At 62.1% G+C, this 56,560-nt stretch carries 49 protein-coding genes (2 of these 49 only partly in view); 26 read left to right on the forward strand and 23 right to left on the reverse strand.

The window, feature by feature from the left end; translation table 11 throughout:
• Nucleotides 1–979: the 5' portion of a Na+/H+ antiporter NhaA gene (nhaA, locus tag AC07S6_RS19990; protein WP_032903442.1), read on the reverse strand. Its footprint begins 365 nt before the window's first position; 979 of the gene's 1,344 nt are visible here — the first part of the coding sequence; the start codon lies at nucleotides 977–979; its stop codon lies beyond the left edge, outside the window.
• A 118-nt stretch (nucleotides 980–1,097) separates the two neighbouring features.
• A complete protein-coding gene (locus AC07S6_RS19995; RefSeq protein ID WP_495112868.1) occupies nucleotides 1,098–2,279 on the reverse strand; it encodes an MFS transporter in 1,182 nt (393 codons plus the stop codon).
• A 116-nt stretch (nucleotides 2,280–2,395) separates the two neighbouring features.
• Between AC07S6_RS19995 and AC07S6_RS20000 the strand changes: the two genes are divergently transcribed.
• Nucleotides 2,396–3,295: a LysR family transcriptional regulator gene (locus tag AC07S6_RS20000; protein ID WP_490615061.1), complete on the forward strand. Its 900-nt coding sequence runs from the start codon at nucleotides 2,396–2,398 to the stop codon at nucleotides 3,293–3,295.
• Nucleotides 3,296–3,383: 88 nt separating this feature from the next.
• Nucleotides 3,384–4,202 (forward strand): DUF2242 domain-containing protein, encoded by an 819-nt coding sequence (locus AC07S6_RS20005; RefSeq protein WP_495112869.1) that lies wholly within the window; start codon nucleotides 3,384–3,386, stop codon nucleotides 4,200–4,202.
• Nucleotides 4,203–4,568: 366 nt separating this feature from the next.
• Here AC07S6_RS20005 and AC07S6_RS20010 read toward each other — a convergent pair whose 3' ends face one another.
• Both AC07S6_RS20010 and AC07S6_RS20015 read right to left on the reverse strand, forming a co-directional pair.
• The gene (locus AC07S6_RS20010; RefSeq protein ID WP_034127942.1) at nucleotides 4,569–5,603 is read right to left on the reverse strand and encodes an AraC family transcriptional regulator; all 1,035 of its coding nucleotides are present in this window, start codon (nucleotides 5,601–5,603) and stop codon (nucleotides 4,569–4,571) included.
• A gap of 4 nt (nucleotides 5,604–5,607) precedes the next feature.
• Nucleotides 5,608–6,738, reverse strand: a complete 1,131-nt coding sequence (locus AC07S6_RS20015; RefSeq protein ID WP_054897261.1) for a carbon-nitrogen hydrolase family protein — start codon at nucleotides 6,736–6,738, stop codon at nucleotides 5,608–5,610.
• A 211-nt stretch (nucleotides 6,739–6,949) separates the two neighbouring features.
• Here AC07S6_RS20015 and AC07S6_RS20020 point away from each other — a divergent pair, with 211 nt between their 5' ends.
• The gene (locus AC07S6_RS20020) at nucleotides 6,950–8,989 is read left to right on the forward strand and encodes an oxidoreductase (protein WP_495112870.1); all 2,040 of its coding nucleotides are present in this window, start codon (nucleotides 6,950–6,952) and stop codon (nucleotides 8,987–8,989) included.
• 57 nt (nucleotides 8,990–9,046) lie between these two features.
• A complete protein-coding gene (locus AC07S6_RS20025; RefSeq protein ID WP_495112871.1) occupies nucleotides 9,047–9,937 on the forward strand; it encodes a 1-aminocyclopropane-1-carboxylate deaminase/D-cysteine desulfhydrase in 891 nt (296 codons plus the stop codon).
• A gap of 119 nt (nucleotides 9,938–10,056) precedes the next feature.
• Here AC07S6_RS20025 and AC07S6_RS20030 read toward each other — a convergent pair whose 3' ends face one another.
• From AC07S6_RS20030 to AC07S6_RS20040, 3 genes are all read right to left on the reverse strand, one after another.
• On the reverse strand, nucleotides 10,057–10,611 hold the full coding sequence (locus AC07S6_RS20030) for a cytochrome b (protein ID WP_034127939.1): 555 nt from the start codon (nucleotides 10,609–10,611) through the stop codon (nucleotides 10,057–10,059).
• A gap of 114 nt (nucleotides 10,612–10,725) precedes the next feature.
• Nucleotides 10,726–11,553 carry a phosphonoacetaldehyde hydrolase gene (gene phnX, locus AC07S6_RS20035; protein WP_014718977.1) on the reverse strand — a complete coding sequence of 276 codons (828 nt, stop codon included), beginning with the start codon at nucleotides 11,551–11,553 and terminating at the stop codon, nucleotides 10,726–10,728.
• Between the two features lie 27 nt (nucleotides 11,554–11,580).
• Entirely contained in the window at nucleotides 11,581–12,690 is a 1,110-nt protein-coding gene (locus tag AC07S6_RS20040) for a 2-aminoethylphosphonate--pyruvate transaminase (RefSeq protein WP_495112872.1), read from the reverse strand.
• A 112-nt stretch (nucleotides 12,691–12,802) separates the two neighbouring features.
• On the opposite strand from AC07S6_RS20040, the gene AC07S6_RS20045 reads away from it, so the two are divergent.
• Nucleotides 12,803–13,657: a LysR substrate-binding domain-containing protein gene (locus AC07S6_RS20045; protein ID WP_127880734.1), complete on the forward strand. Its 855-nt coding sequence runs from the start codon at nucleotides 12,803–12,805 to the stop codon at nucleotides 13,655–13,657.
• On the opposite strand, the gene AC07S6_RS20050 is transcribed toward AC07S6_RS20045, so the two are convergent.
• On the reverse strand, nucleotides 13,633–14,523 hold the full coding sequence (locus AC07S6_RS20050) for a LysR substrate-binding domain-containing protein (protein WP_034127935.1): 891 nt from the start codon (nucleotides 14,521–14,523) through the stop codon (nucleotides 13,633–13,635). The two genes, AC07S6_RS20045 and AC07S6_RS20050, sit on opposite strands and share 25 nt — an antisense overlap.
• Before the next feature lie 258 nt (nucleotides 14,524–14,781).
• On the opposite strand from AC07S6_RS20050, the gene AC07S6_RS20055 reads away from it, so the two are divergent.
• Nucleotides 14,782–16,107, forward strand: a complete 1,326-nt coding sequence (locus tag AC07S6_RS20055) for an MFS transporter (protein ID WP_495112873.1) — start codon at nucleotides 14,782–14,784, stop codon at nucleotides 16,105–16,107.
• Between the two features lie 109 nt (nucleotides 16,108–16,216).
• On the forward strand, nucleotides 16,217–16,921 hold the full coding sequence (locus AC07S6_RS20060; RefSeq protein ID WP_003192227.1) for a YebC/PmpR family DNA-binding transcriptional regulator: 705 nt from the start codon (nucleotides 16,217–16,219) through the stop codon (nucleotides 16,919–16,921).
• 122 nt (nucleotides 16,922–17,043) lie between these two features.
• Here AC07S6_RS20060 and AC07S6_RS20065 read toward each other — a convergent pair whose 3' ends face one another.
• Together AC07S6_RS20065 and zapE are read right to left on the reverse strand one after the other, a co-directional pair.
• Nucleotides 17,044–18,342, reverse strand: a complete 1,299-nt coding sequence (locus AC07S6_RS20065) for a protein kinase (protein WP_495112874.1) — start codon at nucleotides 18,340–18,342, stop codon at nucleotides 17,044–17,046.
• Nucleotides 18,343–18,379: 37 nt separating this feature from the next.
• Entirely contained in the window at nucleotides 18,380–19,474 is a 1,095-nt protein-coding gene (zapE, locus tag AC07S6_RS20070; RefSeq protein ID WP_495112875.1) for a cell division protein ZapE, read from the reverse strand.
• 181 nt (nucleotides 19,475–19,655) lie between these two features.
• Between zapE and AC07S6_RS20075 the strand changes: the two genes are divergently transcribed.
• The 7 genes from AC07S6_RS20075 (at nucleotide 19,656) to AC07S6_RS20105 (ending at nucleotide 25,981) form a co-directional block, all read left to right on the forward strand.
• Complete coding sequence (locus AC07S6_RS20075; RefSeq protein ID WP_425049066.1) at nucleotides 19,656–20,156, forward strand: Csu type fimbrial protein; 501 nt, start codon at nucleotides 19,656–19,658, stop codon at nucleotides 20,154–20,156.
• Entirely contained in the window at nucleotides 20,150–20,695 is a 546-nt protein-coding gene (locus AC07S6_RS20080) for a Csu type fimbrial protein (RefSeq protein ID WP_495112876.1), read from the forward strand. Before AC07S6_RS20075 ends, AC07S6_RS20080 begins: the two co-directional genes overlap by 7 nt.
• 18 nt (nucleotides 20,696–20,713) lie before the next feature.
• On the forward strand, nucleotides 20,714–21,256 hold the full coding sequence (locus AC07S6_RS20085) for a Csu type fimbrial protein (RefSeq protein WP_003192220.1): 543 nt from the start codon (nucleotides 20,714–20,716) through the stop codon (nucleotides 21,254–21,256).
• A gap of 2 nt (nucleotides 21,257–21,258) precedes the next feature.
• On the forward strand, nucleotides 21,259–21,747 hold the full coding sequence (locus AC07S6_RS20090; RefSeq protein WP_014718968.1) for a Csu type fimbrial protein: 489 nt from the start codon (nucleotides 21,259–21,261) through the stop codon (nucleotides 21,745–21,747).
• Between the two features lie 26 nt (nucleotides 21,748–21,773).
• Nucleotides 21,774–22,562: a fimbrial biogenesis chaperone gene (locus AC07S6_RS20095; protein WP_014718967.1), complete on the forward strand. Its 789-nt coding sequence runs from the start codon at nucleotides 21,774–21,776 to the stop codon at nucleotides 22,560–22,562.
• 72 nt (nucleotides 22,563–22,634) lie between these two features.
• On the forward strand, nucleotides 22,635–24,983 hold the full coding sequence (locus tag AC07S6_RS20100; protein WP_490615034.1) for a fimbria/pilus outer membrane usher protein: 2,349 nt from the start codon (nucleotides 22,635–22,637) through the stop codon (nucleotides 24,981–24,983).
• A complete protein-coding gene (locus AC07S6_RS20105) occupies nucleotides 24,980–25,981 on the forward strand; it encodes a Csu type fimbrial protein (RefSeq protein ID WP_495112877.1) in 1,002 nt (333 codons plus the stop codon). Before AC07S6_RS20100 ends, AC07S6_RS20105 begins: the two co-directional genes overlap by 4 nt.
• On the opposite strand, the gene AC07S6_RS20110 is transcribed toward AC07S6_RS20105, so the two are convergent.
• Both AC07S6_RS20110 and AC07S6_RS20115 read right to left on the reverse strand, forming a co-directional pair.
• Nucleotides 25,978–26,715, reverse strand: coding sequence for an anti-sigma factor family protein (locus AC07S6_RS20110; RefSeq protein WP_495112878.1), 738 nt, complete (start codon nucleotides 26,713–26,715; stop codon nucleotides 25,978–25,980). The two genes, AC07S6_RS20105 and AC07S6_RS20110, sit on opposite strands and share 4 nt — an antisense overlap.
• On the reverse strand, nucleotides 26,712–27,218 hold the full coding sequence (locus AC07S6_RS20115; RefSeq protein ID WP_034127925.1) for a sigma-70 family RNA polymerase sigma factor: 507 nt from the start codon (nucleotides 27,216–27,218) through the stop codon (nucleotides 26,712–26,714). The genes AC07S6_RS20110 and AC07S6_RS20115 overlap by 4 nt, the downstream gene beginning before the upstream one ends.
• A gap of 167 nt (nucleotides 27,219–27,385) precedes the next feature.
• Between AC07S6_RS20115 and AC07S6_RS20120 the strand changes: the two genes are divergently transcribed.
• A complete protein-coding gene (locus AC07S6_RS20120; RefSeq protein ID WP_198861997.1) occupies nucleotides 27,386–28,468 on the forward strand; it encodes a catalase family peroxidase in 1,083 nt (360 codons plus the stop codon).
• Nucleotides 28,465–29,004: a cytochrome b gene (locus AC07S6_RS20125; protein ID WP_495112879.1), complete on the forward strand. Its 540-nt coding sequence runs from the start codon at nucleotides 28,465–28,467 to the stop codon at nucleotides 29,002–29,004. Before AC07S6_RS20120 ends, AC07S6_RS20125 begins: the two co-directional genes overlap by 4 nt.
• Before the next feature lie 158 nt (nucleotides 29,005–29,162).
• Here AC07S6_RS20125 and AC07S6_RS20130 read toward each other — a convergent pair whose 3' ends face one another.
• Nucleotides 29,163–30,314 (reverse strand): M14 family metallopeptidase, encoded by a 1,152-nt coding sequence (locus AC07S6_RS20130; RefSeq protein ID WP_197881675.1) that lies wholly within the window; start codon nucleotides 30,312–30,314, stop codon nucleotides 29,163–29,165.
• Between the two features lie 465 nt (nucleotides 30,315–30,779).
• On the reverse strand, nucleotides 30,780–31,073 hold the full coding sequence (locus AC07S6_RS20135) for a DUF6124 family protein (RefSeq protein WP_186527194.1): 294 nt from the start codon (nucleotides 31,071–31,073) through the stop codon (nucleotides 30,780–30,782).
• A 187-nt stretch (nucleotides 31,074–31,260) separates the two neighbouring features.
• Between AC07S6_RS20135 and AC07S6_RS20140 the strand changes: the two genes are divergently transcribed.
• Complete coding sequence (locus AC07S6_RS20140; protein WP_495112880.1) at nucleotides 31,261–31,896, forward strand: LexA family protein; 636 nt, start codon at nucleotides 31,261–31,263, stop codon at nucleotides 31,894–31,896.
• Here the strand turns inward: AC07S6_RS20140 and AC07S6_RS20145 are convergent.
• The 4 genes from AC07S6_RS20145 to AC07S6_RS20160 form a co-directional block, all read right to left on the reverse strand.
• Entirely contained in the window at nucleotides 31,893–33,818 is a 1,926-nt protein-coding gene (locus AC07S6_RS20145; RefSeq protein ID WP_495112881.1) for an acetyl/propionyl/methylcrotonyl-CoA carboxylase subunit alpha, read from the reverse strand. The two genes, AC07S6_RS20140 and AC07S6_RS20145, sit on opposite strands and share 4 nt — an antisense overlap.
• Complete coding sequence (locus AC07S6_RS20150; RefSeq protein WP_495112882.1) at nucleotides 33,815–34,621, reverse strand: gamma-carboxygeranoyl-CoA hydratase; 807 nt, start codon at nucleotides 34,619–34,621, stop codon at nucleotides 33,815–33,817. The genes AC07S6_RS20145 and AC07S6_RS20150 overlap by 4 nt, the downstream gene beginning before the upstream one ends.
• Before the next feature lie 161 nt (nucleotides 34,622–34,782).
• Nucleotides 34,783–36,390: a carboxyl transferase domain-containing protein gene (locus AC07S6_RS20155; RefSeq protein ID WP_054897278.1), complete on the reverse strand. Its 1,608-nt coding sequence runs from the start codon at nucleotides 36,388–36,390 to the stop codon at nucleotides 34,783–34,785.
• Between the two features lie 12 nt (nucleotides 36,391–36,402).
• Nucleotides 36,403–37,566, reverse strand: coding sequence for an isovaleryl-CoA dehydrogenase (locus tag AC07S6_RS20160; RefSeq protein ID WP_032896578.1), 1,164 nt, complete (start codon nucleotides 37,564–37,566; stop codon nucleotides 36,403–36,405).
• A 150-nt stretch (nucleotides 37,567–37,716) separates the two neighbouring features.
• Between AC07S6_RS20160 and AC07S6_RS20165 the strand changes: the two genes are divergently transcribed.
• Nucleotides 37,717–39,348, forward strand: coding sequence for an AMP-binding protein (locus AC07S6_RS20165; RefSeq protein ID WP_089042233.1), 1,632 nt, complete (start codon nucleotides 37,717–37,719; stop codon nucleotides 39,346–39,348).
• A 641-nt stretch (nucleotides 39,349–39,989) separates the two neighbouring features.
• Here the strand turns inward: AC07S6_RS20165 and AC07S6_RS20170 are convergent.
• From AC07S6_RS20170 to AC07S6_RS20180, 3 genes are read right to left on the reverse strand one after another with little or no spacing between them, the layout of a single operon-like run.
• Nucleotides 39,990–40,892, reverse strand: coding sequence for a hydroxymethylglutaryl-CoA lyase (locus AC07S6_RS20170; RefSeq protein ID WP_014718953.1), 903 nt, complete (start codon nucleotides 40,890–40,892; stop codon nucleotides 39,990–39,992).
• 16 nt (nucleotides 40,893–40,908) lie between these two features.
• Complete coding sequence (locus tag AC07S6_RS20175) at nucleotides 40,909–41,301, reverse strand: MerR family transcriptional regulator (protein WP_003192195.1); 393 nt, start codon at nucleotides 41,299–41,301, stop codon at nucleotides 40,909–40,911.
• Nucleotides 41,302–41,354: 53 nt separating this feature from the next.
• Complete coding sequence (locus AC07S6_RS20180) at nucleotides 41,355–42,284, reverse strand: LysR family transcriptional regulator (RefSeq protein ID WP_014718952.1); 930 nt, start codon at nucleotides 42,282–42,284, stop codon at nucleotides 41,355–41,357.
• Nucleotides 42,285–42,435: 151 nt separating this feature from the next.
• Here AC07S6_RS20180 and AC07S6_RS20185 point away from each other — a divergent pair, with 151 nt between their 5' ends.
• Nucleotides 42,436–43,665 (forward strand): acyl-CoA dehydrogenase, encoded by a 1,230-nt coding sequence (locus AC07S6_RS20185; RefSeq protein WP_495112883.1) that lies wholly within the window; start codon nucleotides 42,436–42,438, stop codon nucleotides 43,663–43,665.
• 121 nt (nucleotides 43,666–43,786) lie between these two features.
• Here the strand turns inward: AC07S6_RS20185 and AC07S6_RS20190 are convergent, their stop codons facing one another.
• Both AC07S6_RS20190 and xthA read right to left on the reverse strand, forming a co-directional pair.
• Nucleotides 43,787–45,118, reverse strand: coding sequence for a substrate-binding domain-containing protein (locus tag AC07S6_RS20190; protein WP_495112884.1), 1,332 nt, complete (start codon nucleotides 45,116–45,118; stop codon nucleotides 43,787–43,789).
• Between the two features lie 196 nt (nucleotides 45,119–45,314).
• Nucleotides 45,315–46,127, reverse strand: coding sequence for an exodeoxyribonuclease III (gene xthA, locus AC07S6_RS20195; protein ID WP_034127912.1), 813 nt, complete (start codon nucleotides 46,125–46,127; stop codon nucleotides 45,315–45,317).
• A 168-nt stretch (nucleotides 46,128–46,295) separates the two neighbouring features.
• On the opposite strand from xthA, the gene AC07S6_RS20200 reads away from it, so the two are divergent.
• From AC07S6_RS20200 to AC07S6_RS20230, 7 genes are all read left to right on the forward strand, one after another.
• A complete protein-coding gene (locus tag AC07S6_RS20200) occupies nucleotides 46,296–46,946 on the forward strand; it encodes a GNAT family N-acetyltransferase (RefSeq protein ID WP_034127911.1) in 651 nt (216 codons plus the stop codon).
• A 64-nt stretch (nucleotides 46,947–47,010) separates the two neighbouring features.
• Nucleotides 47,011–48,738, forward strand: a complete 1,728-nt coding sequence (locus AC07S6_RS20205) for an autotransporter assembly complex protein TamA (RefSeq protein WP_495112885.1) — start codon at nucleotides 47,011–47,013, stop codon at nucleotides 48,736–48,738.
• Nucleotides 48,738–52,424 (forward strand): translocation/assembly module TamB domain-containing protein, encoded by a 3,687-nt coding sequence (locus tag AC07S6_RS20210; protein ID WP_495112886.1) that lies wholly within the window; start codon nucleotides 48,738–48,740, stop codon nucleotides 52,422–52,424. The genes AC07S6_RS20205 and AC07S6_RS20210 overlap by 1 nt, the downstream gene beginning before the upstream one ends.
• Nucleotides 52,425–52,660: 236 nt before the next feature.
• A complete protein-coding gene (locus tag AC07S6_RS20215; protein ID WP_014718945.1) occupies nucleotides 52,661–53,134 on the forward strand; it encodes a MarR family winged helix-turn-helix transcriptional regulator in 474 nt (157 codons plus the stop codon).
• Nucleotides 53,131–54,582 (forward strand): efflux transporter outer membrane subunit, encoded by a 1,452-nt coding sequence (locus AC07S6_RS20220; RefSeq protein ID WP_236279484.1) that lies wholly within the window; start codon nucleotides 53,131–53,133, stop codon nucleotides 54,580–54,582. Before AC07S6_RS20215 ends, AC07S6_RS20220 begins: the two co-directional genes overlap by 4 nt.
• A 15-nt stretch (nucleotides 54,583–54,597) precedes the next feature.
• Entirely contained in the window at nucleotides 54,598–55,797 is a 1,200-nt protein-coding gene (locus AC07S6_RS20225; RefSeq protein WP_034127907.1) for an HlyD family secretion protein, read from the forward strand.
• Nucleotides 55,797–56,560 carry the 5' end (the start) of a DHA2 family efflux MFS transporter permease subunit gene (locus tag AC07S6_RS20230; RefSeq protein ID WP_020302329.1) on the forward strand. It continues 766 nt past the right edge of the window, so 764 of the gene's 1,530 nt are visible here — the first part of the coding sequence; it begins with the start codon at nucleotides 55,797–55,799; its stop codon lies off the right edge, out of view. Before AC07S6_RS20225 ends, AC07S6_RS20230 begins: the two co-directional genes overlap by 1 nt.

Genomic DNA, 56,560 nt, shown 5'->3' on the forward strand with positions numbered 1-56,560 from the left:
CAAACAGCGGCATTACGCCGAACGCGACCCAGGGGTGCAGCGCCGATTGAACACGCTGCACTGGCGGCAGTATTTCCCGTTGAGCTTCGCGCAATTGTTTGAGGGGCGTGGCGACTTGCTGGGCCCCTTCGGCTGGCTGCGAGAACCGGTCCATCAGCTCGTTGAAGGTGCGTTCGATGGTTTCCAGCGGGCGTTCCCGGGTGGGCTTGGAATTGACGGGGGTCATCAAGCCAAGGATCACCCCGGCGAGTGTTGGGTGCACGCCGGTCTTGAGCAGGCCAAACCACACGATAGCGCCTGGCAGCAGGTAGATCGCCGCCTTGCTGATGCCCATGCGTTGGAACACCAACACCAGGGCCAGCCCGCCGACAGCAATCACCAAGCCCATGTAGTCGAGGCTGGCGGTGAAAAAGATCGCGATGATCAGAATCGCCACGATGTCATCGATGATCGCCAAGGCCAGCAGCAGGATGCGCACGCCACTGGGAATCGATTTGCCCAGCAGCGCGAGCACGCCCACGGCAAAGGCGATGTCGGTCGCGGTGGGGACCGCCCAGCCACTCGCGGCGGGGGTGCCGTGGTTGAGCAGGGTGTAGATGAGGGCGGGCATCAGCACACCGCCCAACGCCGCGCCCAACGGCAGCGTGGCCAGCTTCAGGTTAGCGAGGGCGCCGTCTTTGATTTCCTGGCGGATCTCGGCTCCGACTACCAGAAAGAAAATGGTCATCAGCCCGTCATTCACCAGAAAATGCAGGGAGCGCGACACGCTGTAATCGCCCAGCCCGAGGGTGATGGGCGTGTTCCAGAAATGCTCGTAGGTCGCGGCGGCGGGGCTGTTGGCCCACACCAGCGCGACGATGGCGGCGAGCAGCAGCACGATACCGCTGACGGCTTCGATGTGTGAAAAGCGCTCAAGGGCGGACAGCGCGCCCTCAGTCAAACGTTGGGGGCGGGGAATGGCGGGGTGTTTATCAGGCACGACAAATCTCCATTGGCGGCCCGACCAATGCTTGGCTTTTAACCTGCGCCGTGCTTTATGCAACAACGCACCCAGGGGCGATGATAGGAAGGTGAGGAATAAGTTGTAAACAAACTTGTCATCGTGCGGGCAGCGCTTTACCCCGGATTGCACCCAGCGCCAACACGATCAATCCTAGAACTGCCCATGGAAATGCCACGACGCCCCAACGTTCGAGCAAGAGCCCGCCCACTAATCCACCTCCGGCGATGCCCAGGTTCCATACCGTAACCAACATCGATTGGGCGGTATCGGCCGAGTTGCCAGCCGACTTGGCCAGCGCGGTTTGCAATAGCGCTGGGAGGCCACCGAAGGCGAGCCCCCACAACGCCACGCTGACGTAAATGGCGACTACGCAGTTGAACCATAGTCCGAGCAGCAGGGCCGCAACGGCGAACATCGCGCAACTGATGAGGGTCAGTAGCCTCAGGTGCCGGTCAATCCAGACGCCTACCAGCCAGATGCTCAGCAGGGCCATCAGGCCGAACACCAGCAGCACGCGATCAATCTCGCGGCCGATACCGGCGGGCACCAGCAGAGGGGCGATATAGGTATAGAGAATGTTATGCGCGAGCACGTAGGTAAAGGTCACCCATAGCACCGGCCGGATGCCTGGCAACGCCAGTACCTGACGTAAGCCGAGGCGTTTGCTTGGCGGTTCACCGGCAAAATCCGGCAGTTGCCAACGCGCCCATATCAGCAGTAACAGGGTCAGGCCAGTCATGATGGCAAAACTGGCGCGCCATCCGACAAGCGTACCCAGCAGGGTGCCGGCGGGCACGCCGAGGGACAAGGCCAGCGGCGCGCCGAGCATGGCCATCGCAATCGCCCGGCCCTGCAGATGAGGTGCGACCATACGGCTGGCGTAACCCGCCAACAAGGCCCACAGCAAGCCAGCGAACACACCGGCGAAGAATCGTGCAGCCAAGGTCAAGCCATAGTGGCTGGAAAAGGCGGTGACACTGTTAACCAATGCAAAGCCGCCGATGGCGATCAACAGCAACGGCCGCCGGCGCCAACCCCGGGTCAGCAATGTCAGCGGGATAGCGGCGAGCAACGAGCCGAGCGCATAGAGCGTTACCAGTTGCCCGACCAGAGCCTGGGAGACCCCGAGCCCAGCACCGATTTGCGGTAACAAACCGGCGGGCATCGCCTCGGTCAGGATGGTGATAAAGCCGGCGCAGGCCAACGCCAGCAGACCGGCCAGGGGCAGGCGTTCAGCGTGGGGGGCTGTATCGATCAATTGGTGGCTGTCGTTCATCGGGGCTCTCCTTGAAAGGGCAAGGAGCCAGGGTAGGGGGCTGCGAGGCGCGGAAAAACAGGCTAAGGTTCCGAACTTATCGGACGTTGATGTCCGCAATCGGCAAAGGCATCACCATGGACAATCTGGGCAGCCTCTCGGTTTTTGTGCAGGTCGCGCAAACGCTTAGCTTCACCGCTGCGGGCCGCGTACTGGGCGTGTCATCGTCGGCGGTGGGTAAAAGCATTGCGCGAATGGAAGAGCGCCTGGGCGTCAGGTTGTTTCATCGCAGCACCCGCAGCATCACTCTGACCAGCGAGGGCGCGCTCTTCCTGGAACGTTCGCGGCGCATCCTGGCGGAGTTGGAAGCGGCCGAACAGGAATTGACTGAGGTCACTGCCAAGCCTCGCGGCAAGCTGCGGATCAGTGTGCCCCAAGTGCGTGGTTTGTTGATGCCGGTGATCAGCGATTTTATGCGTGCCTACCCGGACATCGAGTTGGATGTGGATTTTTCCGATCGCATGGTGGACGTGATAGAGGAGGGCTTCGACGCGGTGATTCGCACCGGCAAGCCAGAAGATTCGCGCTTGATGGTACGCCATCTAGGGCATTACCAGTTGGTCCTCGTCGGTACGCCCGGCTACTTCGACCAGCACGGCACCCCCCGTCGGCCCCAGGACCTGAATCATCACGCCTGCCTGCGGCACAAATTCTGCGCCACCGGTAAGCTGGAGCCTTGGCCGCTGCGTCATGTCCCGGGGGCTGCAGAACTGAACCTGCGCGCACCGCTGGTCAGCACCACCATCGAGTCCCTCAATCATGTGGTGCAAGAAGGACTGGGCATTGCGTGCCTGCCGGACTACATGGTCAACCAGGCCGTACAGCATGGGCGTTTGCGACGGGTGCTGGATGAGCACCTCGAACATCGCGGCAGTTTCTGGTTGCTGTGGCCGGCCAGTCGCCATGCTTCGGCCAAGCTGCGGGCCTTTATCGATCATATGTGCGCCGGGCTTTTTCCTACTGACGCCGCTGTCTGAGCTTGAGATGTTTTACCGACAGGAATCGCGCTTCAATGTCGCGTTCTGTTGCACAATACCGTCCGGACCGTTTTCTTCAGGATTTTCAATGTCGACATCATTTCACTTGCGCAATCTCGGGTTGGCGCTGGTGCTGGCGGGCGCCGCGGGCTGCTCGTCACCCAAGACCGCTATCTATGAACATGAGAATTTCGACGATTCCGGTACGTTTTCCCGCGATTACCCGGTCAGCGATGTGGCGGCCTGTGAAGCTGCGCGCCGTGCCCTGCTGAGCCAGGGCTACATCATCACCAGCAGCGATCCGAAACTGGTGGCCGGCAACAAGAGTTTCCAGCAGACCGGCGAGACCCACCTGCAGATCAGTTTCAATGTGGTGTGCGCTGCTGATGGCAAGGGCAGCAATCACTCGACGATGTTTGCCAACGCCTTGCAGGACCGCTATGCGCTGAAGAAAGTCAACAACTCCGCGAGCCTCGGTGTGGGCGTGCTGGGCTCGGTGTCGATGCCGATTGGCTCCACCGACGACTCGATGGTGAAGGTGGCAAGCGAGACCGTCTCGGCACCGAAGTTCTACGAGCGTTACTTTGCGTTGGTGGACGTGTTCCTGCCGCAGGAAGTAAAGCAGGCCGAGCATATCCCCGAGCAGCCCAAGGCCGACCTCGGCGTGCCCGAGCCCAAGACCGCTCCGGCAGCCGAGAAGGTCGAAGCGCCGAAGGAGGTGCCTGTAGCGCCTGCCGCTGCAGAGCCGCTTGCGCCGCCACCTGAGGCTGCACCGATTGCACCGGTGACAGAGCCCGCTCCGGTTGCACCGGTGACAGAGCCTGCTCCGGTTGCACCGGCGCCGACTGATCCGTCCTTGCCGGCGCCGACGGAAGCGATTCCACCGCTTCCGATGCCTGCGCAGTAACGCAATGCTGTTCTGATGTGGGAGCGGGCTTGCTCGCGAATACGGTGTAACAGTCGCCAAGTGTGTTCAATGACCCACCGCTTTCGCGAGCAAACCCGCTCCCACATTTTGATCGAGGTTGCGGTTGAGTTAAATCCAGTGATCGCCGCTACGTTTAATCCTGAAGAGCAGGAATGTCACGACGTCGACATTTTTTCGTCATGACGGCACTTTAGGCTGGGTTCGCAGGTCATTAATCTGCAACCGCTTTCAACACGAAAAGGAGTCCACCATGGACGATTACCAGGAAGAGCTGCTGGAGTATCAGGCATTCGAGCTAGACCCACTGGATCCTGCCGACGATGCCACCGAGCTGTAACACCGACTTCAGGCGGAGTGGCGCTGACTGCGGCGAAATTCCCCTGGGGTCTGGTTGTTCCAGCGTCTGAAGGCCCTTTGGAAGGCTTGGGCCGAAGCAAAACCGAGCAAGTAGGCGATCTCGCCGAACGCCAGTTCCGTATCGCGAATGTAGGTCATGGCCAGGTCGCGACGGGTGTCATTGAGGATCGCGCGAAACTGCGTGCCTTCCTCGGCCAGTTTGCGCCGCAATGTCCAGGTTGGCAGCTTCAAGCGTGCCGCCACTTCCTCCAGGTCGGGTTCCCGGCCGCCATTGAGCATCGGCCCGAGCAAACGGGTAATGCGCTCGCGCAGGCTGCGGGTGCGGGTCAACTGCTCTAATTCCCTTTCACACAGCTGTAGCAACAGGTGCCAGGTGCTTGGGCAATGCTGCGGGTTGCGCAGCGCCAGGGTGGGTTGGCTGAGGCGCAGTTGATTGACCTCGGCGCCGAAGTGGACCACGCCCTCTCCCAGCACCCTGTAGTGGTCGTGGTAGTCCGGCGCGTCGAATTCGATTTCAATGCGCTGGGCCTGCACCGGCTGTTGCGCCAGGCCAGACAATTGCTGCAGCCAGCCGGCGATGATCGAATCCACCACAAAGCGGTTATAGGTGTTGTAGGGGCTGATGGAATAAAACCTCAGCCACGCGCCTTCGGCGTCTTCATGAAAGCTTGATTGCCCGCGATAGTTGGAGCCGTACAGTGCTTCAAAGCGTGTGAGCGTGCGTGCCGCTTCGCGCACGGTGGGCGCTTGGGCGGCAGTAACGCCGGCAAGACCAGCCTGGCTCAAGCGGCTGAGCTGGCCCATACGCAGACCCAGGCCGGGGTTGCCGGTCAGTTGAATGGCCGCGTGGCCCAGGCGCATGTAGCGCGGGATCGACAAGCGTGCGCCGGCCTCAGCCAGGCGAGCTGGATCGAGGCCGTATTGCAGCAGCAGGGGCTGTGGGTCCAGGCCGTGGCTGTGGATGGCGTCGGCCAGGGTGTGCACGAAGCCCACCGACAGATCCCCCAGGCGCACCGGCTTCACGGCGCTACAGCCAGATATTCAGCAGGCGCGCACCATGGGCGTCGCCATCGGCGAAGACTTGCCCATTGCGGCTGAGAAAACTCTGGCCGGCGCTGCCCAGGTCCCAGAATTGCCCGCGCAGAAAGACGCTCATGCCCGCGGTGGCTTCGCTGACAGGTGGCTGGCTGATCAGGGTAAGACGACGCCAGGCCGCGCCCTCACTGGTTTCTTCGGGCTTGAGGCTCACTTCTGAGGGCGTAGATACGCTCTTGAAACCGCGCCACGGACGCTCCCAGGTATCGCGGCCGGTGACAAAAGCGGGTACCGCGATCAATTGCGCGCCTTGCTCGTTGAGCTTGCGGTAGTTGTCCGGGTACCAGCTGTCGCTGCCGACCAGAATGCCCAGGCGCCCGGCGGGGGTATCGACAACGTTGACGACATGCTCATCGCCAGGTTCGATGAAGCCACGTTCATCGTAGATCGGGTAAAGCTGGCGCTGCGGCTGGCCCAGCGGCAAGCCGTCGGCGGCGAACACCACGCTGGCGTTGTACAGCGCGCCGTGGCCGATCTCCAGTTGCCCCTGGATCACGCTCGGGTTGGGCAGGGCGATGGAACCGGCCACCAGGGTCACGCCAAATTCTTTGGCGAGGCCGCCAAACAACACTTGATAGTCGCGGGCCATTGCCGGGGCTTTCATGCGCAGGTACGCATCGTCCATGCGGTTGTCGCCAGTGGCGCTGATCCAGGCTTTGGCAAATTGCAGCGGGTTGCTGATCGACAGCCAGTTCATGGCGTCCTTGAGGTGAGCGGCCTGGTACAGCTCATTCTTTTCTCCGCCGAGCATCAGCCAGGTGCCGATATGTTCCGGCAGCACCACAACGGTCTTGGCATTGATCAGCCCAAGGTCCCGGGCATTTTGCAGGTAGGCCGACAGCTTCAGGTGCAGGCGTTCCAGGCTCTGGTAATCGGCAGGGAACAGTTCCGGCTGGATACCCAGCAGGTTGCCCCGGTCGGCTGGTTCGCCCTCGTTGACGGCGAGGGTGATGCGCAGGTCGGACAGGTAATGCGCCACGGGGCGCTCCTGGGTCCAGACCAAGTACGCGGCGAGTGAGGCAACCAGGGCCATGATGACGGTGAACGCTAGAAGTTTACGCATGGGGCAACAGACAACAGACCAGGTGCAGGGTTCGCGACTAGGGTAGGGCCCATGGCGTGGCTTGCCAAGGGGCGCTGTGCATTTGGATCAATAACTTGTCAGTTTCAGTCATTGAGCCGTGGTCCACCGCCTCTTAGTCTGTGGGACATAAACCGATGGCACGCCGTTCGAGTGCGCCACGTCCCGTGATGATCCGTTGTGGAGTTGTACCATGACCGCTGCTGCCTACCCGCACCTGCTGGCCCCGTTGGACCTGGGTTTTACCACCTTGCGCAACCGTACCCTGATGGGCTCGATGCACACTGGCCTGGAAGAAAAGCCCGGCGGTTTCGAGCGTATGGCCGCTTACTTTGCCGAGCGTGCCCGTGGCGGCGTGGGCCTGATGGTCACCGGCGGTATCGGCCCCAATGACGAGGGCGGCGTGTACGCCGGTGCAGCCAAGCTGACCACCGAAGAAGAGGCGCGCAAGCACAAGATCGTCACCCAGGCCGTGCACGACGCGGGTGGCAAGATCTGCATGCAGATCCTCCACGCCGGGCGTTACGCCTACAGCCCCAAGCAGGTGGCACCGAGCGCTATCCAGGCGCCCATCAACCCGTTCAAGCCCAAGGAATTGGATGAAGAGGGCATCGAAAAGCAGATCCAGGATTTTGTCACCTGCTCGCTGCTGGCCCAGGTCGCCGGGTATGACGGCGTCGAAATCATGGGTTCCGAAGGCTATTTCATTAACCAGTTCCTTGCCGCCCACACCAACCATCGCACCGACCGTTGGGGCGGCAGCTTTGAAAATCGCATGCGCCTGGCGGTGGAAATCGTGCGCCGGGTACGCGAAGCCGTAGGCCCGAACTTCATTATCATCTTCCGCCTGTCGATGCTCGACCTGGTGGAAGGCGGCAGCGTCTGGGAAGAAATCGTGCAGTTGGCCAAAGCCATCGAACAGGCCGGCGCGACGATCATCAACACCGGTATCGGCTGGCACGAAGCCCGCATCCCGACCATCGCCACCAAGGTACCCCGTGGTGCGTTCAGTAAAGTCACGGCCAAATTGCGCGGTTCGATACAGATTCCGCTGATCACCACCAACCGCATCAACACCCCGGAAATTGCTGAGCAAATCCTGGCCGAAGGCGACGCCGATATGGTCTCGATGGCGCGGCCGTTTCTCGCCGACCCCGAGTTCGTCAACAAGGCCGCCGCCGGGCGCGCCGATGAGATCAATACCTGCATCGGCTGCAACCAGGCCTGCCTGGACCACACCTTTGGCGGCAAGCTGACCACCTGCCTGGTCAACCCGCGGGCGTGCTACGAAACCGAGCTCAATTACCTGCCGGTCAAGCAGATCAAAAAGGTCGCGGTCGTCGGCGCCGGCCCTGCGGGTCTGGCCGCTGCCACCGTGGCCGCCGAGCGCGGGCATCAGGTGACCTTGTTCGACTCCGCCAGCGAGATCGGCGGCCAGTTCAATATCGCCAAGCGCGTGCCGGGCAAGGAAGAGTTCTTCGAGACCCTGCGTTATTTCAAACGCAAATTGCAGACCACCCACGTCGAGCTGTGCCTCAACACCCGTGTGGATGTTGCGCAACTGGTAGCGGGCGGTTATGACGAAGTGATCCTGGCCACCGGCATCGCACCGCGTACCCCGGCGATTCCCGGTGTCGACAACGCCAAGGTCCTGAGTTACCTGGACGTGATCCTTGAGCGCAAGCCGGTGGGCAAGCGCGTGGCCGTGATCGGCGCCGGTGGCATCGGTTTTGACGTGTCTGAATTCCTCGTGCACCAAGGCGTCTCCACCAGCCTGGATCGCGAGGCGTTCTGGAAAGAATGGGGCATCGACACCCAACTGCAAGCCCGTGGCGGCGTGGCCGGGATCAAACCCGAGCGCCACGCGCCGGCCCGTGAAGTGTTCCTGCTGCAACGCAAGGCTTCCAAGGTGGGCGACGGCCTGGGCAAGACCACGGGCTGGATCCACCGCACCGGCTTGAAGAACAAGCAGGTGCAGATGCTCAACAGCGTTGAGTACCTGAAGATCGACGATGAAGGCTTGCATATCCGCATCGGCGCTGAGGGCGAGCCGCAAGTCCTGGCGGTGGACAATATCGTCATCTGCGCCGGCCAGGACCCGCTGCGCGAATTGCACGACGGCCTGGTCGCGGCCAACCAGAACGTGCACCTGATCGGCGGCGCCGATGTGGCGGCCGAACTGGACGCCAAGCGCGCCATCAACCAGGGCTCGCGCCTGGCGGCCGAGTTGTAAGGCGACAATAGGGGCGGTGTTAGACTACCGCCCCTTTTTTCATGCAGATGCGCCCACATGGGTCCTTTCAACTGGCTGCCCCACGCGCCCCTTGAACCTTTGCAACTGGATTGGCTGAACGGCGTCGAGCTGGCCGTGCTGCGCCTGGACCGTATCGATCCGCTGATCAGCGGCAACAAGTGGTTCAAGCTCACCGAGCACTTGGCCCAGGCCCGACACGCTGGGGCCACCGGGGTGATGAGTCTCGGCGGTGCGTACTCCAACCATTTGCATGCGCTGGCGGCGGCGGGCAAGCGCTTTGGTTTTCCCACGGTCGGCCTGCTGCGGGGCCATCCTCAAGACACCCCCACGGTTCTCGACCTCACAGCCTCCGGCATGCAACTGCATTGGCTCGGTTATGGCGGTTATCGGGCGCGGCATGAAGCGGGTTTCTGGTTGCCTTGGCGCGAGCAGTATCCTGGCTTTCATCCGATACCCGAAGGCGGCGGTGGGCTGGCCGGTGCGCAGGGCTGTGGCGTGTTGGTCGAGCAGGCGCGGGCGCAACTGGACAGCCTCGGTTGGAGCGATTACGACGCCTGGTGGTTGGCGGCGGGTACCGGCACGACACTGGCCGGGCTGGCACTGGCGGAGGCGGGCGCGCATCCGGTATATGGCGCCATGGCGGTGCCGGATGACCACGGTGTGGCGCAGAACGTGAGTGCCATCGTGCAGGACGGTTATACATTGCTGGACGCCAGTCGCGGCGGCTTTGCCAAGGTCGATCCGCTGCTGCTGGACTTCATCCAGTGCACCGAACAAGCGTGCGGTCTACCGTTGGAACCGCTCTATACCGGGAAGGCGCTGCTGGCGTTGAAACAGCAGATCGAGGCTGGACGCTTCAGCCCCGGCACGCGTCTGATCTTCATCCACACCGGCGGCCTGCAAGGCCGCCGAGGCTTCAGCGACTGACGCAAACCCCTTGTGGGAACTGGCTTGCCTGCGAAAGCGGTCTTGCAGTAAGAGGCACTGTGACTGACACACCGCCTTCGCGGGCAAGCCCGCTCCCACAGGGGAGCTAATTGGCTGGGTTAAAGCCTCCTCCCACCCGGCATCATGCGCAGCGCCGTGTTATCGCGCATCACGTAATGATGAAAGATGCCCGCCAACGCGTGCAGCCCGATCAGCCAGTACCCGATCTGGCCAAACAGCACATGCCAGCCTTCAATCTCCTTGGCCAGTGCCTTGTTTTCTCCAATCAACGGCGGCAACTCCATCCCATAGAACATCACCGAGTGCCCTTCGGCGCTGACGATCAACCAACCGGCAATCGGCATGCCGATCATCAACGCGTACAACGCAGCGTGCATCAGTGTCGCCAGCAGGCTTTGCCATTGCGGCGGTGCCGGCAGGATCTTCGGCGCCACCCCCAGGCTGCGTGCAAACAGGCGCAGCCATACCAGCACAAACACGGTAAGGCCGAGCATAAAGTGCATTTCCACAATCAGCGTGCGTGCGCCGCTGCCTTTGGGGAATTGCCCGCGCAGTTCAATGCAGGCGTAGACCACCGCCAGCAGCACCACCATCAACCAGTGCAACGCAATCGACATGGTGCTGTAGCGCGTATCGGAATTTTTCCACGGCATCGCTGTGTTCCTCACTCATCAGGGCATACCTCCATTCTTTAGCGATGGAGTGCATTAACTGTATGCCTGTTTCGAGCGCTGCGCTTGTTGCCAATGCCGTTGTCTTGACTTCGGTCAGTAGGCCTGCGGCATTTCCCCGCGGGCCAGGCGCTGGTTGATGTCACTGATGACCCGTGGCAGATCGGTGATGGTGTCAATCAGGTAGTGTGGGCGTGAAGCTTCGAACATCGCCTCGATGCGCTGGCGCTCGCTGGCCAGTGTGTCGCTGTCCAGGGCGCGGAATTGCTCGTAGGTGAGGCCCAGCGCGTTGCCCGAGCAGGTCAGGGCCACGGTCCACATGCCGGCACGTCGGCCTTCGAGAATGCCCGGCACGGTGTCGTCGACCTTCACGCAGGCGGCCACATCATCAATGCCCAGGGCGATCACGTTGGCCAGTGCCTGGGCCGGCCAAGGGCGACCGTTGGGGACTTCGTCGGTAGCCACGACGTGGTCGGCGACATAGCCGTTGGTGGCGGCCAGGGCCACGACCTTGTCCATCACTTGCTTGGGATAGCCGGAGCAGGAGCCGATCTTGATCCCTTGGGCCCGCAGCGCTGCAATGGTGTCGAGGGCGCCGGGGATCAGGGCCGAGTGTTCAGCGATCTTCTCGATCTGCAGCGGCATGAAGCGCTGGTAGATGGCGGTCACATCGTCGTCGGTCGGCGTGCGGCCGAACGCCTTGCGGTAGCGTTCGGCAACCTGCGGCTGGTCGCAGAGGGTACGGATATGGTCCCACTTGCCCATGCCCATCGGGCCACGGGCTTCCTCGATAGACACCTGCACGTCGAACTCGGCGAAGGCCTCGACAAAAATCTGCGTGGGGGCGAAGGAGCCGAAATCGACCACGGTGCCGGCCCAGTCGAGGATAACGGCCTGGAGGGTGTTGGGGTTTTGATAGTTCATGGTTCAGATCCTGTGGTAATGGGGGGGTCAAATGTCCAACACTTCCATTTCTTGCAGCACCTCGGCGATGGCCTCGACCGCCGCGCGCATGCCGGCTGCGTCGACATGGCCGATGCAGCCCACGCGAAAGGTTTCCACCTGGGTCAATTTGCCGGGGTACAGGATGAAACCCTTGGCCTTGACCCGTTCGTAGAAGTCCTTGAACTGGTAGCGCGGGTCTTTTGGGGCGTGGAAGGTGACGATGATCGGCGCCTGGATTGCCGCCGGCAGAAAGCTGCGCAGGCCCAGCGCGGCCATGCCATCCAGCAGTGCCTGGCAGTTGTCCGCGTAGCGTTGATGGCGGGCGGGCAGGCCGCCTTCTTCTGCGTATTGCAGCAGCGCCTCATGCAGGGCGGCAACCACGTGGGTCGGCGGGGTGAAGCGCCATTGTCCGGTCTTGGCCATATAGGTGTGCTGGTCGAACAGGTCCATCGCCAGGGAATGGCAGTTGCCCTGGGACGCAGCCAGCGCCGCTTTTTCGGCAAAGACAAAGCCCATGCCCGGTACGCCTTCCAGGCATTTGCCCGAGGCGGCGATCAGCGCGTCGAAGGGGATTTCGCGGGCATCAATCGGTAGCGCGCCGAAGGAACTCATGGCGTCGATGATCAGGCGCTTGCCGTGGTGCTTGACCACCTGGGCGATCTCCCTCAACGGGTTGAGAATGCCGGTGCTGGTTTCACAATGAATCAGCGCGACGTGGGTGATGGCGCTGTCGGCGTGCAGCAGGCGATCCACATCGGCGGCAGTGGTGGGCTCGTCTTCGGGGGTTTCAAAGGTGCTGAATGCGCGGCCAAGCACCTCGCAGATTTTCGCGAGGCGCTTGCCGTAGGCGCCGTTGATGAGCACCAGCACCTTGCCATTGCGGGGGACCAGGGTGCCGATCGCAGCTTCGACGGCGAAGGTGCCGCTGCCTTGCAACGGCACGCAGTGGTGGCTGTCGGCGCCGTTGAGGATCGCCAGCAACTGGCTGCACACACTGGCTGTGAGCTGGTTGAAGCGGTCGTCCCACGAGCCCCAGTCCGTCATCATTGCCTGGCGGGTGCGGTTCGAGGTGGTCAGGGGGCCGGGGGTCAACAGGATCGGCGCGGCAGTGGGCATGTCAAATCCTCGCAAGGTGTTGGGGTTCAAGCTACGGCGCCTAAATTGCAGTTTGGCTTGTCATCAATCAAATTGTTTGTTGTTATGCGAGCTATCAGTGAGGCCGATAGCTATGAATCTGTTCCAACTGCGTGCATTCGATGCCGTGGCCCGTGAGGGCAGTTTTACCCGCGCGGCGGCTCGGCTGTTTATCAGCCAGCCGGCGGTGACCGGGCATATCAAGGCGCTTGAGGAGCACTACCAGATCCCGCTGTTGCGCCGCACCGCACGTCGGGTGGAATTGACCGAGGAGGGCGCACGCCTGGCGGCCATCACTCGGGCGATCTTCGGTTTGGTCGACGAGGCGCAAACCCTGCTGGAGGCCAACCGCCAGTTGCTCACCGGGCGCCTGGAAGTGGCGGCGGACGGCCCTCACTTGGTCATGCCGATGATCGCCAGCCTGCGCGCGCGCTACCCTGGCATTACCGTGAACCTGCGTTTGGGCAATGCTCAGGAAACCCTGGCGGCGCTGCTGTCCGAACATGCCGATGTGGCGGTGCTCACCGAGGTGGAGCCGCGCAATGGCCTGCACTTGCAACCCCTGGACCAGTCACGGATTTGCGCCTTGGTGCCGGCCGCACACCCGTGGGCCAAGCAGCCCGACGGTATTGAACTGGCGCAGTTGCATGAGGTGATCATGGTGCTGCGCGAGCCCAGTTCCACCACCCGCCGCACCTTTGACGACGCCTGCCTGGCGGCGAATGTGCAGCCCAAAGTGCTGCTGGAACTGGACAGTCGGGAAGCTGTGAGCGAGGCGGTGGCGGCAGAATTGGGCGTGGGCGTGGTGTCGTCGATGGAGGTCAGCCCGGACCCGCGTGTGCAGGCGGTGCCGATCCTCGGCGATGGCCTGCTGAATCGGCATATGCTCGGCTGCATGGAGCGCCGTCGCTCGCTGCGCTTGATTCAGGCGTTTTTCGAGTTGGCATGAAGGCTCTCACGCACGATCTCCAGGAAGGTCGCGACCACGCGGCGTGAACTCTGCTCTTTCAGGCACACCAGGGTTTCTTTCATGCGTTGTGTGCAATCGCGGATCGGCATGGCGTATACCCGCGCGTCGGCGCCGAACTCTGCCGCCGACACCACGCCCACGCCGATTCCCACCACCACGGCTTCCCGGGCGGCCTCGCGGCCTTCCACCTGGATCGCCGGACGAATGCGCAGGCCGGCCTGGCGCATCTCCTGCTCCAGGGTCTGACGGGTGACCGAGCCGGTTTCCCGCAGTACCAGCGGGGTGTCATCGAGGTCGGCCAGGCAGATCGACTCGCGCCCGGCCCAGGCATGGTCCCGTGCGACAAAAGCCAGCAGTTGGTCGTCGGGCAGCGGCACTGACAACAGGCGCACATCATCGACATCGCGCCCCAACAGCGCCAGGTCGGCCTGGTAGTTGTAGAGGCGCGACAGTGACTCATCGGTGTTGCCGGTTTCGATTTTTACGCTGATCCCAGGGTAGCGCTGGCAGAAGCGCGCAATCTGCGGCAGGACGTGCACGGGCGCATCCACCGCCAGAGTGAGGGTACCGGTGAGCAGGGCGCGCGAATCCTGCAGCAACTCTTCGGCTTCAGCCTCGATCACAAACAGGCGCTGGGTGATACCCAGCAGGCGTTCACCCAGATCGGTCAGGCGCACCGAACGCTTGTTGCGGTGAAACAGCAATACGCCGAAGCGCTCTTCCAGTTTGCGCACCTGGTCGGAAATCGCAGGCTGGGTCAGGAACAGCCGTTCTGCAGCGCCGGTAAAACTGCCGTGGATGGCCACTGCATGGAAGGCTTTGAGCTGGGCATGGGAAACCGACATGGTGCGTCCTCTTAAAACCTGGGCTTATATTTGAAATACGATAAATCGATTTTACCTATGAGTCAGCCATTGCTTTGATGCACCTCAGTTGCCGTAGGTTGAGTCCTACAACCACGGCGGCCATGGGCGCAGGCACACAGCACCCATCTGACCAATACCGCGCTATTCAAGGCCCGGCATTGCAGTGCTCAACCATAAGAACAACAGGCGTTTTCTTTCGATTCTGCCGGCACACTCACACCTGAGGTCAGAACCACCATGAATATCCCTATGGGTAGCATCAAGCGTTGGCGCGTGCAGATTTTCGCCATTACCTGGCTGGCGTACGCCGCGTTCTATTTCACTCGCAAAGCCTTTTCGGTGGCAAAGCTGGGAATTGGCGACGACCCGAGTTTCCCCCTCGACAAAATGACGATGGCTAACCTGGATGGCCTCTATCTCGCAGCGTATGCGGTGGGCCAGTTCACCTGGGGCATGCTTGCAGACCGCTTCGGGCCACGGGTAGTGGTGCTCGGTGGCTTGTTGATTTCCGCAGGCGCGGCGCTGGTGATGGGCACCTTTGCCACTTTGCCGATTTTTGTCACCTGCATGTTGGTACAGGGCTTGGCCCAGTCCACTGGCTGGTCGGGGTTGTGCAAGAACCTCGGTAGTTTCTTCCCGGCCCAGCAGCGGGGGCGGGTGCTGGGGCTGTGGAGTTCGTGTTATGCATTTGGCGGGTTGGTCGCGTCACCGTTTGCCGGTTGGTGGGCTTATACGCTGATCGGCAGCTGGCATGCGGCGTTTATTTCCAGCGCCGCAGTGGTGGCGGTGGTGGCCGTGCTGTTCTTTATGTTCCAACGCAATACTCCACAGGATGTGGGTTTGCCGGCAGTCGAACCCGAGCCCGTGTTGAGCGCCGAGCAGTTGGCCGCCGAGCAGCGCGTGAGCGTACTCGAACCCCTGCGCGCAATCCTGCGCAACCGTACGGTGTTGACCCTGGGGCTGGCGTACTTCCTGCTCAAACCGGCGCGCTACGCGATTCTGTTGTGGGGGCCGGTGATCGTCTACGAGCAGATGCCGTCGGTGGGCAAGGTCGGCGCCGCCATCGTGCCCACCGCGTTTGAGCTGGCCGGTTTACTGGGGCCGGTGTTGATCGGCCTGGCCTCCGACAAACTGTTCGGTGCTCGGCGCATGCCCGCCTGTGTGCTCAGCCTGTTGGCGCTGACGGTTGCCCTGGCGTTGTTTATGGGCGCGCTGCACACCGGCAGTGTGGTGCTGGTGATGACGTTGCTGTTTGTCATGGGGCTGACGCTGTATGGGCCGGACTCGATGATCAGCAGCACGGCGGCCATCGACTTCGGCACCGCCAAGGCCGGCGCTACCGCTGCGGGCTTTGTCAACGGCTGCGGTTCGGTGGGGGCGATCCTGGGTGGCTTGCTGCCAGGCTATTTCGATACCGTGACGGTATTTATTGTGTTTGCCGGTGCGGCACTGTTTTCGTCGCTGGTGCTGATGCCCTACTGGAATGCCAGGCCCGCCGTACTGGAACAGGCCGGGGATTTTGTGCCGGACCGCAATGCGGTGATCAAACCCTTGCGCACCTGAGTACCCTGGCCGGTTTTTTGGTGGAACGAAGCGTTCTCGCGCTATAAACTCTGCCCCCAAAGCGCCGGCCAGTAGACGTTTCGGCGCGATGGGAATAAGAGAGTGAGTCATGGGCGCACAGTGGAAAGTCAAACATAAAGAAGCGGCAGCCAATGCCAAGGGCAAGATTTTCGGCAAGCTGGTGAAAGAAATCACCATCGCCGCCCGCAACGGCGCCGATACCGCGACCAACGCGCACCTGCGCCTGGTGGTGGAACAGGCCAAAAAAGCCTCGATGCCCAAGGAAACCCTGGACCGCGCAATCAAAAAGGGCGCCGGTCTGCTCGGTGAGACCGTGCAATACCACCGCGTGACCTACGAAGGTTTCGCGCCGCACCAGGTGCCTTTGATCGTCGAGTGCGTGACCGACAACATCAACCGCACCGTGGCGGAAATCCGCGTGGCCTTCCGCAAGGGCCAACTGGGCGCTTCCGGTTCGGTGGCCTGGGATTTCAACCATGTGGGCCTGATCGAAGCATCGCCGGACACGCCAGACGCCGATCCAGAAATGGCCGCCATCGAAGCCGGCGCCCAGGACTTTGAAGAGGGTGAAGAAGGCGCCACCTTGTTCATTACCGAAACCACCGACCTGGATGCCGTGCAGAAAGCCTTGCCGGAGCAGGGCTTTACCGTGCTGTCGGCCAAGCTGGGCTATATCTCCAAGAACCCGGTCAGCGGTTTGACCGATGAGCAGATGGCTGAAGTCGAGGCGTTCCTGGAAGGCCTGGACAACCATGATGATGTGCAGGATATGTTTGTCGGCCTGGCGGGCTGATGTTTATCTGAGTACACGCGGTCAACCTGTGGGAGCGGGCTTGCTCGCGAATGCGGTGTGACAGTCAACAGATGTATTGGCTGTTCCACCGCATTCGCGAGCAAGCCCGCTCCCACATTGGTTTAGTGGTGTTGCATAGATTCGAGCAAGACCTCAATTTCTTCAAAGCCCGGCCGCGCCAGCACATCCGGCTGGCAGCAGCGTTGTTGCAGTGCCTGCAAGCCTTCGTCACTGGCCTCAACCCGCTCCAACATTTCCCCCAGCAACACTCCGAACGCGCGCACTTCAATACGCTGCAGCGCACGGGTTTCCAACGTGTCCGCCGTGGCATGGAAGGAGGCCGCGCCAAAGTCTCCCAGCAAGCAATCACCTTCTGCGTTCCACAAAATATTGTGACCATACAGGTCACCATGGGTAATGCCGTGCCGATGCAGGTGCGCCGCCACCGAAGCAATGCCCTGCGCCATGCGCAGTGCTACGTCCAGGCTGAAACGGGTGGTGGGTGCGTAGACATCCCGCGTGCACGACGCCAGGCTCGGCAGGGCTGCGAGGTTGCGGTAACTCGGGTCGATCAGCTCCATCACCAGGGCGGCCTGGTTATCGGGATGGCCGACGACGCGTCCTTCAACCTTGATCAGGCTGGGATGCAGGCCGGCAGCGATGCAGGCTTGCATTTCATGCAGCGGTGAACCGTCGCTGGTGATGGTGCCCTTGTACAGCTTGACCGCGACCGGCAACGCCCGGGGTTTCCACAGCGCCTTGCGAATAATCCCCGAAGCGCCTTCGCCAAGGACTTCGCCCATGTCCAGCTCCTGCCAGGCGATGTTCGGCGTCGCCTCATCACTGCTCACCTGCACGGCCATTTCCACCGGGTTGCCGGCGTAGGCCAGCCAGGTCAGGCTCGGCAGGGTCAGCAGCCACTGCGGTAGCTGGGTGAGGCGGTTGGAGGCGATACGGATCAACTCCAGGTGTTGGCACTGGGCCAGGCTTGGCGGCAGGTCGGTCAACTGGTTACCGGCCAACATCAACTTTTGCAGTAACGGGCGCTGACCCAGTTCATCGGGCAATTGGCTGATGCAGTTGTCGGTGAGGATTAGCCAGCGCAACTGTGGCGGCAGGGCGGCGGCGGCTACCTGGCTGATCTGGTTGGCCTTGAAGCCGATCATGCTCAGCTTGGCGCACTGGCCCAGGCATTCGGGCAGTTCGGTAAAAGCGTTGTCCGAACAGAACAGCACGCGCAGGTTCGTCAGGCGGTGCAGGTCGTCGGGCAGGCTGCTCAGGGCGTTGCCGGTGAGGTTGAGGATTTCCAGCGAGTCGGCCAGTTCGAAGATTTCCCGGGGAAACTCGGTCAGCCCGCAGGCAAGGTCCAGGCGTGTAGCGCCGGCCAATTGGCCAGCCTTGAGTTGGGCGAGGGTATTCATGCAGGGCGCGGTGCTCGGAAGGGGGCGTAAAAGGCGCTCATGATAGCGGCTCGGGCGCGGGTTGCGGGCACAGCGTGTGCAATTGGCGCAGGCGGCTGGCGGTGCGGGCGAGGTCGATGGCCTGGCCTTCCAGGCATTTATCCAGGGGCTGGTGACCGATAAGTGTCAGTTGCTTGTCCTGGTCGTAGAGCACGTCTACCAGGTTGATAAAGCGCTGTTGCACGGCGATGGGGCATTCGGCCAACTGCGGTAGGCCGTCGATGATCCAGTGGTCGAAGTCCTGGCACAACAACAGGTAATCCATGACCGCCGTGAGCTGTTCGCACAGGTCGTTGAAGGTAAATGCGATGGTTCGTGCCTGATGGCCTCGGCACTGTAACTGCCGAGTGCCGACCTTCAGGGTTTGCACCGGGCAATCTGTGGCAGGCAGGCCCAGGCTTTCACGCTGGCCTGTTGTACCTGGCCATACATACTGGCCGCCCGTGAAGCGTTGTTGGGCGTGGGCCTGAGCCAGGCTGCGAAAGTCCTGAGGCGCACTGACTTCCAGCACCTCCATGCGCGCGGCGATCAGCTCGATCACCGGCTTGAAACGTTCGTGGTACAGCGGGTGGGACAGCAATCCTTCGGGTGGGTAGTTGGAGGTCACCAGCACCAGCACGCCGCGCTGGAACAGGGCCTTGAACAGGCGGCTGATGAGCATCGCATCGCCGATATCGTGCACATGGAATTCGTCGAAACACAGCACTCGGCAGCCGGTCAGCAGCTCGTCCAGAGTGGCGCCCAAGGCATCGTCATGCTCGCGGTGCAGGAACATGCCCTGGTGCAGCCGGGCGAAGAAGGTGTGGAAATGCACGCGCTGCTTCTCGGCGATGGGCAACGCCTGGAAAAATCCGTCCAACAGCCAGCTTTTGCCACGCCCCACCGGGCCGTGCAGGTACAGGCTGCGCGTGACCTGGCCGTTGAGCAGGTGCTGGGCCTCGCGATTCAGGGCGGTAATCGCCCGGATTTGCCCATCACTGAGGGTATAGCCCTGTTGTACGGCTTTTTTTTGAAAATACGCCGGGATAGGCGAGGCGTCCGAGGCGTCGGTTTTTTTACCCAGCAGGCGCTGGAGCAGGGCAAGCACGGCCAAGAATAATCACTCTGTATTGCGGTGGTCGTTCACTGTAGGACGCTCGATGCCGTTTGACCAATAGGAAAGGGCCCCAAGCCATGCAAACTGGCACTTTCGCGTTAACTGGCTAACCTCATACACAGTTGTCACCCCTGTATAAGGAATTGGGGCTGTGAAGGGACCGGCGGTATTGGCTGTCATGGGCACGATGCTCTGCAACACGGTGTTTGCTGCGCAACTCCAGGTGGAGGTGCGCATCGACGTGCAGCGGGGTTGCCAGTTGGTGGGCACCACCCGCAATGCGGGCATTGAGCAACTTGGCGTATTGGATTTCGGCAGCGGCCCGCGTCTGGATGACCCGGCCGGCCCCCTGAGTGCGGCCCTGATCAGCCAACGCCAGCCGCGCCTGGAATGTAACCCCGACACGCCTTACCAAGTGCGCGTTGACGGCGGCCTGCATGGCGGCGTCGGCGAAGTACGTTATCTCGCCAATCCGGCGCCCTCCAGTCGGCCCATCCCCTATCGAATCTATGCCGACGCCGCGCGGCTGATCCCCTTGCCGGTGGACGTGCCGATCAGCGGCCGCGTGCCGGACACCGGCTCTGTCGACCTGCCGCTGTATGGCCGCATCGAACCGCTCAAAGGCATTCCCGCTGTCGGCCGTTATTCCGACCTGCTCAAGGTCACGGTCACATGGTAAGCCGCTACCTGGCTGTGACGGCCCTGGGTGGCCTGCTGTTGCTGGCGGATGACGCGCAGGCGGCGGTGGTCAACGGCCAGGTCCACGTGCGTTTGGTGATCACCGCCAGTTGCGAAGTGAGCAAAGACGTGGAAACCGCGCCGGTCACGCCTGAGGGCGGCACGGCGCTAATGGATTTCGGCAGCCAGGGGCCGACCTGGAGCAACACGCTGGGCGCGTCGATTTCCGATGCCGACAAGGCGCCGCTGTCGGTGTCCTGCAACCCCTCGGTGGTCAGCAGTTTCACGGTGACCATCGACGGCGGCGCTAATGGCGACGGCACCACGCGGCGCCTGAGCAATGGCCGCCAGACCATTCCTTATCGACTGTCGGCTGATCCCCAGGGGCGCAGTGCCTACAGGATCGGCCAGCAACGCAATTTCGTCGTGACCCAGGGCGCCCAGGTACCGATCCCGGTATTCGGTTCCGTGGTGGCGAATACCAGGGCCCTACCGGCCGGCATCTACACAGACACCCTGACGGTGACTCTGGATTGGTAAACCATGAGGATGGATATCATGCATGTACTTGTATCGCGAATCGGCCTCTGTGCCCTGGGCCTGGGGCTGGCGTCCAGCCTGAACGCGGCGACCACGGTGACCGGGCAGATCAGTTCCAGCCTGACCTTGATCGCCAGTTGCCAGGTCAACGGCTCCGGGGCGGCCACCGGGTTGAATTTCGGTAGCTTGAACTTCGGCACCACCAACAGCCTGTTTACCAATGCCGACGCCCAGTTGCTCGGCGGCACCGGTACCGGCGGCGCGTTGTCGATCCTGTGTTCGGCTGGCACCGCGCCAACGATCAAGGTGCGTGCCGGCGCCCACGACGGTGCTTCCCCCGGTGGCACCCGTGCGCTGGCCGATGGCGTGGGTAACTTCGTGCCCTACGATTTCTACACTGACAGCGGGCGTTCAGCGCTGTTGGCGATTGACGGCGTGGTGACCCTCGCCACCAGTACCGGCGTGGCGCAGACCGTCAACCTTTACGGCCGGGCGGTGGGCAAGGCGGGACTGCCAGCGGGCACCTACACCGACACCGTGGCCGTGGAACTGACGTTCTAACGATGTGGCCCAGGGTGTTGCTCGCCATCGGCCTGGCGATACCGTTGCCGCTGTCGGCGGTGGTCAACCAGAGCTTCCAGGTGAGTGCGACCATCACGCCGGGCTGTCTGATCGTGGGCGGCGGCGCCAACTACGGCACCTTGGCCTACGGCAGCTATTCGGCCCTGGCCACCAGCACGGTCACAGCGGCTCTCACTGGCGGCGTAACCCTGCAATGCACGCCGGGCGTGGCCCTGAGCATGAGCGTGGATGGCGGCCTGTACAGCAGCACCGGGCGCAATTTGCAGCTCAACAGTGGTAGCGCGCGGGTGGCTTACCAATTGTTTCGCGATGCGGCGTTCAGCCAGAGCCTGGGGATCAACCAGAGCGTCAGCGTGACCTACAGCGATGCGAGCAACATCAGCCTGCCGATTTACGGGCGGGTGGTTTTACCGGGCAATCAGCCTGGGGGGACGTACAGCGACACGCTGCAGGTGCAGCTGACGTGGTAGGGCTAACGGTTTTAAGGAGGGGTGTCATGGGTTGTGCTTTGCGACGGTTATGGACCGCGGGTTTCGCCTTGGGGGCGTTATGCTCGGCAGGGTTTGTACAGGCGGCCAGTTCGGTGCTGATCTGGCCCATCGACCCGGTGCTGGAGGCTGACCAACAGGCCAGCGCGCTGTGGCTGGAGAACCGTGGCACCGAGACCGCCAACCTGCAGATCCGCGTGTTTGCCTGGAGCCAGAATGGCTTTGACGAGCAGTACCAGAACCAGCGCGATGTGATCGGCAGCCCGCCGGTGGCCAAGATCGAGCCGGGCCAGAAGCAACTGGTGCGCCTGACCCGCACCCGGGAAGTGCCGCCGGGGCAGGAGTTGGCCTATCGCATCATCATTGATGAAATCCCCTCGGCGTTGCAGGTGCCGGCGCCGCCGGAGGGCAAGAACACGGCGGCGGCGATTCGCTTTCAGATGCGTTATTCGGTGCCGCTGTTTGCCTACGGCGCCGGCTTGTGGAGCAAAGATGACGCTACCCGCCAGCGCGACCCCAAGGGCGCGGGCAAGCCGCAGTTGAGCTGGCAAAAGGTCAACGTGGCAGGGCGCAACTACATCGAGGTGCGCAACCAGGGCGCCGTGCATGCGCGGCTTACCGATGCGTCATTCAAACAGGGCGGGCAGACCCGGCCGTTGGTGGACGGCCTGCTCGGCTATGTGCTGCCGGGCGCGAGCATGCGCTGGCCGGTGCCGGATGCCGTATCGGCCGACCAGCCGTTGCAGGTCCGGGTCAACGGCGCACCGCAACTGGAGAGCCTGGCGCCCAAGCGATAGCCGTGATGTAGCGCAACGGGCACACGCCCGGGTTTTAACAGGATGGAGATGTCCATTGAAGGACACAACGCCATGGTGAGTCGTGGTTGGGCTCGGGTTTTATGGCCGTCGGTGGCAGTGGCAAGCGGGCTGTGGGGCGCAGCGATGGCGGGCGACCTGCCGCCGCCGCCCGGCAGCATGGAGGCAGTTGCCGATGCACAGCTGTTTCTGGAACTGGTGGTCAACCAGATGGACACCGGCCGCGTCATCGCGGTCGAGCAGCGCGCCGGCCAGCTGTTTGTGCCGGCCAGCGCGTTGCAGGAAGTGGGCATGAAACTGCCCGGTGAGCCCGTCGGCAGTGTGGCCCTGGAACAAGTGCCGGGCCTGCACAGCGACTACGACAGCAACGGCCAGCGGCTGCTGCTGGATGTGCCGCCCTCCTGGCTGCAGGAACAGTTCATCGGCAACCGCAATACCTATCCGCGTACCCAGGCCATGAGCAGCTTCGGCGCCTTGCTCAACTATGACGTGTATTTCAATGACACCGACGATGGCGGCAGTTACCTCGCGGCCTGGAACGAAGTACGGCTGTTCGACACCTGGGGCACCTTGTCCAACACCGGGCAACTGCGCCAGACCCTGTCCGATGGAATCAGCAGCGGCACCCTCGACAATGGTTACCGACGTTACGACACCACCTGGCGTTTTTCCGACGATGAGCGCCTGCTGACCTACGAGGCCGGCGACGTGATCAGTGGCGCGCTGCCCTGGAGTAGCTCGGTGCGCCTGGGCGGGGTGCAACTGTCCCGGGATTTTGCCGTGCGCCCCGACCTGGTCACGTACCCCTTGCCGCAGTTTGCCGGTGAGGCGGCGGTGCCCTCGTCGGTGGACCTGTTTATCAACGGCTACAAATCCGACAGCGCGCGACTGCAACCCGGCCCCTACACCCTGACCAACATCCCATTCATCAACGGTGCCGGCGAGGCCGTGGTGGTCACCACCGATGCCTTGGGCCGCCAAGTGTCGACCACGGTACCGTTCTACGTCACCAGCACTTTGCTGCAACAAGGCTTGACGGACTTTTCGCTGGCCGCCGGTACTTTGCGCCGTGACTACACCCTACGGGACTTCGGCTACGGACCGGGCGTGGCCAGTGGCACGTTCCGCTATGGCTATTCCGATAACCTGACCCTGGAGAGCCACGCCGAAGCCTCCAGCGACCTGAGCCTCGGCGGGCTCGGCGGCAACCTGCGCCTGGGCAACTTCGGCGTGCTCAATACCGCCCTCAGCCAGAGCCAGTTCGACAGCCGCACGGGCCAGCAACTGAGCCTCGGTTACCAGTACAACAGCACGCGCTACAGCTTTATGTACCAACGGGTGGAACGTCGCGACGACTACGCCGACCTGACCCTGGTCGATACCCCATACGCCAGCCTCAGCAAGCGCAGCGAGCAGGTGACCTTGAGCCTCAACCTTCAACGTTTCGGCAGCCTGGGCCTGGGCTATTTCGACGTGCAGGCGGCGGACGACTCGCGCACGCGCCTGCTCAACCTGAGCTGGAGCAAACCGTTGTGGCGCAACACCAGCTTTTATCTGTCAGCCAACCGCGAAATCGGTGACAGTAACTGGGCCATGCAGGCGCAACTGGTCATCCCGTTCGACCTCAACGGCAGCCTGGCCTTGAGCACCGAGCGCAGCAAGGATGGCGCCAGTCGCCAGCGCATCAACTACAGCCGCGCGGTGCCCAGCGAAGGCGGGGTGGGCTACAACCTCGGCTATGCCCAGGGCGATGCCCCCAGCTATCGACAGGCCGACCTGACCTGGCGCTTGCAGTCGGTGCAGTTGCAGGCCGGCGTGTACGGCAGCAGTGAGGCCATGACGCGCTGGGCCGATGCCAGCGGCTCGCTGGTGTGGATGGGCGGCGAAACCTTTGCCGCCAACCGCATCAATGACGCCTTTGTGGTAGTGAGCACCCAAGGCTTTGCCGGGATTCCGGTGCGCTACGAAAACCAACTGGTGGGCCAGACCGACCGCAACGGCCATTTGCTGGTGCCGTGGAGCAGTGCCTATTACCGCGGCAAATACGAGATCGACCCCTTGAACCTGCCGGCGAATGTGCAAAGCCCCAATGTTGAGCAGCGCGTATCGGTACGCCGTGGCAGCGGTTACCTGCTGGAATTCCCCCTGCGCCGGGTGCTCGCTGCAAGCATCACTCTGGTGGACCGCCAGCATCAGGAGTTGCCGCTGGGCAGCCTGGTAGTGCACGAGCAAAGCAACACCCAAGCAGTGGTCGGCTGGGATGGCCTGGTGTATCTGGAAAACCTCAGCGCGCACAACACCTTGCAGGTCACCCTCGGTGAGGGCCGCACCTGCCAGGCGACATTTGATATTGATGAGCAGCAACAGGACGTGCCCTTGATCGGGCCATTAGTGTGCCAATGAGGGATCGAACAGGGAGTGTTCAGGTGAGGGGCTGCGTAGGGTTATATGGCGTAGGTTTGTTGTTTTGCGGACAGGCGATGGCGGCGTGTTCGGTGGTGTCCACCGTGCCAGCCAGTTTTGGTTCGATCAGTTCGATGACGGTGCGCACCGCCGCGCAAACCAGCTCTACGGCCAACTCAGGGTTGAGTTGCACCTCGGCGCTTATATCGCTGCTGGTGTCTACCGATCACTTTTACGCCACGATCACCTCGCCCCAGACCGGTATGGTCGGGCCGACCGGTGATGTGATCAGCTATACGATTTATGGCAACAACAGCACCAGCTATCCCATCACCCGTGGCAGCCAATTCGATTTCGGCGGCGCTGGCGGCATCGCCCAGAGCATTGGCCTGATCGCAGGGCCCGGCGCGAAAACCGTACCGCTGTACCTGAGCAGCATCACCGGCAGCAACGTCGCCGCCGGGGTGTACACCGAGACACTGAGCATCGCCTGGGTGTGGAATTATTGCTCGGGGATCGGCCTTGGCGGCATTTGCCTGGGACGTGACACCGGCAGTGGCACGGCGTCCCTGACCGTCAGCATGACCGTGACCAACGACTGCCAGATCACTGCCCCGAATATCAGCTTCGGCAGCGCGCCGGTGGTCAGTGGGTTTACTGCGGTGAGCGGGCAGACCATCAACATCGCCTGCACCAAGGGCAGCGCCTATACCGTGGGCTTGAGCGATGGCCAGAACCCGGTGAGTGTCGGCGGCCGGCGGCGTATGGTTTCCGGCGGCAATTACCTGGCCTATGACATTTTCAAAAGTGCCGGCACCACGCGTTGGGGCAGTGTCGGCGCGACGCGGCGGGCCAGCTCCACGGCCGAGGTCAATCCCGGCAACGGCTTGGGTAATGGCAGCCAGGTGTACAACTACAACGCCAAGGTCTACACCGACCAGCCCACGCCACCGGCTGGCACCTATCTGGATAACGTGGTGTTGGACGTCGGTTTCTAGAATGGCGTCTGCAACGCGGCGGCCTGATCCACCGGGCTGACCATCGCGTAGTTGTAGCCGCCTCCCGACCAGTAGTCGGCCTGCAAGCCATCGGCACTGCGGCTGCCGCGAGGCAGGAAACCGTTGTTCGGGCCCGGCGGGCGGATATAGAAGCTGATGCGCCGGCCTTGCGCGTCCTGGTACAGCACCATGGCTGCCGCGCCTTGGTCGGTGGTGAGCAGGCGCCCGCTGACCGGTTTGAAACCGGCTTGGCTCAGGTCGGGCAGGCGATGGGCCTTGTTGAAGTAACGGTCGAGCCAGGCCTGCATGGTGCCGCGGTCCTGGGCGTTGTAGTCGGCGGGCATGATGCCGTCCTGGGCAAACAGGCGGTAGGCCTGCATGGCGTCGGTCATCGGCAACAGTGGCGGCTGGGTGGCTTCACGGGCGTGCCAACCGCCAACCCCGCCGAGGCTCACGGCGATCAGCAACAACGCCGCCGTGGCCAAGTGCCGACGGGACTGTTTCTTGATGCGCTGGCGAATCAGCGCCGGGTCCAATGCCGGGTTGTGCGGCTGTTGCAGGGCGCCGCTCAACGACGCACGCAGCAACTGCGCATCCTGTTGCCAGGCCTGTACCTGGGCCGCCACTTCGGGGTGGCTGGCCAGCCAGGTTTCAAGCACACGGCGATCAGTGTCCGGCAATTGGTGATCGACGTAGGCATGTAAATCGCGTTCGCTGGGGGGCAGACTGATCATTTGAGTCTCCGCAGGGCAGGGCCGGTCATTTCGCCATCGCTGAGTTGACGCAGCGCTTGGCGTGCGCGGGACAGGCGTGACATCACGGTGCCGATGGGCACCTTGAGGATCTCGGCCACTTCCTTGTAGCTCAAGCCCTCGACGGACACCCACAGCAACAGGGCGCGCTGTTCGGTGTTCAGTTGGTCGAAGGCTTGCAGGGTGGATTGGGCCAGCACCGTGCGTTCCACCGAAGGTTGCACGTCATCGCGGCCGGTGAAGAATTCGAGCATGCGCGCATAGCGGCGGTTGCGGCGGTGGGCGTCGAGGAACTGCCGGTAGAGGATCGAAAACAGCCAGGCGCGCAGATCGCCCTCGATACGTTTATCGGCCCAGGCGACGATCGCGCGTTCCAGGGTCGATTGCACCAGGTCATCGGCGCTGCTGCTGTTGCGCGTCAGGGACACGGCAAAACGCCGCAACCTGGGGATGAGTTCGCGTAACTGTTCGTCGAGTTCATGCATGGGTGTCTGGCTGATCACTACGCTGGGACTAGAGAGACGCCCGGCGTTGAAGTTTATTCCCCGTCCCGCAAAATAAATCCAGGGCCTTGGAATAGAGCCAATCGGCGTTCGTCTTAATGCTCCGACCTTATGTTTCAGCCTGAGGCCTCTGGCCCTGGAGTTCCTGCATGGTAGATCACTCATCACCCCCCCGTCCTCCCTTGAGCACTGCGAGCCTGATCGCACGACTTGCCGGCATCGGTGCCGTGGTTGCGGTTGTTGCCGGGGCATTTGCCTACGTCAATGGCACGCTCGACCCACAACGCCTGCGGCCAAAAACCTTGGTCAATGCTCTGGAAACCAATAACGGCGTGCATCCGGGCTTTCGCCGTAACCATGCCAAGGGCGTATGCGTGGCGGGTTATTTCCAGAGTAGTACCGAGGCCCGTGCCTATTCCAACGCCCAGGTGTTCAGCGAGGCCAAGACTCCGATCATCGGCCGCTTTGCCTTGCCCAGCGGCAACCCCTACGCGCCGGACAGCAGTGTGCCGATTCGCAGTTTCGCCGTGCAGTTCAGCCAGGCCAACGGCCAGCAATGGCGTACAGGGATGAACAGCATGCCGGTGTTCCCGGTGGGCACGCCCGAGGCGTTCTACCAGTTGCTCAAGGCCGGCGCGCCAGACCCGGCCACTGGCAAGCCGAACCCGTCGAGCATGCCGGCTTTTTTTGCCGCACACCCGGAGACCGCGCCATTCCTGGCCTGGGTCAAGACCGCCAAGCCATCGGCCAGTTATGCGACTGAAACCTATAACGGCATCAACGCGTTTTACCTGGTGGCTGCCGATGGTACGCGCCAGGCCGTGCGTTGGGAGGTGGTGCCCCAGAGCCAGGACGCGGCGGATGATACCGCACCTGCTGGCAGTGACTTCCTCGAGCAGGACTTGGTGCGACGCCTGGCCGCCGGGCCGTTGCGTTGGCAGTTGAACATGACCCTGGCCAACCCCGGCGACCCGCTGGACGACGCAAGCAAGACTTGGACCGGTGCGCACAAGGTCCTCAACGCCGGCACGTTGGTGCTGCAAAGCAGCCAGCCCCAGGCAGACGGTGATTGCCGCGATATCAACTTTGACCCGCTGATTCTGCCCAGTGGTATCCAAGCCTCCAACGACCCCTTGCTGGCCGCCCGTTCGGCCGCGTATGCCAGTTCGTACCTGCGCCGCGCCGGTGAAGTCAGCCCGTTGCACAGCGCCCCTCAGGAGTCGAAGCCATGAATGCTCAACCACGGTTCTTTGCGCCCTTGGCGCGCGTGTTGCACTGGCTGATGGCGTTGATGATCATCGCCATGCTGTTTATCGGCGCGGGTCTGGCGGCGTCGGTGTCGGAGCGCCATGAGTGGCTGATCCACCTGCACAAGCCGCTGGGCATTGCGATTCTGGCGCTGGTGATCGTGCGCCTGGCGGTGCGTTTCTCGACGCGCCAACCGCCGTTGCCAGCGGATTTACCGGTGTGGCAAAGGCTCGCAGCCAAGGCCTCCCATGTGCTGTTGTACGCCTTGATGCTGGTGTTGCCGCTGCTGGGTTGGGCGATGATTTCAGCGGCTGGCGACCCGGTGATGCTCAGCAGTAACCTGCAATTGCCCGCGCTGGTGGGGGCGAATGCGCCGTTGTTCGCGCTGTTGCGCAAGGCTCACGGCTACCTGGCCTATCTGCTGTTTCTCTCCGTGCTGGTGCATCTGGCGGCCGCGTTGTTCCACGGTTTGATCCGCCGCGATGGTGTCTTGCAAAGCATGACCGGCAGCAAGGATTGACCGCTCTTGTGGCGAGCGAGCTTGCTCGCGCTGGGCTGCGAAGCAGCCCCAAAACAGCCTGCTCGGTGTGTCAGGTGATCCGGCAGTGATTTTCATGGGGCCGCTATGCGGCCCAGCGCGAGCAAGCTCGCTCGCCACAAAAAGCTTGTCACAGGGGGTTAGCGCAAACGCCCGACGATATCAGCGACGCTGCTCAAGACGTCCTTGCCCAACTGTTTTGAACGATCGCCTGACCAGCCAGTTCGCAGGTTGGGTGCGTCGTCGTTGTCCTTGAAAGGCATTTCCAGGGTCAGGGACAGGCAGTCGTACTTTTCCCCCACCGCGTTGCAGGCCAGGGTCATGTTGGCTTGGCCGGGCAGGTCGCGGGTGTAGCCGTGGGTGGTCTGGAAGTCGCGTGTCAGGTGGCTCAAATGGCTGCGGAAGTGTTTTTCCAGGGCTTCGATGCGCGGCGTGTAGCCGGGGTTGCCTTCGCAGGCTGCGGTGAACACGTAGGGGATTTCTTCATCGCCGTGGATGTCGAGGAACATATCCACGCCGTATTTTTCCATCTGTTGCTGCACAAACAGGACTTCCGGGCTGAGTTCCTGGCTGGCGCTTTGCCAGGCGCGGTTAAGGTCTTGGCCCATGGCGTTGGTGCGCAGGTGGCCGTGGAAGGCGCCATCCGGGTTCATGTTCGGTACCAGGTACAGATCGGCGACGGCCAGCAGTTTTTTCAGTTCGTCGTCGCCGTCCTTTTGCAGGCGCTCAATCACGCCCTCCATAAACCATTCGGCCATGTGCTCACCGGGGTGCTGCTGGGCGATGATCCACACCTTGCGCCGGCCTTCGATCCCTTTGCCACGGCGCAGCAGTTGGATATCGCGGCCTTCAGCGCTCTTGCCGGTGGCCAGCAGGGTGACCCCGGCGTACTTCAGGGCTTGCTCGATCAGCCAGTTATGGCGTTCACGGCTGTAGGGCTCGAAGTAGGCAAACCAGGCGTGCTTTTGCCGGGTCTGGAGGGTGATGTGCAGGATCTCGCCATCAAAGCGCGTCGGTACCCGGAACCAGTTGATATGGTCGTAGGACGCCACGGCGTTGTAGCCGCTCCAGGCATGCTTGTAGGACGAGCGCCCTGCGTTGCTCAAGCGAAAGGTATGGGTGTGCCCCACGTGCATGCCTTCGGCCTTGAAGTGGAACCATTGGTAGTGATCGCTGCGGGTGTCGGGTTTGATTGCCAGCAACAACTGATAAGCGTCGCTGGCATCCAGGACCTGGATGTTGCCGCTGTCGAAGTCGGTGCTGATCTTGATGGAGGTCAAGGCCACGGTCATAGTCTGGTTGCCTGAATATGAGTGATGTGGCGGCTATCTTACACAGGCGTTCGGTAAAACCTGGATGCAAAAATTGTTGCAGGGGGAGGGGGCGTCATCCGTGACGCCGCCGCAGCTTAGAGTCTATGAGATTGATTCTCAAGCGCTAATTCGCAGAGATACGCGCTGGAGCACTCGGACGACTTTCTTTGGGCGATAGTCTTTTGCTACCATGCGCGCCATCGAGCAACACACAGTCTTCATTAGCCTGAAGCCATGCCAGGAAAACTGGCAAAAAAAAGACCCGGCCAAAGAGCCGGGTCAAAAACCGTGATTAGCCTGATGAGGAGATATTCCAAGAGTCCGACCTAAGGTCTCTTGGTCTATCGACTGATCTCGCGATCAGCTGAGACCAATAATAATCATTATCATTTGCAAGTCAAATGTTTTTATCCGTGGGATAGAAATATTTTTCTTTCATGCCTGCTAAGCGTTTGCCGCCGCTCTGGGCGCTTGCAACGACCGCTCCACCATCGCCTTCGCCATATCGATCAAATACACCACTGAAAACGCCAGGTCGCGCTGGTTGCCCTGATGGGTGCACGCCGACTCGTAGGCGGTAGCCGCTGCACTTCTCAATAGGTCCGAGGCGTGTATCAGGGCCTCCTCCTGGCTGACTTCGGGTTTGATCGCGAACATGGCCCCGTCCGAATCCGGCGTCGACCGATTTTCTTTCAAGTAGTAGTCCAGTGCGCGCTGGGCTGCGCCACTGTTGCACATGTCGTTTACTTCAGTCAGTTCGGATGTGTCGGGCGTTGGGTGTGTGCGGGTCGTCATAAGCGGCAGTACTCCGGTGGGTGTCGAAATCCTTGGGCTTGATGATAGTACGTATCGTATTCCTGTCGTTTTATGGATTACTACAAACTGTTTATTGCCCGCAAAAATGGGGCCCGTATTGTGATGCGCCATGGATAACTGGATAGCGTTGGTCAAAGCCAACATGAAAGACCGCAAGGTCACGCAGGATGAACTGGCGCAGCGCCTGGGGATGTCCCAGGGCGGCATCGGCCATTGGCTCAATAAACGCCGCGTGCCGAGCCTGGCGGACATGAACCGCGTGCTGGTCGAACTGGGGTTGGGGTATTTGGAGGTGGCGCTGGAGATTCGTGAACGGGCCGCGCAAGTGCCTGAACGGGAAGCGCACTACAACCCGTATTTCCGCTACCCGGTCAGCGACTGGAAGCAGGCCTGCGAGCTGCGTGAGGAGCGTGCGCCTTATAGGGCCGAGCGCTACGAATTGAACGATTACCACGCCCGAGGCGAGGCATTCTGGTTGCCGGTGACGGGAGACGCCATGACCGCCCCCACGGGCATGAGCATTGCGGCTGGCATGATGATCCTGGTTGACCCGGCCATCGCGCCCGAGCCCGGCAGGCTGGTGGTGGCTCAATGGGCCGGTAACCCCCAGGCGACCTTTCGCCAACTGCAGGAAGAAAGCGGCCAGCACTACCTGGTGCCGCTCAACCCCACTTACCCCAAGGTACTGCTCACCGACGGCTGCCGCCTCCTGGGTGTGGTGGTGCAAGCCACGGCGAAGTTCTAGCCGGCCGTTTCAAGCTCCACCAGCGCGCTGCCTTCGGCTACCATTTCACCTTCCTGGCAGAACAGCGCCTTGACCACCCCGGCGTGGGGCGCACGGATGCTGTGTTCCATCTTCATGGCTTCGAGCACCACCAGTTGAGTACCAGCCTCAACGGTTTGGCCCACCTCTACGAGCACCCGCACGATGCTGCCGTTCATGGGGGCGGTGAGGCCACCCTGATGGGATTGATTGGCCTCGACCGCCGCAATCGGGTCGAACAGGCTGACGGCATGCATCTCGCCGTCCCAACGCAGGTACAGGCTGCCTTCACTGCGCACCGCCAGATGAGCACGGCGCACGCCCTGATGTTCAGTCAGCAACTGTTCGCCGCATAACTGAGACGGTTGCCCGGTCAGTGTCACCAGCCGATCCTGCCCATTGCAGCTCAGGTGCAGCGACACCTCGACAGGCAGGCCCACGCGAAAGCCCTGGTGACTTGCCCAAGGCCCGTCACCTATCGGCAAGCTCTGCATAAACGCCGAGCCCGCCGCTTGCCAGAACTCATCGCTCAAGGCTCCTGGCGTCGGCAACAGCTCACCCTGATAGCGCGGGATAAACCCGGTATCCAACTCGGCCGCGGCAAACGCAGGGTGTCCGATGATGCGCCGCAAAAAGCCCAGGTTGGTCTTGAGCCCGCCGACCGCAAACTCATTCAGCATGCTCAATAAGCGCAGGCGCGCCTGTTCGCGGTCTTCACCCCAGGCAATCAACTTGCCGAGCATCGGGTCGTAGAAGGGCGACACGCTGTCGTCTTGCTCGACGCCGCTATCCACCCGGCGTCCAGGGCCTGGGCTGGACTCGCGGTACAGCGCCAGGTGCCCGGTGGCCGGCAGAAAGTCATTGGCCGGGTCTTCGGCATACAGCCGCACTTCAATCGCATGACCGTTCAACGCGACCTGCTCTTGCGTGATCGGCAGCGCCTCGCCCTGGGCAACCCGGATCTGCCAGGCCACCAGGTCGAGGCCGGTAATCGCTTCGGTCACCGGATGCTCGACTTGCAGCCGCGTGTTCATCTCCATGAAGAAAAACTCGCCACGGGCATCCAGCAAAAACTCCACCGTACCTGCGCCGACATACCCGATGGCCTGGGCAGCGCGCACGGCCGCTTCGCCCATGGCCCGGCGCTGCTCGACACTCAAGCCGGGTGCCGGGGCTTCTTCCACGACTTTCTGATGGCGCCGCTGGATCGAGCAGTCGCGCTCATTGAGGTACAGGCAATGACCTTGCTGGTCGGCAAACACTTGGATCTCGACATGCCGCGGCTTGAGCAGGTATTTCTCCACCAGCATCTGCCCGTTGCCGAACGACGACAGCGCCTCACGCTGGGCGGAGGCCAGGGCTTCTGCCAGTTGGCTGACGTCCTCGACCACCTTCATACCCTTGCCACCGCCACCCGCCGTGGCCTTGAGCAGCACCGGGTAGCCGATACGCTCACAGGCGGCGCGGAAGGTCTCCAGGTCCTGGGCCTCGCCGTGATAACCCGGCACAAGGGGTACGCCAGCCGTTTCCATCAAGGCCTTGGCCGCGGATTTGCTGCCCATGGCGTCGATTGCCGAGGCGGGCGGGCCGAGGAAGATCAAGCCTGCCGCCTCGATGGCCCGGGCGAAGCTGGCGTTTTCCGAGAGGAAGCCGTAGCCGGGGTGAATCGCCTGGGCGCCGCTGGCGTGGGCGGCGGCAATCAGCTTGTCGATTTGCAGGTAACTGTCGGTGGCTTTGCTGCCGCCCAGGTCGACGCGGATATCGGCTTCACGGCTATGGCGGGCATCGCGGTCGATGGCGCTGTGCACAGCCACAGTGGTCAACCCCATGGCCTTGGCGGTACGCATGACCCGGCAGGCGATCTCGCCACGGTTGGCCACCAGAACGGTGGTAAGTGTGCTCATGAACGCGGCTCCTGGGTTTGCCAACTTGGCGCACGTTTTTGCAGAAACGCGCGCAAACCTTCCTGGCCCTCGGCGCTCACCCGAATGCGCGCAATGGCATTTTCGCAATAGCGGCGCAGCGCGGGGGTGAGGGCACCGTTGCCCACTTCGCGCAGCAAATCCTTACTGGCACGCATGGCCGCCGGGCTGTTTTGCAGCAAGTTGGTGACCCACTGGTCCACCTGTTGATCCAGGCTCTCGGCCGGATAACTTTCCGCCAGCAAGCCGATGTCCCGTGCGCGTTGGCCGCCGAACCGCTCGGCTGTGAGTGCATAACGACGGGCAGCGCGTTCGCCGATGGCCTGCACCACGAACGGGCTGATCACCGCCGGCGCCAGGCCGATACGCACTTCCGACAGGCAGAACTGCGCGTCGTCGGCACCGATGGCCATGTCACAGCAGCTGATCAGGCCCAGCGCGCCCCCGTAGGCCGCACCTTGCACCACCGCCAGCGTGGGGATTTTCAGTTTGGACAGGTTGTACATCAGCTCTGCCAGTTCCCGGGCGTCGTCCAGGTTGGTGTGGTAGTCCAACTCGGCCGATTGCTGCATCCAGGCCAGGTCGGCACCGGCGCTGAAGTGCTTGCCACGCCCGCGCAGTACCAGGAAGCGCAGGGACGGGTCGCCTTGTACGCGGTCAAGGGCCAGGATCAGCTCGCGGATCATCTCGGCGTTGAACGCGTTGTTCTTGGCTTCGCGGCTGAGCCACAGCGTGGCAAAGCCACGGCGGTCAGTGATCAGTTCGAGGGTGTTGAAGTCGCTCATGCAAGGAGCTCCATGATAATGAGAGGCCTCCTGTAGGAGCGAGCTTGTTGTGGCGAGCAAGCTTGCTTGCGCTGGGGTGCGCAGCGCCCCCAAAAAAGCCGGGACTGCTGCGCAGTCAGCGGGAGCAAGCTCCCTCGCCACAACAGGCGCGCTCCTACAGGTTACATGCGGAACACGCCGAAGCGGCTCGGCTCGATGGGGGCGTTCAGTGCGGCGGACAAGGCCAGGGCCAGCACGTCACGGGTCTGCAGCGGGTCGATCACGCCGTCATCCCACAGGCGCGCGCTGGAGTAGTAGGGATGGCCCTGGGTTTCATACTGGTCGAGGATCGGCTGCTTGATCGCGGCTTCCTCCTCGGCACTGAAACCGTTGCCGGCGCGCTCAGCCTGTTCGCGCTTGACCTGCACCAACACCCCGGCGGCTTGTTCGGCACCCATCACGCCAATACGTGCGTTGGGCCACATCCACAAAAAGCGCGGGTCGTAGGCGCGGCCACACATCCCATAGTTACCCGCACCAAAGCTGCCACCGATGATCACGGTGAATTTCGGCACCTTGGCGCACGCCACGGCGGTGACCAGCTTGGCGCCGTGCTTGGCAATGCCGCCGGCTTCGTACTTCTGGCCGACCATGAAGCCGGTGATGTTTTGCAGGAACAGCAGTGGAATCCCGCGCTGGCAGGCCAGTTCGATAAAGTGCGCGCCTTTCTGCGCGGCTTCGGCGAAGAGGATGCCGTTGTTGGCCAGGATCGCTATCGGGTAGCCATGCAAGTGCGCAAAGCCGCACACCAGGGTCGTGCCGAACAGGGCCTTGAACTCATCGAACACCGAGCCGTCCACCAGCCGTGCGATGACTTCGCGCACATCAAAGGGTTGCTTGGCATCCGCAGGGATCACGCCGTACAACTCTTCGCTGCTGTACAGCGGCGCCACCGGCGGGCGTTGCAGCAGCTCACCCTGCTTGCGCCAATTGAGGTTGGCCACGCTGCGCCGGGCCAGCGCCAGGGCGTGTTCATCGCTGTCGGCATAGTGGTCGGCCACGCCCGAGACCTTGCAGTGCACATCGGCGCCACCCAGCTCTTCGGCGCTCACCACTTCACCGGTGGCGGCCTTCACCAGCGGCGGGCCGGCGAGGAAGATGGTGGCTTGCTGGCGCACCATGATCGCTTCGTCGGCCATGGCCGGCACGTAGGCGCCGCCGGCGGTGCACGAGCCCATCACCACGGCAATCTGGGGAATGCCCTGGGCGCTCATATTGGCCTGGTTGAAGAAGATCCGCCCGAAGTGCTCGCGGTCGGGGAACACCTCGTCCTGGCGCGGCAGGTTGGCGCCGCCGGAGTCCACCAGGTAGATACACGGCAGGCGGTTCTGCTCGGCGATGGTCTGGGCGCGCAGGTGCTTTTTGACGGTCAGCGGGTAATAGGAGCCGCCTTTGACCGTGGCATCGTTGGCCACGATCATGCATTCGACGCCTTCCACCCGGCCGATGCCGGCAATCACCCCGGCAGCCGGGACGTCTTCGCCATACACCTGATGAGCTGCCAGTTGGCTCAGCTCGAGAAACGGTGAGCCCGGGTCGAGCAGACGGTTGATACGCTCGCGGGGTAACAGTTTGCCGCGTGAGGTGTGGCGTTCCTGGGCCTTGGCGCCGCCACCTTGATGGACGTGGGCGAGCAGGCTGTGCAGGGCGTCGACCTGTTCAAGCATCGCCGCGCGGTTGGCGGAAAATTCCGCCGAGCGCGGGTTGAGCTGGGTGTGCAGGGTGGCCATGGGCGTGCTCCTTCAGCGGGTTTCGTTGAACAGTTCGCGACCGATCAACATCCGCCGAATCTCACTGGTGCCCGCACCAATTTCGTAGAGCTTGGCGTCACGCAACAGGCGCCCGGCGGGGAATTCGTTGATATAGCCATTGCCGCCCAGAATCTGGATCGCATCCAGGGCCATTTGCGTGGCGCGCTCGGCGCTGTAGAGGATCACGCCCGCAGCGTCCTTGCGCGTGGTCTCGCCGCGTTCACACGCCTGGGCCACCGCGTAGAGGTAAGCGCGGCTGGCGTTGAGCTGGGTGTACATATCGGCGACCTTGCCCTGGATCAACTGGAATTCGCCGATGCTCTGGCCGAACTGCTTGCGGTCGTGGATGTAGGGCACGATCAAGTCCATGCATGCCTGCATGATCCCGGTAGGCCCTCCGGAGAGCACCACGCGCTCGTAGTCCAGGCCGCTCATCAACACTTTCACGCCGCCATTGAGCACGCCGAGGATGTTTTCTTCGGGTACCTCGACGTCGTCGAAAAACAGCTCGCAGGTGTTGGAGCCGCGCATGCCCAGCTTGTCGAATTTATTGCTGCGGCTGAAGCCTTTCCAGTCGCGCTCGACGATGAAGGCGGTGATGCCGTGGGGGCCTTTTTCCAGGTCGGTCTTGGCGTAGATCACATAGGTGTTGGCGTCCGGGCCGTTGGTGATCCAGGTCTTGCTGCCATTGAGTACGTAATGGTCGCCGCGCTTGTCGGCGCGCAGTTTCATCGACACCACGTCGGAACCGGCATTCGGCTCGCTCATGGCCAGGGCGCCGATGTGCTCGCCGCTGATCAGCTTGGGCAGGTACTTGAGTTTTTGTGCGTGGTTGCCGTTGCGGTTGATCTGGTTGACGCACAGGTTGGAGTGCGCCCCGTAGGACAACGCCACCGAGGCCGAGCCACGGCTGATTTCTTCCATGCTCACCACATGGGCCAGGTAACCCAGGCCGGCACCGCCGTATTCCTCGGGCACGGTGATGCCCAGCAGGCCCATGTCGCCGAACTTGCGCCACAGGTCGGCGGGGAACAGGTTGTCGATGTCGATCTGGGCCGCGCGCGGTGCGATCTCCTTGGCCACGAAGGACTGCACCTGGTCGCGCAGCATGTCGATGGTCTCGCCGAGGGCGAAGTTCAGGGACGGGTAACTCATGGACAGGCACCTTAATGTGAGCTTTGTTGTTGTGTGGGCAGGGCGCGAGAGGAGGGCGCTCACCTTTACGTTAACGTAAGCTTGCGTTGCGGCGCTGTCAATCGTAGTTTACGTATACGTCAACCTACAAAAAAGATAACAGGGGTCGTTATGGATCAACCGAACCAGAGTTACAGCCGTGGCTCCCAGGACAAGGCCTTGCTGGCCATGACCATTGGCCAGGCATTCGATCACACCGTTGCGCAGTATCCAGACAGCGAAGCCTTGGTGGTGCGCCACCAGCAGCGGCGCTACACCTGGCGGCAGCTGGCCGAGACAGTTGAGCTGCACGCCCGCGCATTCATCGCCCTGGGCATGCAAACCGGCGACCGCCTGGGGATCTGGGCGCCTAACTGTGCCGAGTGGCTGATCTGCCAGGTGGCGAGCGCCAAGCTCGGGGTGATCCTGGTCAATATCAACCCGGCCTATCGCAGCAGTGAATTGGACTACGTGCTCAAACAATCCGGCTGCCAATGGCTGGTATGCGCCGGTTCGTTCAAAAGCTCCGATTACCACGCCATGCTCCAGGCATTGAAACCCGAGCTGCGCGGCCTCATCAGCCTAGACCCCAGCCCGCCGCCGGAATTCATGCCCTGGTCGCAGTTGGCGGCGCTTGGCGCAGGCGTGCCGCCCGAGCAACTGCAAAGCCGTCAGGCCAGCCTGCATTTCGATCAACCTGTGAATATCCAGTACACCTCCGGCACCACCGGCTTCCCCAAGGGCGCCACCCTCAGTCACCACAACATCCTCAATAACGGTTACATGGTCGGTGAAAGCCTGGGCCTGACGGCAGGGGACCGCCTGGTGATCCCAGTGCCGCTGTACCACTGCTTCGGCATGGTCATGGGCAACCTCGGTTGTATCACTCACGGCACCACCATGATCTACCCCAATGACGGCTTCGACCCGTTGCTGACGCTGAGCGCCGTCGCTGAAGAACAAGCCACCGGCTTATATGGCGTGCCGACCATGTTTATCGCGCTGCTCGATCACCCACGCCGGGCCGAGTTCGAGGTGTCCAGCCTGCGCACCGGGATCATGGCCGGGGCGACATGCCCGATCGAGGTGATGCGTCGGGTCATCCATGAGCTGCACATGGCAGAGGTGCAGATTGCCTATGGCATGACTGAAACCAGCCCGGTGTCGCTGCAGACCGGCGCAGATGACGATATCGAACGGCGTGTCACCACGGTGGGCCGCACCCAACCGCAACTGGAAACCAAGATTGTCGACGAGGCCGGTAACACCGTGGCCCGTGGCGTGATCGGTGAACTGTGCACCCGGGGCTACAGCGTGATGCTGGGTTACTGGAACAACCCTGAAGGCACCCGTGAGGCCATCGACGATGCCGGCTGGATGCACACCGGTGACCTGGCGACCATGGATGAGGAGGGTTACGTGTGCATCGCCGGGCGTAACAAGGACATGATCATTCGTGGGGGGGAGAACGTTTACCCGCGTGAGCTGGAAGAGTTTTTCTTTACTCACCCGGCCGTGGCGGACGTGCAGATCGTTGGCATCCCGGATGAGCGTTATGGCGAAGAGATTGTTGCCTGGATCAAGTTCCATCCCGGTCAGGTGGCCAACGAGCTGGAGTTGTTGAGCTGGTGCAAGGACCGCATCGCCCATTTCAAGACGCCCCGGCATTTCAAATTCGTGGATGAGTTTCCGATGACGGTGACGGGCAAGATCCAGAAATTTCGGATGCGCGAGATTTCCATCCAGGAGCTGCAAGCGCGCTGACAACGTCAAACCCCTGTGGGAGCTGGCTTGCCTGCGATGGCGGCCTGACTGCCGGCCCACATCTACCTGATACCCCGCGAACCTGCTGTGCCACCAAAATAGTGAAACCCCGAAAGCACAAAGGGGACCCGAGGGTCCCCTTTAATTTGTCGTTGCGTGCTCTTTTCTTATTATTGAGGGGCGGCCTGTTGTTGTTTTTGGTAGCCGTGGCCCGTACCGCTTTTTTTGGCGACCCCCATCCGGGGTCAAGAGCAAACGTATTTTTTTGAACGCTGACCTGCTTCTTCGTAAACGATCCAACCAGTGGGTAGCTACCTGAGGTAGTTTTATTTTTCTCTATCCGGTTGCGGGTTGCGGCATGCCGTACCCTGGGAAGCACATCTTCTCCAAAAAAATCTGTTAGCTGCGTCTCTGCCGTGTTGTTTTTGTTATGTCAGAGTCGTTTCGTCTTATTTTTATTAGGTTTGGCGCTTTTTATTCTTGTTATGCCATAGAGATAGCAGAAGGCGTGCCAACTTTTTAAAATCCTTTAAAATCAACGAGTTGGTTTTTTGTCAGTGTTTTCTTTCAGTTTGCACGGCGGATTTTGTTCCCGCGTTACCCGTTATGCTGGGGGGCGGTAACACATTGTCACAGCTGTGCTACTCACCTGCGTTACGCACCTTCGCCACGCGGGAACCCGTAGGCCGTCCCAGCACCTGGCTGATCTGCTGGCCGGCGCCAATCAAGCGTTCCAGGTCGATGCCCGTGTCGATACCCAGGCCGTTGAGCAGGTACAGCACGTCCTCGGTGGCGACGTTACCGCTGGCGCCCTTGGCGTAGGGGCAGCCGCCCAGGCCTGCGATTGAGCTGTCGAACACCGTGATGCCTTCCAGCAGGCTGGCGTAGATGTTAGCGATGGCCTGCCCGTAGGTGTCATGGAAATGCCCGGCCAGCTTGTCCCGTGGCACTTGGGCGCCGACCACTTCGAACAGGCGCCGGGTAGCGCCCGCCGTGCCGGTACCGATGGTGTCGCCCAGGGACACTTCATAGCAGCCCATGGCATACAGCTCGCGGGCGACGGCCGCCACTTGCTCCGGGGCGATCTCGCCTTCATAGGGGCAACCCAGCACACAGGACACATAACCGCGCACGCTGACGCCGTGCTGCTTGGCGGCGGCCATGATCGGTGCGAAGCGCTCCAGGCTTTCGCTGATGGAACAATTGATATTGCGCTGGGAGAACGCCTCGGACGCCGCCGCAAACACCGCGACTTCCTTGACCCCGGCCGCCAGCGCATCCTCGAACCCGCGCAGGTTCGGTGCCAGTGCGCCATAGGTCACGCCGGGCTTGCGCTGGATCTGCGCAAATACCTCGGCTGAACCTGCCATTTGCGGCACCCATTTGGGCGAGACAAAACTACCGACTTCGATATAGCTCAAGCCAGCGGCGCTCAAGGCGTCTACCAATCGGACTTTATCCGCCACGCTGATGGGCTGGGCTTCGTTCTGCAAACCGTCGCGCGGGCCGACTTCAACCAGGCGTACGTGGGAGGGGAGGGACATGGCAGTTACCTTCTGGTCAATGGCCGGCTTGGCTGATGGTCTGCGCCAGGGCCTGGGTGCAACGCTCTTCAGCGGTGTCCAGTTCCAGCTTCATCTGTTCGATATCCAGCAGTTGCTGTTCCAACTGTTCACGGCGTTCGGCGATCTTGGCCAGCATGCTGTTGAGTTGGATCTGGTTGCCGCCGGTGGGGTCGTAGAGTTCGATCAGTTCGCGGCATTCGGCCAGGGAGAAGCCGATGCGCTTGCCACGCAGGATCAGCTTGAGGCTGACCTTGTCCCGCGCCGAGTAAATGCGCTCCTGGCCCCGACGTTCGGGGGCCAGCAGGCCTTGTTCTTCATAGAAACGTATGGCGCGGGTGGTGATGTCGAGCTCGCGGGCGAGGTCGGAGATGCTGTAGGTGGTGCTCATGGCGGTGCTCAAGGAAGTCTTGGCGCTAAGCTAATTGCAGGTTGACGTAAACGTCAAGGCTGCTGGGCTTTCTTTTCCTGGGCCGTCACCTGCTGGCACAACTCGATCATCTGTTCACGCATCCAGCGGTTCGCCGGGTCCTGGTCGGTGCTTTCGTGCCAGTACAAATGGGTTTCCACCGGCGGCACGTTGTTGACCGGCAGATGGAACCAGTGCAGTTCATGACGGCGAGCGAAACGCTCGGGCACGGTCATCACCATGTCCGTCTGTTGCAGCACCTGGGAGGCCATCAGGTAATGCTGGGAACGCAGGGCAATCTTGCGCTGAATGCCCATCTTGCCCAAGGCCAGGTCCACATAGCCCAAACCGTTGCGGCGGCTGGAGATATGGATGTGAGTCAGCGAGAGGTAATCATCCAGCGTGAATTTATCCTTGCCCGCCATCGGGTGGCCTTTGCGCATGGCACACACGTAGCGGTCTTCCATCAGCTTGACGTGACGCACCTGCGGGTCGGTATTGAGCGGCGCATCCACGGCAAAATCCAGGCGCCCGGCGGCCAGTTCCTTGGTGGTCTCGCGGCGTTTGGACAGGAAACTCTCGATCACCACGGTCGGCGCCAGGCGACGCAGGCGCTGGAACAGCAGCGGCAGGATCACGGCCTCGGTCAGGTCGGTCATGCTGATACGGTAGGTCTTGGCCGCCTGCTGCGGGTTGAAGATGCGGCTTTCCTGCACGGACACGCGCAACAACGACAACGCATTGCGCACCGGGCCGATGATGTTCTGCGCCATGGGCGTGGGCACCATGCCTTGGGCGGTGCGCACGAACAGCGGGTCGTTGAAGGTCTCGCGCAACCGTGCCAGGGCGTTGGACACCGCCGGCTGGGTGATACCGACGATCTGGCCGGCGCGGGTCAGGTTGGCTTCGGTGTAGATCGCATCAAAGACGATGAAGAGGTTGAGATCGACCTTGCTCAGATTCATTTCGTTGCGCTCTTATTGTGAGGTGCTCATACGCCGATCATATATCGGTGATGAATGTTAATACACGGCGAGAATAGGCTAGGTAAATTATCAGCGCTGTTCTAGCATCGAATGCATGACCTAAACAACCTCTCAGAGAAGGGAGCTGCTCATGGATTTCGCCTATTCGCCCAAGGTTCAGGAACTGCGTGAACGCGTCACTGCGTTCATGGACGCTTATGTCTACCCAGCCGAACCGGTGTTCGAACGCCAAGTCAGCGAAGGTGATCGCTGGCAGCCCACGGCAATCATGGAAGAGCTCAAGGCCAAGGCGAAGGCCAAGGGCTTGTGGAACCTGTTCCTGCCGGAATCCGAACTGGGCGCCGGCCTGAGCAACCTGGAATACGCACCCTTGGCGGAAATCATGGGCCGCTCGTTGCTCGGCCCGGAGCCATTCAACTGCTCCGCTCCCGACACCGGCAATATGGAAGTGCTGGTGCGCTACGCCAACGAAGAACAGAAACAGCGCTGGCTCGAACCCTTGCTGCGCGGCGAGATTCGTTCCGCCTTTGCCATGACCGAACCGGATGTGGCGTCCTCGGACGCCACCAACATGGCCGCCCGCGCCGAACGCCAGGGCGACGAGTGGGTGATCAACGGCAAGAAGTGGTGGACCTCCGGCGCCTGCGACCCGCGCTGCAAGATCCTGATCTTCATGGGCCTGAGCAACCCCGATGCACCGCGTCACCAGCAGCACTCGATGATCCTGGTGCCGGTTGATACCCCAGGTGTGAAAATCCTGCGGCCGCTCCCGGTATTCGGTTACGACGATGCGCCCCACGGCCATGCCGAAGTGCTGTTCGACAATGTGCGTGTGCCCTATGAAAACGTGTTGCTGGGCGAAGGCCGTGGCTTCGAGATCGCCCAGGGCCGCCTTGGCCCTGGCCGCATTCACCACTGCATGCGTTCGGTCGGCATGGCCGAACGCGCATTGGAGTTGATGTGCAAACGCTCGGTCAGCCGCACTGCCTTCGGCAAGCCTTTGGCGCGGTTGGGCGGCAATATCGACAAGATTGCCGACTCACGCATGGAAATTGACATGGCCCGCCTGCTGACCTTGAAAGCGGCGTACATGATGGACACCGTGGGTAACAAAGTGGCGAAAAGCGAAATCGCCCAGATCAAGGTGGTGGCACCGAATGTGGCCTTGAAGGTCATCGACCGCGCGATCCAGATGCACGGCGGTGCCGGGGTCTCCAATGATTTTCCGCTGGCCTATATGTACGCCATGCAACGCACCCTGCGCCTGGCCGACGGCCCGGACGAAGTGCACCGTGCGGCGATTGGCAAGTTCGAGATTGGCAAATATGTGCCTCGGGAATTGATGCGCGGCGGGCAGTAACACTGATGATCGTTCCCACGCTCTGCGTGGGAGCGCCTCCCGTGACGCTCTGCGTCACCCTTTCAAGAGCGGACGCGGAGCGTCCAGAGCGGCATTCCCACGCGGAGCGTGGGAACGATCTTCAGTACACCCAAACCTCCACTCGCCGATTCTTGATCCGGCCTTCATCCGCAGTATTGGCCGCCACCGGCATCTGCGCGCCAAACCCGCGAATATCCTTGAGCACCACGCCGCTCTTGACCAGCTCTCGGCGCACTGCCATCGCCCGCAACTTCGATAGCAGCGCCGCACGTTGCGGATCATTCTTGGTGTCGCCAAACCCCACCAGCGTCACCTGTTTATTCAGCTTGCCGTGGCTTCTGATATAGGCGACCACCCGCTGCACATCCTGGCGCGCCTTATTGTCGAGGCTGGCGCTGCCCTCGTCGAAGCGAAAATTCACCGTCAGGCGCTGAGCGTCTCGGGCGATGGCCTGGTAATCGTCGGGCATCGACGGGCGCGGCGCCACACCGATCGCTTGCACCTGCTGGGCGATGAAGCCATTGGCAGCCACAATCGCCTGGCCCTTGCTGCCTTGGGAAAACTCCACCAACGCCTTGGCCCATGGGTTGCGGGAAGAGGGCGGCAAGTAGAAGAACAGCCGACGTGACAGCGGGTAATCCTCGGTGGCGATCAGGCTGGTCAGCGGCAACATCGGTTGCGAGTCGCCGTCGACAATCGCCACCGCCTTGGCCTGGCGCACAGAGGGCAGGCCGATAAAACCGATGCCCTGGGGATCCTGGCTCACCGCATCGGAAAGCTGTTCGCTGGATTCAAAGCGCTTGGCCGACGGCGCGAGCGGTTGGCCGCGGCGGCTCAGCACCAGTTCCCGGAAGGTGTCGAAGGTGCCAGATTGATCATCCCGGGCATATAAATGAATGGTCCCGCCTGTACCTCCCAGTGCCTCCCAGGTGCTGACCTCGCCGTTGAAGATTTGCGCCAATTGCTCGGTGTTGAGGCTATTGAGCGGGTTGCGCGGGTTGACGATGATTGCCAGGCCATCAATGGCGATCACATGCTCGGCGCCTGGGGTTTTCAAATCCCCCAGGGGGTCGAGGTCCACCAGCTCGCTGTCTTTGACCGGGCGGGACGCGGCGGCGAGGTCGGCGCGGTTGTTTTTCAGCGCCGCAAAGCCGGTGCTGGAACCGTGGGCCGCCACCTCGATGGTGACCGTCTGGCCTTGGCGTGTCTTGCCAACCACGCGCTGCTCATTCACCCCGGCACCCGGTTCAGCACGCACATCCTGCAAGCCCTGATACTCCATCAAGCCTTTGACCAGCGCCGGGCCGAGTGCCGCGCCGATGGTGTTGGAGCCCTGGATGCGCAGGGCCGGGCCTTGGTCGGGAATGGACAGAGGGGCCGCCACGGCGGGGAGTGCGATTGCAAAACACAGGAACAGAACGCGCAGCATCATGCCGGCACCTTCTCAGCCAAGGGAGTGCCGGGAGATTAAGTCAGTCGGATTGCAGTCATATGACCGACACAATACAAATCAACTGTGGGAGCTGGCTTGCCTGCGAAAGCGTTAGTGCAGCAGCAGGTGCGGTGACTGACACACCGCCTTCGCGGGCAAGCCCGCTCCCACATTCAGATCTTCACCAAGCCAACTGTCAGCTCAGTTCCAACCAGATCGGCGCATGGTCCGACGGTTTCTCCAGCCCACGCAAATCATAGTCCACCCCCGCGTCCTTGACCCGAGGCACCAACCCGGTGGACGCCAAGATCACGTCGATGCGCAGCCCGCGCTTGGGCTCGTCCTCAAAGCCACGGCTGCGGTAATCGAACCAGCTGAAGCGGTCGGTCACGTCCGGGTTGAGGTGGCGGAAGCTGTCCACCAAGCCCCAGTTCTTCAAGCGTGCCATCCACTCGCGTTCTTCCGGCAGGAAGCTGCACTTGCCGGTTTTCAGCCAGCGCTTGGCGTTGTCGGCGCCGATGCCGATGTCGCAGTCCTCTGGGGAAATGTTCACGTCCCCCATCACCACCAGCGCCTGGTCATTGCTGAACTGGCTTTCCAGCAATTGCTGCAAGTCTTCATAGAAGCGCTGCTTGGCTGGGAACTTGGTTGGGTGGTCGCGGCTTTCGCCCTGGGGGAAGTAGCCGTTCATGATGGTCACTGGGTGGCCGTTTTCGTCGGCGAAGGTGCCCCAGATAAACCGGCGCTGGGCGTCTTCTTCATCGCTGGCAAAGCCTTTGTGCACGCTCAACGCTTCTTTGCGCGAAAGCAGGGCCACGCCGTAGTGGCCTTTCTGCCCGTGGTAGTACACGTGATAACCCAGGGCCTGCACTTCGGCCAACGGGAACTGATCATCGTGGACCTTGGTTTCCTGCAAACCGATCACGTCCGGTTGATGCTTTTCAATCAGCGCCGCCAACTGATGAGGGCGAGCACGCAGCCCGTTGATATTGAAGGAGACGATTTTCATGGTCGGCAGTCCAGTCTGGCAAAAGGGCGATGCTAGCCGACAAGTCGGATGGGGGCCAGCGTGGCGGTAGGATGAATGCGCTGCTAATGTCTGGGAACGACTGGAGCTGTGCAGGTTCGTACTCATAAGAACGCCACGTTTGAGTGGCGCCCAGGGAGATTGACTGTTATGCCAGACACTTCGACGGCCACTGCCGAAATCCGCCTGCTCAATAGCGGCTACTCCCGTGAAGCGCGATCCCTGCTGTACCAGGCGTATCGCCATGAGCCGACCTTTGCCTACATCTTCGAAGCCGAGCGGGCGGGCTATGAGCAGCGAGTACGTGCCACCGTGCGCGAACTGGTCAAGCAGCATTTTTTCCAGAAACTCCCGGCCATCGGCCTGTTCGTCAACGACCGGCTGATCGGCATCGCCCTGATTGCACCGCCCCAGCGGCGCCTGGGCATCACCGAAAGCTGGGCCTGGCAAATCCGCATGTGGCTGAGCACCGGCGTGCGCGGTACGCGGCGTTACCTGGAATACCATCATGCCGTCATGGCGTGCCTGCCCAACACGTCTGTGCATGTGCTGCCGTTGCTGGGTATTCACCCGCAGTTCCAGGGCAAGCACCATGGTGAGCAGTTGCTGGAAGCGGTACACAATTGGTGTGCCGACGACCCGCATTCATCCGGCGTGGTGCTCGACACCGGTAACTCCCGTTATCTGGATTTCTACAAGCGCCAGGGCTATGAGGAAATCGGCGAAGTCGCCGTAGGGCCGGTGCGCGAGCATGTGTTTTTCCATCCCAATCCCCAGGCGTTACATCCTGCAACGGCTTGAGACAGAATTATTCAGAAGAATCCGGGTTCATAGTTCCTCTCTCGCTCGTGTAGCATCCGCGCCTATGAAGTTTCCAGGAAGATTTACCAGCGGCTTGATTCTGCTGTTCACAAGCTGCGGCGCATTGGCGCAAAGCGAACTGGACGTGCGGATCAAACCCTCGAACGACGCGCTGAAAGCCAACACCGAAGGCTATATCGGCGGTGTGGGCGATCGTGATGAAGAAGCCTTGCTGCGGTTCAGCCGTGGCGCCGAGGAGCAGGCGCGCAAAGCCGCGCAGGCCCTGGGCTACTATCAGCCGCAGATCAACAGCGATGTGAAGGGCGGCAAGAACCCGCGCCTGACGCTCACCATCGACCCCGGCGAACCGGTGCACTTGCGCGACGTCACCATAAGGGTCGACGGCCAGGCCGCGAGTCTCAAGACCTTTCGCGTGCCCGCCAGCGACGACCTCAAGCCCGGCGCCGTGCTCAATCACGGCTATTACGAAGACGCCAAGCGCCTGATCCAGAACCAGGCCTCGCGCTACGGGTTTTTCAGCGGGCGTTTCACCAGCCAGAAACTTGCCGTAGACCCTCAAGCGGGCGTGGCCGACATCGAACTCATTTACGACAGCGGCCCACGCTACAGCATGGGCAAGGTCAGCTTCACCGGCGACACGCCCTTTGATGAAGAGCTGTTGCAGCGCATGGTGCCGTTCAAGCCCGGCACACCCTATGACTCCGAACTGGTCGCCGAACTCAACCAGAACCTGCAAGCCAGTGGCTTCTTCGAAGGCGTGCGCGTCGACGCCAGCCCCACCGCCGCCACCGATGACGTGATCCCGGTGGCGGTGCAACTGGACACCCGCAAGCCGCGCACCATGGGCCTGGGCCTGGGTTACTCCACCGACGTCGGCCCACGGGGCAAAGCCAACTGGACGCGCCATTGGGTCAACCCCCAGGGCCACAGTTATGGCTGGGAAGCCGAGTTGTCGGCACCGCGGCAGAACGTCGGCTTGTGGTACGACATCCCGCTTGACCCGCCGCTTACCGACAAGTTGCGCTTTGCCGGCGGCTACCAGAATGAAGAGATCGCCAACACTGATACCCTGAGCAAGCTGCTCACCATCGGCCCCGAATGGCACAGCAAGTTGCCCAGTGGCTGGACGCGGGTGATCTCACTCAAGTACCAACGCGAGGAATACCGCCTGGGCAATGACTCGGGCCTGAGTAACCTGCTGATGCCTGGCGTGAGTTATTCCTACCTGCGCAGTGACAACCGCATCGACCCGCACCATGGCTACCGCCTGATGTTCGACACCAAGGTCGCCAAAGAGGGCCTTGGGTCCGACACCAACCTGCTTTACGGCACAGCGACGGTCAAGGGCTTGACCACCTTGTGGGACAACCACCGCTTCCTGGGCCGTGCGCAATTTGGCGGCAGTGCCACCAATGGCTACAAATCCGTGCCTCCTTCCTTGCGCTTCTTCGCCGGTGGTGACCAGAGCGTGCGCGGCTACGAGTACCAGACGCTATCGCCCGAGAACGATCGCGGCGACCGCATCGGCGGCCGCTACATGGTGGCCCTGAGCGCTGAGTATCAATATTCCATCACCGATAAATGGCGTATCGCGACCTTTGTCGACCAGGGCAACTCCTTCAACAACCTGGACTTGCCCAGCCTGAAAACCGGCGTGGGTGTCGGCGTGCGCTGGGTGTCGCCGGTGGGGCCGATTCGCCTCGACCTGGCCCATGCCCTCGAAGATCCGGGCGGCGTTCGCTTGCACTTTTCCATGGGGCCTGAGCTGTGATGCGTGGTTTGAAAATAGCGGGGCTGGCGTTGGTTGCCATCCTCGTCTTGCTGTTGTTGGCGCTGTGGTCAGTGCTTGGCACCCAGGCGGGCAGTCGCTGGGCCTTGGGCCAGGTGCCAGGTTTGAGCGTGGAAAATTTCCAGGGGCGCCTGGGCGGGCAGTGGAGTGCCGATCATTTGCTGTGGCAGCAGGACGGCAGCCGCGTCGAGCTGAATGCACCGACGTTTGACTGGTCCCCCGGCTGCCTGCTTCGCATGACCCTTTGCATCGACCAATTGGATGTGGAGCAGGTCAGCCTGGAATTTGCGCCCAGCACCGACGAAAGCAGCAGCGGGCCGATCCAATTGCCTGAGCTCAAGCTGCCGGTTGCGATCCAGTTGGGCGATGTGCGCATCGGTCGCCTGCTGTTCAACGGCAGCGAAGAACTCAAGGGCCTGCAACTGGCGGCGCATTGGACTGGCGCCGGTATGCAGATCGACTCGGTACATTTACAACGCGACGACCTGGTGCTGGACCTCGCCGGCCTGCTGCAACCCACCGGCGACTGGCCGCTGAACGCCACCGGCAACCTCAGCCTGCCCTACGCCCCAGGCGGTGTTCCCTGGAGCGTTGCGCTCAAGATCGATGGCGACCTGCTCAAGACCCTCAAGCTCGACGCCGACAGCAGCGGCTACATGCCCGCCAAGCTCACTGGCGAGCTGCAACCCCTGGTGGAAAACCTGCCGGCGCAGATGCACATCACCTCCGAATCGTTCAAACCCAGCGCAGACCTGCCTGATACCCTGCAACTCAACCAACTGGACTTGAACGCTAAAGGCGACCTGAGCAATGGCTACCAGTTGCTGGGCAAGGCCGTGCTACCGGCCGAAAACGGCCCGGTGGATTTACTGCTCAAGGGCAAGGTTGACGCCAAGGGCGCACAGATTGCCGGCCTGGACCTGGCGGCCGGCGACAAGCAAAGCCTCAAGCTCAGTGCCAACCTGGACTGGCAACAAGGCTTCAGCGCGGACGCCAAGATCGACTGGCTGGACTTCCCCTGGCATCGCCTCTATCCGGTCATCGACGAACCGCAAGTGGCCTTGCGCACCTTCAACGGTGAAATCTCCTATAAAGACGGCAACTACCTGGGCAATCTCAAGGCCGACCTCGACGGCCCGGCGGGCAAGTTCAATGTGGTCACCCCCTTCAGTGGCGACCTCAAGCAGGTCTTCCTGCCTGAGCTGAAACTGAGTGCCGGCCAGGGCAAGGCCGAAGGCCACCTGAACCTGCAATTTGCCGACGGCATTGCCTGGGACACCGCCCTGGATCTGTCGGCGCTGAACCCTGCCTACTGGGTCGCAGAGTTGCCCGGCACCCTGGCCGGGCCGCTGCGCAGCAAAGGTGAGTTCAAGAACGAACAACTCAAGTTCAACGCTGACCTCGACCTCAAGGGCCGCCTGCGCGGGCAAACCGCTGTGCTGGCGGCCAAGGCCGAAGGCGCCGGCGAACAATGGACCCTCGCCAACCTGGACATCCGCCTGGGCGACAACCGCATCAACGGCAGCGGCAGCCTGCAACAGCGTCTGGCCGGGCAGATCGACATCAAGCTGGCGCGCCTGGCCCAGCTCTGGCCGCAACTGCGTGGGCAAGTCAACGGGCGTGTCGAAGTGGCTGGCACCTTGAAAGCCCCTCAAGGCAAGCTCGACCTCAAGGGTCAGCAACTGGCCTTTGCCGACAACCGTCTGCAAAGCCTCAACCTGGACGCTAACCTCGATAGCGCCCAGCGCGCCAAGCTCGACCTCAAGGCCAACGGCATTCAAAGCGGCGAGACGCAAGTCGGCAACCTCACCGCCAGCGCCCAGGGCGATATCAAGAACCAGAAAGTCCAGCTGGCGCTGACTGGCCCGCTGGTCAAACTGGCCCTGGCCCTGGATGGTAACCTTGACAAAGACAACTGGCGCGGGCGCCTGGCCAGTGGCGACGTGCAAGCCGGTGGCCAAGACTGGCGGCTGCAAGCCCCGGCGAAGATCGAACGCCTGGCCGATGGCAAGCTGACCTTCGGCGCGCACTGCTGGGTCTCCGGCGGCGCCAGCCTGTGTGGTGAAGACCAGCGCCTGATGCCCGAGCCGAAGTTGCGTTACCACCTCAAGCAATTCCCCCTCGACAGCCTCGCGGCGTTCTTGCCCAAAGACTTCGCCTGGCAGGGCAGGCTCAACGCCGATGTGCAACTCGACCTGCCGCAAAGCGGCCCCAAAGGCGTGGTCGCGGTGGACGCCAGTGGCGGCACCCTGCGCGTGCGCGACAAAGGCCAGTGGCTGGATTTCCCCTACGACACCCTGAAACTGGAAACCACCCTCAACCCCAAGCGCATCGACACCCAGCTGAATTTCCGTGGCGGCAAGCTCGGCGAGTTGTTGTTGCAGGCGCAGATCAACCCGTTGCCGAACAACAAGCCGATCACTGGCACGTTCAGCCTCACCGGCCTGGACCTCGCCGTCGCGCGGCCCTTTGTGCCGATGGTGGAAACGCTCAACGGCAAACTCAACGGCAATGGCCGTATCTCCGGCGGCTTGCTCGCGCCCCTGGTCAACGGCAACCTGAACCTTGTGGACGGCGAAGTCTCCGGGCCGGAACTGCCCATCAGCCTCGAGGGCCTGAACCTGCAGGCGCAAATCGCCGGCGAAAGCGTGCAGCTCAACGGCGGCTGGCACAGCGGCAAAGCCGGGCAGGGCAGCCTCAAGGGCCAGATCGACTGGGGCCGCGCCCTGGTGGTCGACCTCAGCCTCAAAGGCTCGCAACTGCCGGTCACCGTGGAGCCCTACGCCAAGCTGGAAGTGGCCCCCGACCTGAAGATCAGCCTCAAGGACGACAAGCTGGCGATTGCCGGTAAAGTCCACATCCCCCGTGGCGACATCACCGTACGCGAACTGCCGCCTTCGACGGTCAAGGTGTCCGACGACACCGTGATCATCGGCAGCCAGACCGAAGAGGGCAAAGCGCCGATGGCCATGGCCATGGATATCGACGTGGAGGTAGGCGAAGACCAGCTCAACTTCGCCGGCTTCGGCCTCACCGCCAAGGTCCAGGGCCACGTGCATATCGGCGACAACATGGACACCCGTGGCGAGCTGTGGCTCAACGACGGCCGCTACCGCGCCTACGGCCAGCGCCTCAACGTGCGCCGTGCACGCCTGTTGTTTGCCGGGCCGCTGGACCAACCGTTCCTGGATATCGAAGCTGTGCGCGTGGTGGTCGAATCGTCCCGCACCGTGACCGCTGGGATTCGCCTGAGCGGCAGCGCCGAACAACCCACCACGCAGATCTTTTCCGAGCCGGCCATGGCCCAGGAAGATGCGTTGTCATACCTGGTGCTGGGCCGTTCGCGCACCAACACCGGCGAAGACAACAACATGCTCGCCGAAGCCGCCCTGGGCCTGGGTTTGATGGGCAGCGCGGGGGTGACCTCGGATATTGCCAACAAGCTGGGGATTCAGGACTTTGATCTGGACACCCAAGGCACTGGCAACAGTACGGCGGTGGTGGCCAGCGGCAAGATCAACGAGAAGCTCAGCCTGCGTTACGGGGTAGGGGTGTTCGAGCCGGCCAATACGATTGCCTTGCGCTATTTGCTGAGCAAGAAGGTGTACCTGGAAGTGGCGACGGGTGTCGCCAGCTCTCTGGATATCTTCTACAAGCGCGATTTCTGACCGGTATCCGGTAAAAATGTGGGCGGGGGCTTGCCCCCGATAGCGGTGGGTCAGCTACAAACAAGTTGACTGACATACTGTTATCGGGGGCAAGCTCCCTACCACATTTGGTTTTCATTTCACTCCAGCCTTCGACCAACTACCAAGCAACCTAATTATTCCATTTGACATTCGCTGCCTAAGCAGTAACATCTCGTCACACATTCACTGCCTAGGCAGTAATAAGGTGACTTTCAATGCCTCACTTCACCCCTGACAACTTTCACAACTGCCACCTCGGGCTGTTGCTGGGCCGCGCCGCGATCCTCAAGGACCGTATCATCGACACCCATATGGAACCCCACGGCATCACCGCCGCGCAGTTCAAGGTGTTGATCATCATGGCCCAGTTCGGCGTCGATACCCCGGCGGAGTTGTGCCGCAACCTGTCCCTGGACAGCGGTTCGATGACGCGCATGCTCGACCGACTGGAGCAAAAAGACCTGCTCAGCCGCAAGCGTTCCGAGCTGGACCGGCGCCAGGTGCAGTTGGTGCTGACCGCCGAGGGCCAGCGCTTGGCGGACATGCTGCCGCACATTGGCGCCAAGGCCCTTAACCAGTTGGCCGGTGTGCTTGAGCCGGGCGAGCTGGAAACCCTGGAGCGGATCCTGAAGAAAATGCTGATCGCTGCGGGTGACCCCATTACGATCCAGCGGGTAGGTAGATCATGAACACTCGCGCACTCAGCCTGGTGCTGGCGGCGATGACGTTGGCCGGTTGCGCCAATTACAGCGGCCTCGACACCCAGGGCCAGCGCCTCGACGCCAATACCTTGCACACCGGTAAATCCCTCAGCGGCGTGACGCTGTCGAGCGCCGCCTGGCCGGCCGCCGACTGGTGGAAAAGCCTGGGCGACCCACAGCTTGACGGCCTGATCCAGGAAGCCCTGCAAAACAGCCCCGACATGCAAGTGGCCGACGCTCGTGCGCATCAGGCCGAAGCCGCCGCCTATGCCGCCAACGCCGCGCGTATGCCGACCGTGGATGCCAGCGCCGGCGTGAGCCGTTCGCGCCTGGCCAAGGACCAGGACCCACGCGGGCAGGGCGATGCCTATTCGACGGTGCGCAACATCGGCGCCAGTTTCAACTACAACTTCGACCTGTGGGGCGGCCAGCGCGCCGCCTGGGAAGCGGCGTTGGGCGAGGCCCGTGCTGCCGAAGTCGACCAGCAGGCCGCGCGCCTAACCCTGGCCGCCAACGTGGCCAAGGCCTACAGCGACCTGGGCCAGGCCCATATCGTGCGTGACTTGGCGGTAGATGACCTCAAGCGTACCCGCCAGATGCTCGACCTGAGCAAGCGCCGCCTGAGTTCCGGTATCGACAGCGAGTACCAGTTCCAGCAGACCGAGAGCCTGGAAGCCAGCTCTCAGTCGCAACTGATTGACGCGGAAAAACAACTGCAAAGCGCCAAGATCGCCCTCGCCGTTTTGCTCGGTAAAGGCCCGGACCGCGGTGACGAGTTGGCGCGCCCAGCGGTGCTCAAACCCAGCGCCGTGGCCGTGCCGGCGGTGTTGCCTGCCGAGTTGCTTGGCCGTCGCCCGGACCTGGTCGCCGCACGTTGGCGCGTAGAGGCCGCGAGCAAGAACATCGATGCCAGCAAGACCCGCTTCTACCCCAACCTCAACCTGAGCGCGAGCGCCGGTGCCGAGTCGTTGCTGGGCGATGCGATGTTCGGTTCGGCCAGCCGCTTCTTCAACATTGCGCCGACGATTTCGCTGCCGATCTTTGACGGCGGCCGTCTGCGTGCTGATCTCGATGCCCGCGACGCCGACTACGACCTGGCCGTGGCCCAGTACAACAAAACCCTGGTGCAAGCCTTGGGCGATATCGGCAACAGCCTGTCCCAACTGCGTGACACCGGGCGGCAGATCCAGGCCCAGCAACATGCCGCCGACATCGCGCAACAGTCCTACGACACCGGGGTGCAACGCTACAGCTCAGGCATCGGTAACTACCTGGATGTGCTCAGCATCGAGCAGCAACTGCTACAGGCCCAGCGTCAGCTGGCCACCCTGAATGCGGCGCAGATCGACCTGTCGATTCAATTGATGCAGGCCCTGGGTGGCGGGTACCACGTCAACAGCGTGGCCGCGACCACCCCAGCTACACGCACGGAATAATTTGAGGTATTTGTCATGGCCACTGCCGACAGCAACAACGCAACCGAACAACCCAAAGACACCAACCCCCGCAAACGCAAAGTGATGCTGATCGGCCTGGCGCTGATCGTCATCCTGAGTGTGGTGGGAGTGTGGGCCTGGTATGAGTTCTACGGGCGCTTCAATGAAAGCACCGACGACGCCTATGTGAACGGCAACGTGGTGGAAATCACCCCGCTGGTCACCGGCACCGTGGTCAGCATTGGCGCCGACGATGGCGACCTGGTGCATGAAGGCCAGGTGCTGATCAACTTCGACCCCAACGACGCCGCCGTCGGCCTGCAGAGTGCCCAGGCCAACCTGGCCCGCACCGTGCGCCAGGTACGCGGCCTGTACAGCAACGTCGATGGCATGAAAGCCCAGGTCAATGCGCAGAAGGCCGATGTACAGACGGCCCAGGACAACTACAACCGCCGCAAGACCCTGGCCCAGGGCGGCGCGATTTCCCAGGAAGAACTGTCCCACGCTCGCGACAGCCTGACCGCTGCCAAGAACGCCTTGACCAACCTTGAGCAACAACTGAAAACCACCAATGCCCTGGTGGATGACACGGTGATTTCGTCCCACCCCGATGTGCAAGCGGCCGCCGCGCAACTGCGCCAGGCGTACCTGACCAATGCCCGCAGCACCTTGATCGCGCCGGTCACCGGCTATGTGGCCAAGCGCACCGTGCAATTGGGCCAGCGCGTCCAACCGGGCACCGCGCTGATGGCGGTGATCCCGCTGGACCAGCTGTGGATCGACGCCAACTTCAAGGAAACCCAACTGCGGGATATGCGCATCGGCCAGCCGGTGGATATCGAGTCGGACATCTACGGCAGCGACGTCAAGTACAGCGGCACCGTCGACAGCCTCGGCGCCGGCACCGGCAGCGCGTTCGCCTTGTTGCCTGCACAGAACGCCACCGGCAACTGGATCAAGATCGTGCAGCGGGTACCGGTGCGCATCCATATCAACGCCGAAGAGCTGGCCAAACACCCGCTGCGCGTGGGCTTGAGCACCGTGGTGAATGTAGACCTGCACGACCAGAGCGGCCCGGTGCTGGCGCAACAAGCGCCGCAAAAAGCCTCGTTCACCACCAACGTGTATGACCGCCAACTGGCCGAAGCCGATGCCATGATCAACCAGTTGATCCATGACAACAGCGTCGCCGCTCCCAAGGCTGCGCAACGCTGATGAGCAATAACGCCTCGTTCACGCCACCCAGCCTGTTGATGGCCACTATTGGCCTGTCGCTGGCGACCTTCATGCAGGTGCTCGACACCACCATCGCCAACGTGGCGTTGCCGACTATCTCCGGCAACCTGGGGGTGAGTTCGGAGCAGGGCACCTGGGTGATCACCTCGTTTGCGGTGAGCAACGCCATCGCCTTGCCGCTCACCGGTTGGCTGAGCCGGCGCTTTGGCGAGGTGAAGCTGTTTTTGTGGGCGACCCTGCTGTTTGTGCTGGCGTCGTTCCTGTGCGGTATTTCCACCTCGATGCCTGAGTTGATCGGCTTTCGGGTTCTGCAAGGTTTGGTGGCAGGGCCGCTGTACCCGATGACCCAGACCTTGCTGATTGCGGTCTACCCACCGGCCAAGCGCGGCATGGCCCTGGCGTTATTGGCGATGGTCACGGTGGTGGCGCCGATTGCAGGTCCCATCCTCGGTGGCTGGATCACCGACAGCTACAGTTGGCCGTGGATCTTTTTCATCAACGTGCCCATCGGTATCTTCGCGGTGATGGTGGTGCGCTCGCAGTTGAAGAAACGCCCGGTGGTCACCAGCTACCAGCCGATGGATTACGTCGGGTTGTTGAGTCTGATCGTCGGGGTGGGGGCCTTGCAGATCATCCTCGACAAGGGCAATGACCTGGACTGGTTCGAGTCCAACTTCATCATCATCGGTGCGGCCATTTCGGTGATTGCCCTGGCGGTGTTCGTGATCTGGGAGATGACCGA

It is taken from the genome of Pseudomonas sp. GW821-FHT07B01, assembly GCF_059419065.1.

What these genes read in the sequence shown, in the direction of transcription:
- AC07S6_RS19995 (WP_495112868.1), bottom strand. Translation starts at nt 2,279, where the DNA reads ATGAACGACAGCCACCAATTGATCGATACAGCCCCCCACGCTGAACGC.
- AC07S6_RS20000 (WP_490615061.1), top strand. Translation starts at nt 2,396, where the DNA reads ATGGACAATCTGGGCAGCCTCTCGGTTTTTGTGCAGGTCGCGCAAACG.
- AC07S6_RS20005 (WP_495112869.1), top strand. Translation starts at nt 3,384, where the DNA reads ATGTCGACATCATTTCACTTGCGCAATCTCGGGTTGGCGCTGGTGCTG.
- AC07S6_RS20015 (WP_054897261.1), bottom strand. Translation starts at nt 6,738, where the DNA reads ATGCGTAAACTTCTAGCGTTCACCGTCATCATGGCCCTGGTTGCCTCA.
- AC07S6_RS20020 (WP_495112870.1), top strand. Translation starts at nt 6,950, where the DNA reads ATGACCGCTGCTGCCTACCCGCACCTGCTGGCCCCGTTGGACCTGGGT.
- AC07S6_RS20025 (WP_495112871.1), top strand. Translation starts at nt 9,047, where the DNA reads ATGGGTCCTTTCAACTGGCTGCCCCACGCGCCCCTTGAACCTTTGCAA.
- AC07S6_RS20030 (WP_034127939.1), bottom strand. Translation starts at nt 10,611, where the DNA reads ATGCCGTGGAAAAATTCCGATACGCGCTACAGCACCATGTCGATTGCG.
- phnX (WP_014718977.1), bottom strand. Translation starts at nt 11,553, where the DNA reads ATGAACTATCAAAACCCCAACACCCTCCAGGCCGTTATCCTCGACTGG.
- AC07S6_RS20040 (WP_495112872.1), bottom strand. Translation starts at nt 12,690, where the DNA reads ATGCCCACTGCCGCGCCGATCCTGTTGACCCCCGGCCCCCTGACCACC.
- AC07S6_RS20045 (WP_127880734.1), top strand. Translation starts at nt 12,803, where the DNA reads ATGAATCTGTTCCAACTGCGTGCATTCGATGCCGTGGCCCGTGAGGGC.
- AC07S6_RS20050 (WP_034127935.1), bottom strand. Translation starts at nt 14,523, where the DNA reads ATGTCGGTTTCCCATGCCCAGCTCAAAGCCTTCCATGCAGTGGCCATC.
- AC07S6_RS20055 (WP_495112873.1), top strand. Translation starts at nt 14,782, where the DNA reads ATGAATATCCCTATGGGTAGCATCAAGCGTTGGCGCGTGCAGATTTTC.
- AC07S6_RS20060 (WP_003192227.1), top strand. Translation starts at nt 16,217, where the DNA reads ATGGGCGCACAGTGGAAAGTCAAACATAAAGAAGCGGCAGCCAATGCC.
- AC07S6_RS20065 (WP_495112874.1), bottom strand. Translation starts at nt 18,342, where the DNA reads ATGAATACCCTCGCCCAACTCAAGGCTGGCCAATTGGCCGGCGCTACA.
- AC07S6_RS20075 (WP_425049066.1), top strand. Translation starts at nt 19,656, where the DNA reads ATGGGCACGATGCTCTGCAACACGGTGTTTGCTGCGCAACTCCAGGTG.
- AC07S6_RS20080 (WP_495112876.1), top strand. Translation starts at nt 20,150, where the DNA reads ATGGTAAGCCGCTACCTGGCTGTGACGGCCCTGGGTGGCCTGCTGTTG.
- AC07S6_RS20085 (WP_003192220.1), top strand. Translation starts at nt 20,714, where the DNA reads ATGCATGTACTTGTATCGCGAATCGGCCTCTGTGCCCTGGGCCTGGGG.
- AC07S6_RS20090 (WP_014718968.1), top strand. Translation starts at nt 21,259, where the DNA reads ATGTGGCCCAGGGTGTTGCTCGCCATCGGCCTGGCGATACCGTTGCCG.
- AC07S6_RS20095 (WP_014718967.1), top strand. Translation starts at nt 21,774, where the DNA reads ATGGGTTGTGCTTTGCGACGGTTATGGACCGCGGGTTTCGCCTTGGGG.
- AC07S6_RS20100 (WP_490615034.1), top strand. Translation starts at nt 22,635, where the DNA reads ATGGTGAGTCGTGGTTGGGCTCGGGTTTTATGGCCGTCGGTGGCAGTG.
- AC07S6_RS20105 (WP_495112877.1), top strand. Translation starts at nt 24,980, where the DNA reads ATGAGGGATCGAACAGGGAGTGTTCAGGTGAGGGGCTGCGTAGGGTTA.
- AC07S6_RS20110 (WP_495112878.1), bottom strand. Translation starts at nt 26,715, where the DNA reads ATGATCAGTCTGCCCCCCAGCGAACGCGATTTACATGCCTACGTCGAT.
- AC07S6_RS20115 (WP_034127925.1), bottom strand. Translation starts at nt 27,218, where the DNA reads ATGCATGAACTCGACGAACAGTTACGCGAACTCATCCCCAGGTTGCGG.
- AC07S6_RS20120 (WP_198861997.1), top strand. Translation starts at nt 27,386, where the DNA reads ATGGTAGATCACTCATCACCCCCCCGTCCTCCCTTGAGCACTGCGAGC.
- AC07S6_RS20125 (WP_495112879.1), top strand. Translation starts at nt 28,465, where the DNA reads ATGAATGCTCAACCACGGTTCTTTGCGCCCTTGGCGCGCGTGTTGCAC.
- AC07S6_RS20130 (WP_197881675.1), bottom strand. Translation starts at nt 30,314, where the DNA reads ATGACCGTGGCCTTGACCTCCATCAAGATCAGCACCGACTTCGACAGC.
- AC07S6_RS20135 (WP_186527194.1), bottom strand. Translation starts at nt 31,073, where the DNA reads ATGTGCAACAGTGGCGCAGCCCAGCGCGCACTGGACTACTACTTGAAA.
- AC07S6_RS20140 (WP_495112880.1), top strand. Translation starts at nt 31,261, where the DNA reads ATGGATAACTGGATAGCGTTGGTCAAAGCCAACATGAAAGACCGCAAG.
- AC07S6_RS20145 (WP_495112881.1), bottom strand. Translation starts at nt 33,818, where the DNA reads ATGAGCACACTTACCACCGTTCTGGTGGCCAACCGTGGCGAGATCGCC.
- AC07S6_RS20150 (WP_495112882.1), bottom strand. Translation starts at nt 34,621, where the DNA reads ATGAGCGACTTCAACACCCTCGAACTGATCACTGACCGCCGTGGCTTT.
- AC07S6_RS20155 (WP_054897278.1), bottom strand. Translation starts at nt 36,390, where the DNA reads ATGGCCACCCTGCACACCCAGCTCAACCCGCGCTCGGCGGAATTTTCC.
- AC07S6_RS20160 (WP_032896578.1), bottom strand. Translation starts at nt 37,566, where the DNA reads ATGAGTTACCCGTCCCTGAACTTCGCCCTCGGCGAGACCATCGACATG.
- AC07S6_RS20165 (WP_089042233.1), top strand. Translation starts at nt 37,717, where the DNA reads ATGGATCAACCGAACCAGAGTTACAGCCGTGGCTCCCAGGACAAGGCC.
- AC07S6_RS20170 (WP_014718953.1), bottom strand. Translation starts at nt 40,892, where the DNA reads ATGTCCCTCCCCTCCCACGTACGCCTGGTTGAAGTCGGCCCGCGCGAC.
- AC07S6_RS20175 (WP_003192195.1), bottom strand. Translation starts at nt 41,301, where the DNA reads ATGAGCACCACCTACAGCATCTCCGACCTCGCCCGCGAGCTCGACATC.
- AC07S6_RS20180 (WP_014718952.1), bottom strand. Translation starts at nt 42,284, where the DNA reads ATGAATCTGAGCAAGGTCGATCTCAACCTCTTCATCGTCTTTGATGCG.
- AC07S6_RS20185 (WP_495112883.1), top strand. Translation starts at nt 42,436, where the DNA reads ATGGATTTCGCCTATTCGCCCAAGGTTCAGGAACTGCGTGAACGCGTC.
- AC07S6_RS20190 (WP_495112884.1), bottom strand. Translation starts at nt 45,118, where the DNA reads ATGATGCTGCGCGTTCTGTTCCTGTGTTTTGCAATCGCACTCCCCGCC.
- xthA (WP_034127912.1), bottom strand. Translation starts at nt 46,127, where the DNA reads ATGAAAATCGTCTCCTTCAATATCAACGGGCTGCGTGCTCGCCCTCAT.
- AC07S6_RS20200 (WP_034127911.1), top strand. Translation starts at nt 46,296, where the DNA reads ATGCCAGACACTTCGACGGCCACTGCCGAAATCCGCCTGCTCAATAGC.
- AC07S6_RS20205 (WP_495112885.1), top strand. Translation starts at nt 47,011, where the DNA reads ATGAAGTTTCCAGGAAGATTTACCAGCGGCTTGATTCTGCTGTTCACA.
- AC07S6_RS20210 (WP_495112886.1), top strand. Translation starts at nt 48,738, where the DNA reads ATGCGTGGTTTGAAAATAGCGGGGCTGGCGTTGGTTGCCATCCTCGTC.
- AC07S6_RS20215 (WP_014718945.1), top strand. Translation starts at nt 52,661, where the DNA reads ATGCCTCACTTCACCCCTGACAACTTTCACAACTGCCACCTCGGGCTG.
- AC07S6_RS20220 (WP_236279484.1), top strand. Translation starts at nt 53,131, where the DNA reads ATGAACACTCGCGCACTCAGCCTGGTGCTGGCGGCGATGACGTTGGCC.
- AC07S6_RS20225 (WP_034127907.1), top strand. Translation starts at nt 54,598, where the DNA reads ATGGCCACTGCCGACAGCAACAACGCAACCGAACAACCCAAAGACACC.